Source organism: Streptomyces sp. NPDC059679 (assembly GCF_042734105.1).
Classification (GTDB): domain Bacteria; phylum Actinomycetota; class Actinomycetes; order Streptomycetales; family Streptomycetaceae; genus Streptomyces.
This window is the reverse complement of the sequence record NZ_JBHWES010000003.1, coordinates 113,427-171,097: the sequence shown is the minus strand read 5'-3', so window position 1 is coordinate 171,097 and position 57,671 is coordinate 113,427. Positions and strand designations below refer to the sequence as shown.

At 72.3% G+C, this 57,671-nt stretch carries 44 protein-coding genes and 1 pseudogene (1 of these 45 only partly in view); 26 read left to right on the top strand and 19 right to left on the bottom strand.

Annotated features, from left to right (window positions below; genetic code table 11):
- On the top strand, window positions 1-554 hold the 3' portion of the coding sequence (locus ACFV2X_RS05645; RefSeq protein WP_385611826.1) for a LacI family DNA-binding transcriptional regulator. It extends 484 nt beyond the left edge of the window; 554 of the gene's 1,038 nt are visible here — the last part of the coding sequence; the start codon falls outside the window, past its left edge; the stop codon is at window positions 552-554.
- A 73-nt stretch (window positions 555-627) separates the two neighbouring features.
- Here ACFV2X_RS05645 and ACFV2X_RS05640 read toward each other — a convergent pair whose 3' ends face one another.
- The 3 genes from ACFV2X_RS05640 to ACFV2X_RS05630 all read right to left on the bottom strand — a co-directional run bounded on the left by ACFV2X_RS05640 (window position 628) and on the right by ACFV2X_RS05630 (window position 3,992).
- Window positions 628-2,064, bottom strand: a complete 1,437-nt coding sequence (locus ACFV2X_RS05640) for an FG-GAP-like repeat-containing protein (protein ID WP_385611823.1) — start codon at window positions 2,062-2,064, stop codon at window positions 628-630.
- Between the two features lie 87 nt (window positions 2,065-2,151).
- Window positions 2,152-3,252: a CobW family GTP-binding protein gene (locus ACFV2X_RS05635; RefSeq protein ID WP_385611820.1), complete on the bottom strand. Its 1,101-nt coding sequence runs from the start codon at window positions 3,250-3,252 to the stop codon at window positions 2,152-2,154.
- 80 nt (window positions 3,253-3,332) lie between these two features.
- Entirely contained in the window at window positions 3,333-3,992 is a 660-nt protein-coding gene (locus ACFV2X_RS05630) for a TetR/AcrR family transcriptional regulator (protein ID WP_385611817.1), read from the bottom strand.
- Between the two features lie 505 nt (window positions 3,993-4,497).
- Between ACFV2X_RS05630 and ACFV2X_RS05625 the strand changes: the two genes are divergently transcribed.
- The 4 genes from ACFV2X_RS05625 (at window position 4,498) to ACFV2X_RS05610 (ending at window position 9,116) form a co-directional block, all read left to right on the top strand.
- A complete protein-coding gene (locus ACFV2X_RS05625) occupies window positions 4,498-6,111 on the top strand; it encodes an amino acid adenylation domain-containing protein (protein WP_385611813.1) in 1,614 nt (537 codons plus the stop codon).
- Window positions 6,108-7,427: a hypothetical protein gene (locus ACFV2X_RS05620; protein WP_385611811.1), complete on the top strand. Its 1,320-nt coding sequence runs from the start codon at window positions 6,108-6,110 to the stop codon at window positions 7,425-7,427. Before ACFV2X_RS05625 ends, ACFV2X_RS05620 begins: the two co-directional genes overlap by 4 nt.
- 9 nt (window positions 7,428-7,436) lie before the next feature.
- A complete protein-coding gene (locus ACFV2X_RS05615) occupies window positions 7,437-8,204 on the top strand; it encodes an enoyl-CoA hydratase-related protein (RefSeq protein WP_385611809.1) in 768 nt (255 codons plus the stop codon).
- Between the two features lie 96 nt (window positions 8,205-8,300).
- Window positions 8,301-9,116, top strand: a complete 816-nt coding sequence (locus ACFV2X_RS05610; RefSeq protein WP_385611806.1) for an alpha/beta fold hydrolase — start codon at window positions 8,301-8,303, stop codon at window positions 9,114-9,116.
- Between the two features lie 34 nt (window positions 9,117-9,150).
- On the opposite strand, the gene ACFV2X_RS05605 is transcribed toward ACFV2X_RS05610, so the two are convergent.
- From ACFV2X_RS05605 to ACFV2X_RS05590, 4 genes are all read right to left on the bottom strand, one after another.
- Window positions 9,151-10,158 carry an aldo/keto reductase gene (locus ACFV2X_RS05605; protein WP_385611803.1) on the bottom strand — a complete coding sequence of 336 codons (1,008 nt, stop codon included), beginning with the start codon at window positions 10,156-10,158 and terminating at the stop codon, window positions 9,151-9,153.
- Between the two features lie 495 nt (window positions 10,159-10,653).
- Window positions 10,654-10,857 (bottom strand): beta-L-arabinofuranosidase domain-containing protein, encoded by a 204-nt coding sequence (locus ACFV2X_RS05600; RefSeq protein WP_385611800.1) that lies wholly within the window; start codon window positions 10,855-10,857, stop codon window positions 10,654-10,656.
- 261 nt (window positions 10,858-11,118) lie between these two features.
- On the bottom strand, window positions 11,119-12,567 hold the full coding sequence (locus ACFV2X_RS05595) for an RICIN domain-containing protein (protein WP_385611797.1): 1,449 nt from the start codon (window positions 12,565-12,567) through the stop codon (window positions 11,119-11,121).
- Entirely contained in the window at window positions 12,567-14,450 is a 1,884-nt protein-coding gene (locus tag ACFV2X_RS05590) for a family 43 glycosylhydrolase (RefSeq protein ID WP_385611794.1), read from the bottom strand. The genes ACFV2X_RS05595 and ACFV2X_RS05590 overlap by 1 nt, the downstream gene beginning before the upstream one ends.
- 223 nt (window positions 14,451-14,673) lie before the next feature.
- Between ACFV2X_RS05590 and ACFV2X_RS05585 the strand changes: the two genes are divergently transcribed.
- From ACFV2X_RS05585 to ACFV2X_RS05560, 6 genes are all read left to right on the top strand, one after another.
- A complete protein-coding gene (locus ACFV2X_RS05585) occupies window positions 14,674-16,656 on the top strand; it encodes a glycoside hydrolase family 127 protein (RefSeq protein ID WP_385611792.1) in 1,983 nt (660 codons plus the stop codon).
- A 126-nt stretch (window positions 16,657-16,782) separates the two neighbouring features.
- Entirely contained in the window at window positions 16,783-17,037 is a 255-nt protein-coding gene (locus tag ACFV2X_RS05580; RefSeq protein ID WP_385611789.1) for a hypothetical protein, read from the top strand.
- A 259-nt stretch (window positions 17,038-17,296) separates the two neighbouring features.
- The gene (locus tag ACFV2X_RS05575; protein ID WP_385611786.1) at window positions 17,297-18,121 is read left to right on the top strand and encodes a hypothetical protein; all 825 of its coding nucleotides are present in this window, start codon (window positions 17,297-17,299) and stop codon (window positions 18,119-18,121) included.
- A gap of 228 nt (window positions 18,122-18,349) precedes the next feature.
- Window positions 18,350-19,393 (top strand): LacI family DNA-binding transcriptional regulator, encoded by a 1,044-nt coding sequence (locus tag ACFV2X_RS05570; protein ID WP_385611784.1) that lies wholly within the window; start codon window positions 18,350-18,352, stop codon window positions 19,391-19,393.
- A gap of 142 nt (window positions 19,394-19,535) precedes the next feature.
- A complete protein-coding gene (locus ACFV2X_RS05565) occupies window positions 19,536-20,504 on the top strand; it encodes an acetylxylan esterase (protein ID WP_385611781.1) in 969 nt (322 codons plus the stop codon).
- 120 nt (window positions 20,505-20,624) lie between these two features.
- Entirely contained in the window at window positions 20,625-21,767 is a 1,143-nt protein-coding gene (locus ACFV2X_RS05560; protein WP_385611779.1) for a CaiB/BaiF CoA transferase family protein, read from the top strand.
- A 15-nt stretch (window positions 21,768-21,782) separates the two neighbouring features.
- Here ACFV2X_RS05560 and ACFV2X_RS05555 read toward each other — a convergent pair whose 3' ends face one another.
- On the bottom strand, window positions 21,783-23,654 hold the full coding sequence (locus ACFV2X_RS05555) for an ABC transporter ATP-binding protein (RefSeq protein WP_385611776.1): 1,872 nt from the start codon (window positions 23,652-23,654) through the stop codon (window positions 21,783-21,785).
- A 136-nt stretch (window positions 23,655-23,790) separates the two neighbouring features.
- Here ACFV2X_RS05555 and ACFV2X_RS05550 point away from each other — a divergent pair, with 136 nt between their 5' ends.
- On the top strand, window positions 23,791-24,234 hold the full coding sequence (locus ACFV2X_RS05550; protein WP_385611774.1) for a MarR family winged helix-turn-helix transcriptional regulator: 444 nt from the start codon (window positions 23,791-23,793) through the stop codon (window positions 24,232-24,234).
- 36 nt (window positions 24,235-24,270) lie between these two features.
- Here the strand turns inward: ACFV2X_RS05550 and ACFV2X_RS05545 are convergent, their stop codons facing one another.
- Window positions 24,271-25,671 carry a cation:dicarboxylate symporter family transporter gene (locus tag ACFV2X_RS05545; RefSeq protein WP_385611771.1) on the bottom strand — a complete coding sequence of 467 codons (1,401 nt, stop codon included), beginning with the start codon at window positions 25,669-25,671 and terminating at the stop codon, window positions 24,271-24,273.
- A 250-nt stretch (window positions 25,672-25,921) separates the two neighbouring features.
- Here ACFV2X_RS05545 and ACFV2X_RS05540 point away from each other — a divergent pair, with 250 nt between their 5' ends.
- Window positions 25,922-26,575, top strand: coding sequence for a phosphoribosyltransferase (locus tag ACFV2X_RS05540; protein WP_089506070.1), 654 nt, complete (start codon window positions 25,922-25,924; stop codon window positions 26,573-26,575).
- A gap of 71 nt (window positions 26,576-26,646) precedes the next feature.
- On the opposite strand, the gene ACFV2X_RS05535 is transcribed toward ACFV2X_RS05540, so the two are convergent.
- On the bottom strand, window positions 26,647-27,381 hold the full coding sequence (locus tag ACFV2X_RS05535) for a L,D-transpeptidase family protein (RefSeq protein WP_385611768.1): 735 nt from the start codon (window positions 27,379-27,381) through the stop codon (window positions 26,647-26,649).
- Between the two features lie 156 nt (window positions 27,382-27,537).
- Between ACFV2X_RS05535 and ACFV2X_RS05530 the strand changes: the two genes are divergently transcribed.
- Both ACFV2X_RS05530 and ACFV2X_RS05525 read left to right on the top strand, forming a co-directional pair.
- A complete protein-coding gene (locus ACFV2X_RS05530) occupies window positions 27,538-29,520 on the top strand; it encodes an ABC transporter transmembrane domain-containing protein (RefSeq protein WP_385611766.1) in 1,983 nt (660 codons plus the stop codon).
- On the top strand, window positions 29,517-31,298 hold the full coding sequence (locus tag ACFV2X_RS05525; protein WP_385611763.1) for an ABC transporter ATP-binding protein: 1,782 nt from the start codon (window positions 29,517-29,519) through the stop codon (window positions 31,296-31,298). Before ACFV2X_RS05530 ends, ACFV2X_RS05525 begins: the two co-directional genes overlap by 4 nt.
- A 113-nt stretch (window positions 31,299-31,411) precedes the next feature.
- Here the strand turns inward: ACFV2X_RS05525 and ACFV2X_RS05520 are convergent, their stop codons facing one another.
- Window positions 31,412-32,203 carry a metal-dependent hydrolase gene (locus ACFV2X_RS05520; RefSeq protein WP_385611760.1) on the bottom strand — a complete coding sequence of 264 codons (792 nt, stop codon included), beginning with the start codon at window positions 32,201-32,203 and terminating at the stop codon, window positions 31,412-31,414.
- Between the two features lie 174 nt (window positions 32,204-32,377).
- Between ACFV2X_RS05520 and ACFV2X_RS05515 the strand changes: the two genes are divergently transcribed.
- Both ACFV2X_RS05515 and ACFV2X_RS05510 read left to right on the top strand, forming a co-directional pair.
- Complete coding sequence (locus tag ACFV2X_RS05515; RefSeq protein WP_385611757.1) at window positions 32,378-34,891, top strand: DEAD/DEAH box helicase; 2,514 nt, start codon at window positions 32,378-32,380, stop codon at window positions 34,889-34,891.
- A 91-nt stretch (window positions 34,892-34,982) separates the two neighbouring features.
- Window positions 34,983-35,843 carry an acyl-CoA thioesterase gene (locus ACFV2X_RS05510; RefSeq protein WP_385611755.1) on the top strand — a complete coding sequence of 287 codons (861 nt, stop codon included), beginning with the start codon at window positions 34,983-34,985 and terminating at the stop codon, window positions 35,841-35,843.
- Here the strand turns inward: ACFV2X_RS05510 and ACFV2X_RS05505 are convergent.
- Window positions 35,780-36,754: a DUF6397 family protein gene (locus ACFV2X_RS05505; protein ID WP_385611752.1), complete on the bottom strand. Its 975-nt coding sequence runs from the start codon at window positions 36,752-36,754 to the stop codon at window positions 35,780-35,782. The genes ACFV2X_RS05510 and ACFV2X_RS05505 overlap by 64 nt on opposite strands.
- Window positions 36,755-36,956: 202 nt before the next feature.
- A complete protein-coding gene (locus tag ACFV2X_RS05500) occupies window positions 36,957-37,367 on the bottom strand; it encodes a roadblock/LC7 domain-containing protein (protein WP_014174296.1) in 411 nt (136 codons plus the stop codon).
- A 124-nt stretch (window positions 37,368-37,491) separates the two neighbouring features.
- Here ACFV2X_RS05500 and ACFV2X_RS05495 point away from each other — a divergent pair, with 124 nt between their 5' ends.
- Window positions 37,492-37,920 (top strand): PPOX class F420-dependent oxidoreductase, encoded by a 429-nt coding sequence (locus ACFV2X_RS05495; RefSeq protein ID WP_043486269.1) that lies wholly within the window; start codon window positions 37,492-37,494, stop codon window positions 37,918-37,920.
- A 112-nt stretch (window positions 37,921-38,032) separates the two neighbouring features.
- On the opposite strand, the gene ACFV2X_RS05490 is transcribed toward ACFV2X_RS05495, so the two are convergent.
- Together ACFV2X_RS05490 and ACFV2X_RS05485 are read right to left on the bottom strand one after the other, a co-directional pair.
- On the bottom strand, window positions 38,033-38,485 hold the full coding sequence (locus tag ACFV2X_RS05490; RefSeq protein WP_385611748.1) for a YbhB/YbcL family Raf kinase inhibitor-like protein: 453 nt from the start codon (window positions 38,483-38,485) through the stop codon (window positions 38,033-38,035).
- Between the two features lie 61 nt (window positions 38,486-38,546).
- Window positions 38,547-38,981, bottom strand: coding sequence for a roadblock/LC7 domain-containing protein (locus tag ACFV2X_RS05485; protein WP_385611746.1), 435 nt, complete (start codon window positions 38,979-38,981; stop codon window positions 38,547-38,549).
- A gap of 210 nt (window positions 38,982-39,191) precedes the next feature.
- Between ACFV2X_RS05485 and ACFV2X_RS05480 the strand changes: the two genes are divergently transcribed.
- The 3 genes and pseudogenes from ACFV2X_RS05480 to ACFV2X_RS05470 all read left to right on the top strand — a co-directional run.
- Window positions 39,192-39,809, top strand: coding sequence for a class I SAM-dependent methyltransferase (locus tag ACFV2X_RS05480; protein ID WP_385611743.1), 618 nt, complete (start codon window positions 39,192-39,194; stop codon window positions 39,807-39,809).
- Between the two features lie 73 nt (window positions 39,810-39,882).
- Window positions 39,883-40,419: a PadR family transcriptional regulator gene (locus ACFV2X_RS05475; protein ID WP_385611741.1), complete on the top strand. Its 537-nt coding sequence runs from the start codon at window positions 39,883-39,885 to the stop codon at window positions 40,417-40,419.
- 169 nt (window positions 40,420-40,588) lie between these two features.
- Window positions 40,589-41,149, top strand: a pseudogene (locus ACFV2X_RS05470) (hypothetical protein); the annotation flags it as partial.
- A gap of 72 nt (window positions 41,150-41,221) precedes the next feature.
- On the opposite strand, the gene ACFV2X_RS05465 reads toward ACFV2X_RS05470, so the two are convergent.
- Both ACFV2X_RS05465 and ACFV2X_RS05460 read right to left on the bottom strand, forming a co-directional pair.
- On the bottom strand, window positions 41,222-45,295 hold the full coding sequence (locus tag ACFV2X_RS05465) for a hypothetical protein (RefSeq protein WP_385611739.1): 4,074 nt from the start codon (window positions 45,293-45,295) through the stop codon (window positions 41,222-41,224).
- 385 nt (window positions 45,296-45,680) lie between these two features.
- On the bottom strand, window positions 45,681-45,866 hold the full coding sequence (locus tag ACFV2X_RS05460) for a hypothetical protein (protein WP_089506083.1): 186 nt from the start codon (window positions 45,864-45,866) through the stop codon (window positions 45,681-45,683).
- A 183-nt stretch (window positions 45,867-46,049) separates the two neighbouring features.
- Here ACFV2X_RS05460 and ACFV2X_RS05455 point away from each other — a divergent pair, with 183 nt between their 5' ends.
- The 3 genes from ACFV2X_RS05455 to ACFV2X_RS05445 all read left to right on the top strand — a co-directional run bounded on the left by ACFV2X_RS05455 (window position 46,050) and on the right by ACFV2X_RS05445 (window position 52,323).
- A complete protein-coding gene (locus tag ACFV2X_RS05455; protein ID WP_385611737.1) occupies window positions 46,050-49,085 on the top strand; it encodes a DEAD/DEAH box helicase in 3,036 nt (1,011 codons plus the stop codon).
- Window positions 49,082-50,440, top strand: coding sequence for an SWF or SNF family helicase (locus ACFV2X_RS05450; protein ID WP_385611735.1), 1,359 nt, complete (start codon window positions 49,082-49,084; stop codon window positions 50,438-50,440). The genes ACFV2X_RS05455 and ACFV2X_RS05450 overlap by 4 nt, the downstream gene beginning before the upstream one ends.
- Window positions 50,441-51,255: 815 nt before the next feature.
- Window positions 51,256-52,323 carry a pectinesterase family protein gene (locus ACFV2X_RS05445; RefSeq protein WP_385611733.1) on the top strand — a complete coding sequence of 356 codons (1,068 nt, stop codon included), beginning with the start codon at window positions 51,256-51,258 and terminating at the stop codon, window positions 52,321-52,323.
- Window positions 52,324-52,441: 118 nt separating this feature from the next.
- On the opposite strand, the gene xylA is transcribed toward ACFV2X_RS05445, so the two are convergent.
- Window positions 52,442-53,614 carry a xylose isomerase gene (gene xylA / locus ACFV2X_RS05440; RefSeq protein ID WP_385611731.1) on the bottom strand — a complete coding sequence of 391 codons (1,173 nt, stop codon included), beginning with the start codon at window positions 53,612-53,614 and terminating at the stop codon, window positions 52,442-52,444.
- Window positions 53,615-53,782: 168 nt separating this feature from the next.
- Between xylA and xylB the strand changes: the two genes are divergently transcribed.
- Window positions 53,783-55,246 (top strand): xylulokinase, encoded by a 1,464-nt coding sequence (gene xylB, locus ACFV2X_RS05435; RefSeq protein ID WP_385611729.1) that lies wholly within the window; start codon window positions 53,783-53,785, stop codon window positions 55,244-55,246.
- Between the two features lie 78 nt (window positions 55,247-55,324).
- Window positions 55,325-56,554, top strand: a complete 1,230-nt coding sequence (locus tag ACFV2X_RS05430; RefSeq protein ID WP_385611727.1) for an ROK family protein — start codon at window positions 55,325-55,327, stop codon at window positions 56,552-56,554.
- Window positions 56,555-56,733: 179 nt separating this feature from the next.
- Here the strand turns inward: ACFV2X_RS05430 and ACFV2X_RS05425 are convergent, their stop codons facing one another.
- Window positions 56,734-57,594, bottom strand: a complete 861-nt coding sequence (locus ACFV2X_RS05425) for a phosphatidylinositol-specific phospholipase C/glycerophosphodiester phosphodiesterase family protein (protein WP_385611725.1) — start codon at window positions 57,592-57,594, stop codon at window positions 56,734-56,736.
- Between the last annotated feature and the right edge of the window lie 77 nt (window positions 57,595-57,671).

Below are 57,671 nucleotides of genomic sequence, written 5' to 3'. Positions count from 1 at the left end.
GCAAACCGCTGGTCCAGAGCCCGGGGATGGCCTACGTCGCCGCCGACGACCGCGCCGGGGCCCGCGACATGGTGCGCCATCTGCTGAACAGCGGCCGCCGTCGCATAGCGACCGTCACCGGCCCGCTGGACACCCCCGGCGGCGTCGACCGGCTCGCCGGATACCGCGAAGAACTCGCGGCGGCGGGCCTGGCGGCGGACGAGGAACTGGTGGTCTCGGGCGACTACAGCCGCGCCAGCGGCGACCGGGCGGCGGCCGAGCTGCTGGCGCGGGCGCCGGACCTGGACGCCGTCTTCGTCGCCTCGGACCTGATGGCCCAGGGCGTGCTGGCCGCGCTGCGGCGGAGCGGGCGGCGGGTGCCACAGGACGTCGCCGTGGCCGGGTTCGACGACTCCCCCGCCGCGCTGGCCACCAGCCCCGGCCTGACCACGATCCGCCAGCCGTGGGAGCGGATCACCGCCGAGATGGTACGGGTGCTGCTGGCGCAGATCGGCGGCGAGGAGCCGTCCGGGGTGATCCTCCCCACCGAACTCGTGATCAGGGAATCGGCCTGAGGCGCTGAGGTGCGGGCACCGTGTGTGTCGCGGCGCCCGCGCCCCTCCCGCTGTGCGGCCGTGTGGCGGCGCGCTACCGCGCGAAGCCGCGGCCCAGCTGCGCGTCCGCCTCGGGGCCGCCCAGCGCGTTCGGCCCGAACGAGACGACCCCGGTGGTGGTCAGCCCGCCCGTACCGCCACGCAGCACCCAGGCCGCGCCGCTCGAGGTATAGGTGCCGTCCTCGTCGGGCGCGCCCACGGCCAGGTCGTCCTTGCCGTCGCCGTCGGTGTCCCCGAGCCGCACGGCCGCGCCGAAGTGGTCCCCGGCCTCCGCGGCGCCCGGGACGCCCGCGGTGTCCTGGGTGAACGCCTGGGCGCCGGTGCCGCTGAGGCCGCCCGCGCCGCCGTAGAGCTGTACGACGCTGCCCGCGTCCACGCCGCCGTCCAGGTCCTCGTACGGGATGCCGACCGCGATGTCCCCGTACCCGTCGCCGTTGACGTCACCGGCGCTCAGCGAGTAGCCGAACTGGTCGCCGTCCTCGTTCACCCCGGGCACGCCCGCGGTGTTCTGGTCGATGACCTTGGTGCGGGTGGCGCCGGGGCCGCTCGCGGAGCCGTAGAGGACCTTGATGGTGCCGTGGTCGTACGGCAGGTTCTCCACGACATTGCCGGGGACGGTCCGGATGATCAGGTCGGCGTAGCCGTCCTTGTCGACGTCTCCGATCGTGCCCGAGGCGGCGTGGTCGGTCCGGGTAGGCGCCGAGCCCAGGCCGCTCGCGCCGCCCTTCCAGTACAGGCTCGGCTCGGACATCTCCTCGAAGGCGTGGGTGGTGACCAGGTCGTCGGAGCCGTCGCCGTTGATGTCGCCCGCGACCATTTCGGTCGGGCCGAAGGTACGGCCCGTGTTCAGGGTGTTCGCGGTGGCCGCGGCGCCCTGGCGGGTGAACGGGCCGTACAGGACGCGCAGTTCGCCCTCGCCGGTGCCCTCGGCGACCAGGTCGGCGTGGCCGTCGCCGTTGAAGTCGCCGCCGGTCAGGCCCGGGCCGTCGGTGCTGGTCTGGTCGGACAGCGCGGTGCCGCCCGTCAGCCCGCCGGCCGAGCCCCACAGGACGGTGACGGGCGAGTCACCCGAGGACTGCACGGCCAGGTCGGTGTAGCCGTCGCCGTCCAGGTCCCGGGCGACCGTGCGGTAGCCGAACCAGGCCCCGTCCGCCGGGTCGCCGGGCACGCCTGCGGTCGCCCGGCTGATGATCTGCCGGTGGGTGGTGTCCGCCCCGGTGGCCGAGCCGTAGACCACCGCGACATAGCCGGCGTGGGTCTTGCCGCCGACCGTGGCGGCGGGGGCCGAGACCACGACGTCCGGGTGGCCGTCCTTGTCGAAGTCGGCCCGCGGCGCGGCCCCGGCGAGGGAGGTGCCGGTGGCACGCTGCTCGGCGGCGCCGGCAGTTGAAGTGGACAGTAAGGCGGGGGTGGTCACGAGTGCGGCCACCATCGCGCAGCGCACGGCGGTGGCAATGGAGCGATGACGCACAAGTCCTCCTGCAGTTGGCACAGAGTTCATCTCAGGTACACCCTGGAGGACTGCTGATCGGCGGCGACGGTTGTGCGCCGGGCGCGATCAATCCATGTGTGACGCGTCGGCCGGGCCCGGCTCCGCGACGTCCGGCTCATCCGCGTCCGGCCCATCCGTCTGCTCCCGGACATACCGCAGGACACCCATCATGTGGTGGTCGCCGACGGTTTCCGGGGCGGCGGCCACGCAGTCCGCCAGCTCCTTGGTGAGGGCGTCGGCGTCGATTCCGGCCCCGATCATCACCAGTTGTGTCATCCGGGCCTCGCCGGGCGCCCAGTCCGACGGCTGGAAGCGGAGGTAGGAGCCGACCGCGTGCAGGGCGAACTTCTCGCCGTGCCCGGGGGCGCCGAAGTGGAGGAAACCCTTCATCCGATAGAGCCCGGCGGGCCGGCCGTCGAGGAATTCCATGAACCGGCGCGGATCCAGCGGCCGGTCTGCGGTGAACTCCACGCTCTGGTAGGCGGCGTGGAGGTGTTCGTGCCAGTCGTCCTCGTCCGAGCACACCTCGGCGAAGGAGAGCTGGTGGAACCGCTCCTCGTCCGGCGCGCCGGGGCCGCGGTCGAAGAGGAAGTCGGGGTCGACGCGCCCGTGTTCGGCGGTGACGACGGGGGTGCCCGGGGCGATGCGGGCAAGTGTCTCCAGCACCCGGGTGCGCTCCGGCTCCCGGACCCGGTCGGCCTTGTTGAGCACCACCGCGTCGGCTGCCCGCACATGCCGGTCGAGCTCCGGGTGGCGCTCACGGGTGTTCTCGAACTCCACGGCGTCGACGACCTCGACCAGTCCGCCGTACGCGATGTGCTCGTTCTCGCTGGAGAGCAGCGTACGGATCATGCTCTGCGGCTCGGCGAGGCCGCTCGCCTCGATCACGACGACATCGATGCCCAGCGCCGGTTCGGTGAGCCGGGCCAGCATCTCGTCCATCTCGGATGAGTCGGCGGCACAGCACAGACAGCCGTTCTCGATCGGGATCATGGAGTCGACCTGACCGGCGACGGCCATCGCGTCGATGTTGATGCTTCCGAAGTCGTTGACGATGACGCCGATGCGGGTGTCCACGCTGCCGCGCAGCAGGTGGTTGAGCATGGTGGTCTTTCCGGAGCCCAGGAAACCAGTGACGAGTACGACCGGGATCCGGCTGGTGGCCAAGGTTGCGACTCCGTTGCAGTGATTGCGTTGCGGTGATGCGTATGCGGCGACTCGTGGGCGCGCGGCTGCGACGGCTCATCCTATCCGGCGTACGGAGCGAGCCCCGTACGCAGCATGGCGAAGGCGCGGTCGGCGGCGGCCACCGCGCCCGGGTAGACCTCGTCGGCGCTCGCACCGCCCTCGATCCGGCGCCAGTTGTCCTGGCCGAGGATCCGCTGGACCGCGATGATCTGGCCCGCGGCGAGGCGTGGCGTCACGTCGTCCGGCGCCGCGAGGTCGTCCGGTTCCGGTCCGCCGATCGCGCTCAGCGCGGTGGTCAGCGCCTCCTCCGATCTGCTGATGTACTCGAACATGCGGGCCACCAAGCTGGGCGTCCCGTACAGCAGCCGTTGGAACGCCAGCACGCCCGGCACATCGTTCAGGCCGGTGATCGGATCGCGCCGCTCAAGACCCGCCAGGAAGTGCTGGTGCAGCGCGGCCAGAGGCGACTGCCCCGCCGCGCGGTCCCGGACCACCCGGGCCGCCTCGTCCTCGTGGTCGGCGAAGCGGTGCAGCACCAGGTCCTCCTTGGCCGGGAAGTACCGGAACAAGGTGGGCTTGGACACCTCGGCCGCGGCGGCCACATCGGCGACGGAGACCCGGTCGAAGCCCCGTTCCAGAAACAGGGAGATCGCCGTTTCGGAGATCGTCCGGTACATCCGCTGCTTCTTGCGCTCCCGCAAGCCCGTCTCGCCGCTCATGGGACGCAACCGTAACCCTTGCCCGGACCTGACCAGTCTCGGCCACGCGACACCGGCCCGGCCATCGAGGGGTTCCTCGTCCGCAATCGCGCTCGTACCGCCGCCAAGTCGGCATTAACACCGTAAGCCACACCATTTGGCGCTACCGGACTCTAGTGGGATCCTGGCCGACTTGCGCCTGTCAGCCGTCTTCCGTAGCCACCCGCCACATCCTTAAGCTCTCAACAAGAGAGACGGCTGATGCACCTGTGCCACACGATGCCCGTGTGACCCGGGCCGGGCCCCGCGCAAACCGCTCAGCGCAGGAGCGCCGACTCTTCGACACACGCGGCACATCGCGCTTCTCCCCCACACCCGCCAGTCCTGACACGCCCCGGTATGTCCAGTCGAACGCTGATCGAAATACCGAACATCGCGCCTTGGCCCGTCCCTCGGCGCGCCCCAGCCCGAACTCGACCGCGCACACCTTCGGTTGGGCCCCATCACCGCGGAAGGAATCGCCACGATGCACCCGGAAACAACGCACCAGGAACCGAGCGAACGGGCCACGGCACCGGCCTGGTCCGCACATCCACTGCACGAGTTGTCCGAGGACGACCGCCACCTCTTCCAGCGGTTCGGCCGAGGGCCGGTGGCGGCCGTGTCCTGGGCCGGTGTCCACCACGCCTTCGAGCGGCACGCCGCCACCGATCCGCTCGCCGTCGCGGCCGAGTACCTCGGCGCCACCATCACCTACGGAGAGCTGGACCGGCAGGCGAACCGGCTGGCCGCGCACCTGGCCCGGCTCGGTGTGCGCCCCGGCGACAACGTGGCGTTATGCGTACGGCGTTCCATACCCATGCTGGTCGGCCTGCTGGCCACCCTCAAAGCCGGGGCCGCGTATGTGCCGCAGGACGCCGGGCTGACCCCCCGCGCCCAGCTCGACCACGTCATCCGCACCGCCCGGACCCGCGTGATCCTCACGACCTCCGGCTACGCGGACCGGATTCCGGTGCCCGACAGCCACGTCCTCATCGCCATCGACACCATGATGGAGGGCAGCGGAGACACCGCGGCGTTCCGGCCCGCCCGGCCCGTCCGGGGCGACGACGGCTGCTATGTGCTCTTCACCTCCGGCACCACGGGGCGCCCCAACGGGGTCACCGTCACCCACCGGAACGTCTGCAACATCCTGCTGACCGAACCGGGCGACCTCGGCATGCGCCCCGGGACGCGGGTGAGCCAGATCCTCAATGTCGCGTTCGACATGGCAGCGTGGGAGATCCTGGGCTGCCTGAGCCACGGCGCCACGCTGGTCATCCGCGGCAAGGACATCGCCGAGACCGTACGGCGGGTGGACGTGGTCATCGCCACCCCGACCGTGCTCAGCCGGATCGACCCCGACCAGTGCCGAGGCGTGCGGGTGGCGGCCGTGGCCGGGGAGCCCTGCCCGCGTCGGCTCGCCGACCGGTGGGCCCGCTTCTGCACCTTCTACAACGCGTGCGGACCGACCGAGACCACCATCGTGAACACCATGCAGCGCCACGAGCCCGCCGCGCTGCGCCTGACCATCGGCCGTCCCACCCCCAACAACACGGTGTATGTCCTGGACGCGGACCGAAGGCCCTGCGCCATCGGCGAGACGGGGGAGATGTGGGCCGGCGGTGACGGGGTGTCGGCCGGGTATCTGCACAACCCCGCGCTGAACGCCGAGCGCTATGTGCCCGACCCCTTCCTGGGCGGGGGCCGGATGATGTTCCGCACCCGCGACCTGGGCCGCTGGACACCCGACGGGGAGCTGGAACACCTGGGCCGGACTGACGACCAGGTGAAGGTACGGGGGTTCCGCGTGGAGCTGGACTCGGTGTCGGCGGTCTTGGAGTCACTGCCCGGCTGCGCCCGCGCGGTGACGCTGAAACCGGACGACACCGGCCTGGTGTCCTTCGTCTCGCCCGCCCATCTCGACCCCGAGGCAGCGCGGCGGGCCGTGGCCGCCGCGCTCCCCTACTACTGCGTGCCACGGGCGGTGCACCCGATGACGGCGTTGCCGCTCACCAGCCGTGGAAAGGTCGACAAGGCGGCCCTGTTGCGCGTGGAAGCCGACCTTCGGACCCGTGGCAGTGGCGAGGTGGCGTCATGACCACCGCCCGTACCGTGGCCCCGGCGCCCCGGGCGAAGGTGGCGCTGCCGCCACCGACATCGCTGCCACAGCGGATCCTCAAGCATCCGCGCCTGATGCACTACAACCGGCTGATCGCCCTCGTATGGGCGGTCAACCTGGTCTTTCTCGCCGCACGCGCGGACGGGGGGCTCGGGCCGCGGCCCCTCTCCCACGCCGCACTCGCGAACTTCCTGCTGGCGATCGTGGTCCGCCAGCAGTACGTCATCAATCTGCTCTTCCGGCTCGCCACCGCGGCGCCCACCAACTGGCCGCTGCGGATCCGCTGGACACTGGGAAAGGTCTACCACTTCGGTGGACTGCACGTCGGCGGCGCCACCGCGGGCGCGCTGTGGTTTCTGGCCCTGGTCGGCTCGCTCACCCGGCACGGGGCTCCGGCCGCCACGCTCGCCGTCTCGTATGCGCTGCTGGGGCTGCTGGTGGCCATCGTGGCCACCGCGCTGCCGCCCTTCCGGGCGCGGTTCCACGACCACTTCGAGAAGGCACACCGCTTCGGCGGCTGGGCGGCGCTCGCGCTGCTGTGGGCGCAGACCGTGCTGACCACGCTCGACGAGCGGGGCGGCGCCTCCGCCGCGGCGGCCCTGCTGACGGCTCCCGAACTGTGGACCGTGGCCGTGCTGACCTTCAGCGTCGCCCTGCCGTGGCTGCGGCTGCGCCGGGTGCCGGTGGCCATCGAGCGCCCCTCTTCGCACGTGGCGCTCGTCCGCTTCGACCACGGCGCGACACCGTTCGCCGGGTCGTCCACGGCCATCAGCCGCAACCCGCTGCTGGAGTGGCACTCATTCGCCAATGTGCCCGCCCCCGGCGAGACGGGGTTCCGCCTCACCGTCTCCCGCGCCGGGGACTGGACCGGGAAATTCATCGACGACGCGCCCTCCCACGTCTGGGTCAAGGGCATCACCACGGCGGGCGTGGCCAATATCGAGACCCTGTTCACCAAGGTGGTCTATGTGGCCACCGGCAGCGGTATCGGCCCCTGTCTGCCCCATCTGCTGGCCCGTGCGGTTCCGGCCCGTCTGGTCTGGGCGACCCGCGATCCGCGCAGGACCTACGGCGACCGGCTGGTCGACGAGATCCTCGCGGTCCAGCCCGACGCGCTCATCTGGGACACCTCCGAACACGGCAAGCCCGACATGGTCGAGCTGGCCTATGCCGCGTACGCCGACTTCGGGGCTGAGGCCGTGATCTGCATCTCCAACAAGAAGCTGACCTGGCAGGTCGTCCAGGGCATGGAGCGCCGCGGGATCCCCGCGTACGGCGCCATCTGGGACTCATAGGGAGACACCATGGACGTCATCAAGATCGAACAACATGGGCGTGTGGTCACCGCGCGGCTGCACCGCCCCACCGTGCTCAACGCGCTGAACAGTGAGGTGATGACCGAGCTGGTCGCGGCCCTGTCACCGCTGGACCTCGACCCGGACGTCGGCTGCTTTGTGATCACCGGGTCCGAGCGAGCCTTCGCCGCGGGCGCCGACATCAAGGAGATGGCGGCCAAATCCTTCGCCGAGATATCCGAGGAGGACTTCTTCGCGGGCTGGGAGGGGTTCGCCGCCCTGCGCACCCCGAAGATCGCCGCCGTCCGCGGCTATGCGCTCGGCGGCGGCTGCGAACTGGCCATGATGTGCGATCTGATCCTCGCGGGCGAGTCCGCGGTGTTCGGCCAGCCGGAGATCAAGCTGGGCGTGATCCCGGGCATCGGCGGCACCCAGCGGCTGACCAGGCTGGTGGGCAAGGCCAAGGCGATGGATCTGATCCTCACCGGCCGGACCATGGACGCCGAGGAGGCCGAGCGCTGTGGTCTGGTCTCCCGCGTCGTGCCGGACGACCAGCTCATGGCGGAGGCGGCGGAGGCGGCCGCCGCCATCGCGTCGTACGGCAGGACCGCGGTCAGGGCCGCCCGGGAGGCGGTGGAGCGGGCCCTGGAGGTGGGGTTGCGCGAGGGGCTGCTGTTCGAGCGGCGGACCTTCCACGCCCTGTTCGCCACCGAGGACCAGTCCGAGGGGATGCGGGCGTTCCTCGACAAGCGCGCCCCGCGCTTCACCGGCCACTGAGCCGGCCACCGAGTCGGCCACCGAGTCGGCGGAGCACGGGGGAAGCGCTTTCTGGCAGGATCTGCCCCAGCCGTCCGCCACCGGGAGGAAACCAGCATGACCACGCGCCCGTCCGCCGTGCCGCTCCACTGCGACCAGGGCGGTGCGGGCGCTCCCCCGCTGCTGCTGGTGCACGGCTGGGGCGGCGACGCCGGGGAGTGGGCACCGCACCTGGCCGCATGGTCGCGCCGGCACCGGGTGCTCGCCCCGGACCTGCGCGGCCACGGCCGCTCCCTCACGCCCGCCGGCGTGGCTTATGGGCCGCGTGACTTCGCCGCCGATCTCGCGGCTCTGCTGCACCGCCTGGACACCGGTCCCGTCGTCGCCGTCGGCCACTCGATGGGCGGGCAGGCCGTCACCGCTCTGGCCGTCGAGCACCCCGCCCTGGTACGGGCCGTGGTGGTGCTGGACCCGGCGTACGGCGCCGACGAGGCGGAGCTGGCCCGGCTGCCCGCCGAACAGGAGGCGCTGCGCGCCGAGGGAGCCGAGTGGGCGGTGCGGTTCGTCCGCGGGGCCTTCGGGCCGCACACCCCGCCCGGGGTGCGGGCGCGCCATGAGAGGCTGATGGCGGCGATGGACCCGGAAGTGCTCGCCCGGTGCCGCGACGGAATGTATCTGGCGCCGGACGCCTTCGGGGCGCGAGCGGCGGCGCGGGCGTATCTGGCGCGCCGCCGCTGCCCGGTGCTGGGCGTGTACTCGAACGAGGCGCCGGCCGACTGGGAGCGCGCCTCGCTCACCCACCCGTACTCCCGCGTCGAGGCGTGGCCGGGGTGCGGCCACTATCTGCACGAGGACCGGCGGGAGGCGTTGGTCGAGCTGGTCGAGGAGTGGACCGCCGGGCTCGGCGAGCCCGGGGCCACCACCTCCCTGTGACAGCCGGCCGGCTAAAAAACGCCGGCCGGGGCGGTCAGGGGATCTCAACGCCGTTCTCGGCCGAGAGCCGGTCGATCTCGGCCAGTTCGGCATCGGTGAAGGCGGGCGAGTCGAGCACCGCCACATTCTGCTCCAGCTGGGCGACGCTGCTCGCGCCGATCAGCACGGACACCACGCGCGGGTCGCGCAACACCCAGGCCAGGGCCATCTGGGCAAGCGTCTGGCCACGGCCCTCGGCGAGCTTGCTGAGGGCGTGCAGCAGGGAGATCCGCTGCTCGGTGAGCACATCGCGCTTGAGGAAGTGCCCGAGCGCCATGCGGGAGTCGGCGGGCACCCCCTTGAGGTAGCGGTCGGTGAGCTGTCCCTGGGCGAGCGGCGAGAAGGCGATGACACCGACGCCCGCCTGCGCGGATGCCTCCAGCACCCCGCCCTCCACCCCGCGCTGCAGGATGGAGTACGGGTGCTGGTTGATCAGGTACGGGGTGCGCAGTTCCTTGAGGATGGCGGCGGCCCGCTCGATGGCCTCGGGCGGGTAGTTGGACAGGCCCGCGTAGAGCGCCTTGCCCTGTCGCACCGCGGTGTCCAGCGCGCCCATGGTCTCTTCGAGGGGCGTGTCCGGGTCGAAGCGGTGGGAGTAGAAGACATCGACGTAGTCCAGGCCCATCCGGGTCAGGGACTGGTCGAGACTGGCGAGGAGGTACTTGCGCGAGCCGAATTCGCCGTACGGGCCCGGCCACATCAGATATCCGGCCTTGCTCGCGATGAACAGCTCGTCGCGGTAGGGGCGGAAGTCCTGGGCGAAGATCGTGCCGAAGTTGGACTCGGCACTGCCGGGCGGCGGGCCGTAGTTGTTGGCCAGGTCGATATGGGTGACCCCGAGGTCGAAGGCGCGGCGCAGCACGTCGCGCTGGGTCTCGATCGGGTGGGTGTCACCGAAGTTGTGCCAAAGCCCCAGGGAGACCTTCGGCAACAGCACGCCACTGCGGCCACAGCGCTGATAGTGCATGGAGCCGTAGCGGCCCTCGGCGGCGAGATAGACCATGTGCGTCGTCCTCGTTCTCGTGTGGTTCTCGTATCTGCTTCGACCTCGGTGTCAATCGTGGTCATTGTGCCAGGGTCGTGACCTCCGACGCGGTCAGCGTCCTGCCGTAGACGCGGAAGTCGTCCGAACCCAGGCCGCCACGCTGTACGCGGTGGCCCCGGCCAGAAGGTCATCGGCGAGCGAGGGCGGCGTATCCGTCGGTGCCGTTCAGCGCGACCGCGCCGCCCGTTCTGCCGGTGGTCCAGGAGGCGCCGCCGGTGAGCGTGGCGGTCCTGCCGTTGCCGGTGGCGTCGGCGGCGCTGGTCCCGCCGGTTTCATCGAAACAGTGCCAGGCGGCGAAGGCGGGCGGCGGGGTGGGCGGCTCGCCGGTCAGCCAGTAGACGTTGTAGTTCTGGTGGTGGACGCGGGCGACAGGGAGCAGGGTGACGGTCTCAGCTGGGCGGCGATGGCGCCCGGCTCGTGGATCGCCTCGCCGTTGCTGTTGCCACCGATGACCTAGGTGTGGTGGTCGGTGACGATCTTCCAGACGTTCTCGCCGATGGTGCGATAACGGCTGGCCAGGCCCTGTTCCCACAGCCGCAGGGCGCCGACCATCTTGGCGATCTGGGTGTTGGCGTGCAACCCGGCGAGCTGGTCTCGTTGCGGGCGAGCGGGTCGAAGACCCGGGCGTGGGTGAAGCGCTCGGCGACCTTCAGCCACCGGGTGTCGCCGGTGATCGCGTGCCCTGTCCGTAGATAGGCGGTGTTACGGGACTGGTCGTCCTTGAAGGCGCTCGGCAGCAGGGTGACCGCGCCGAGCGGGAACGGTCGGACGCCGGTGAGCGCCCGTGCCCGGCCGCGGGGTGCGGCTGGGCCGGTGGAGGTGGCAGGGGCGGCGGCCATCCGTGCCTCCGGCCGCGGCCGTGAGCGCGACGGCCGCGGCACCGGAGGCCGTGGTGGCGAGGAAGTGGTGTGGGGCCGGTCAGCCGCGCCGCCACTGCTGGTTGGCGCCACCCGTACAGGTCCACTGCACGATCGCGGCCTTGTCCGCGGTGGACTCGTCCGCCACGTCCAGACACTTGCCACTGCTCCGGGAGGTCAGCCGCACATATCCGTCGCCGGTGTCCGTGGCCTGCCACTGCTGGTTCGCCCCCGCGCCGCAGGCCGACTGGACGACCTTCGCGCCGTCGTCGGCGGAGCCGCCGCTGACGGTCAGACACTGGGAGCTGTGCCGGGCGACCAGCTGGACGTAGCCGCCGCCGGCGTCCTTGGACCAGAACAGCTGGTTGCCACCGCCGTTGCAGGTGTACTGCACGGCCGCGGTGCCATCGGTCTGCGAGGCCGAGGTGATGTCGGCACACTTACCGCTGTGCCGGGCCACCAGCGTACGGTACGGCCCGCCGGAGCCGGTCACGGTGCCCGCCTCGGTGTCGATGGCCAGCTGCGGAAACCAGTCCATCGTCATCGTGCGCGAGGTCGGGAAGGACAGCGGCAGCCACACATAGCGGGAGTCGTTGACCTTGCCGCCGAAGGAGTTGCCCCAGCGGTCGCCCAGGTACAGATAAGACGTCGCGCCATCGCCCTGCACCGGCAGCACGTACGCGGTCTGGGAGCCGTACGCGTTCGCGTCGCCGACATTCGCCATCTCGGTCCACGGCCCGGCCAGGTCGGTCGCGGTGGCGTACTTCTGCTGGTTGGGGTTCCAGCCGGTGGCGCCGGAGGTCAGCATGAAGTAGACGTTGCCGCGCTTGAAGAGGGCAGGCGCCTCGCGGTGGCCGCCGGGCCAGGGGTTGGCCACCAGGCTCGCCACACCTGTGTAGTCGTCGGTCAGCCGGTAGATCTGCAGGTCGTAGTTCTCCCGGGCCGCCGAGACCATATAGCCGGTGCCGTCGTTGTCCTGAAACAGCGTGATGTCCCGCGACATGTGCTGGCCCAGCGGCCGGAAGCTGCCCCGCCAGGTGTAGTCGCCGTCGACGGTCGGGGAGGTGGCGACCGCGGCGCGCGCCTCGCCGTAGTCGGTGCCGTTCTCCTTGTGCATCCACATCACGAACTGCTTGGTCCGCTGGTTGTAGAGGACCTTGGGCCGCTCGATATTGGCCTTCGCCAGCTCGGGGTCCGTCGCCTGGGTCAGCACGTGTCTGCGGAACTCCCAGCTCTTGAGGTCCTTCGAGCGGTAGGCGGACACATAGCGGAAGGTGTTGTCCGCGTTGCGGTTCTCGCCGAACCAGTAGTAGTACGCACCGACCTTGATGGCTCCCCCGCCATGGGCGTGCACCGTATCGCCCGAGGTGGTGGCGAACTGTGTCGCGTTGAGGACGGTCACGGGGGCGGCCTGCGCGCCGGACGCGCACAGCAGCGGGGCCAGCAGGGCCGCGCACACGGCGACCACGAGCGTCCAGAGGCGGGGGCGCCTCGTCTTCGGGGCGGGCATCACACACTCTCCTTCAGGACGGTGAAGTGGCGGGCGAATCCGGAGAGGCCGGGCAGCTCCCTGATCGGGGTCCAGGTCCGGAATCCGTCGAGGCTGTCGCTGTAGTAGTACTTGTGGTCCGCGTAGCCGTCGAAGTAGATACGCCAGGCGCCGCTGTCCAGATGGACCAGCGCGGGCCCCTCGCGCCAACTGCCCCAGCCCGCCCAGTCGCCGGTGCCGCGGAAGGTGTACGGCCCGCCGAGGCTGGTGGCCGTCGCGTACTCGATGTACTTCGTCGTCTCCTGCTTGGTGAAGGCGTGGTATTGACCGGCGTAGCGGACGACGAAGGTGTCGATGTAGTTGGCGCTGTCCAGGCCGGTGATCGGCTTCGGGGTGGTCCACGAGGACAGCGCGGCGTTGGTGGCGGTGAGCAGATGCGGGCGGAAGGTCTGGCCGGAGGTGGACGTGGTGTCCAGCGAGACGATGACGTTGACGCTGCCATTGGTGTCCACGAAGAACTCGGGTGCCCAGGTGCGCTCCAGACCGGCCACCGGGAGGGTGTGGTCGCGTACGAAGGTCCAGTTCACCCGGTCTCGGCTGCGTGCGAAGCCGATGGTGTTCCCGGTCCAGTTGGTGGTGTAGACGATGTAGTAGTAGCCGTCGGTGTGCTTGATGACGCTGGGGTCGCGGATCAGCTGGGCCGGGGGCGTGTACGCCGGGCCCTTGAGCAGCGTGTAGGCCAGCGCGTCCGGCGAGTCGTAGACGTACATATTGGACTCGCTGCTGTTGGTGAACGCGGTCATCGTGTACCGCGACGTCGCCTTCGCCTCGCGTACGGGCGCGTCGGCCACCGGGATGCCGAAGTCCGGGGTGCCGTCGGCCTTCCAGCGCAGGGTCTGGACGCGGGTGTGGCGGTTGGGGTCGTGCAGCGGATCGCCGGTGATGTCCTTGTACTGGCGCGCATGGTAGACGAGGACGTCGGTGCGGCCGTCCTCGGCGACGGTGAAGGAGTTGTGCCCCGGACCGTACTGCTTGGTGGTGTCATTGCTGGTGAAGACCGGCGTCGGGCTCTTGGCCCAGGACGCGGGGTCCAGTAGGTCGCTGCTCGCGGAGGCGGTCAGCAGCCCCATGCAGTAGTTGCTGTCGGTGGCGCTCGCGGAGTACGTCAGGAAGACCTTGTCGTTCCGCTGGAGGACCGAGGGCCCCTCGTTGACCTTGTAGCCGCGGGTCTCCCAGTCGTACGTCGGGCGTGAGATCTCCACCTGCGGGCCGGTGACGGTCCATGGGTTGGCCATCCGGGCGAGGTAGATGCTGGAGTTGTTGCCGACGGCCGGATTGGACTGGGCCCAGACGAGATAGCGGGTGCCCCGGTGGACGAAGGTGGAGGCGTCGAGGGAGAAGGAGTCCAGCGGGGTGGTGATCCGGCCCTTCTCGGTCCAGGTCCCGGTGAACGGGTTGGCGCTCGCGTTCTCCAGCACCCACATCCGGATCTTCCAGACGTCGTTGGCCGGTGCCGCGGCGAAGTAGACGTACCACTTGCCGTCGATGAAGTGGATCTCCGGTGCCCAGATGTGGGCGCCCATGTCGCCGCTGGTGTGCTTCTTCCAGATCACCGACTCGGCGGCGGTGGACAGGCCCTGCAGGGTTCTGGAGCGGCGCAGGATGATGCGGTCGTACTCGGGTGCGGTGGCGGTGAAGTAGTAGTAGCCGTCGGTGTGTTTGACGATATGCGGATCGGCCCGCTGCAGGACCAGCGGATTGCGGTACGGCTCGGCTTTGGCCCCGACCGGCGCGGCGGACGGGCCCGCGGCGTGGGCCAGGCCGGGCGCGCCCACGACGGCGCCCGCGGCGAGGGCGCCCTTGAGGACCAGCCGACGGCCGGGTTGTTGTTCACTGCGGCTCATGTCTGTCTCCTGATGACGGACCACGGTGATCGATTTTGTTCGGAGATTAAGGCTTCTGATGACTTCTGACAGGCCCTGAGAAAGGTGCGAAACTTTCGAAAACGCCGCGGAGCCCGGGCCGTTCATCAGTCCAGACGGAAGCCTTGTCGCGGAGCACAGGCTTACCTAAGCTCGCCGCGACAACCGGTTTCCATGTCTGTGACCAGGAAGAAGTGGTAGGCGGATGACCGCAGGACCGATCCGACTCTCCATGGGTGCGCACACCGCACTGCGCCCGGCCACCACGGCCCGTATCACCGGCGGCTTCTGGGCCGCCAGGCGCCGCACCAACGCCGAGGTGAGCATCGCGCAGGGGCCGCACCGGCTCGAGGAGGCGGGCAACTTGGACAATCTGCGGGCGGCCGCCGGGGCGAAGGCGCCGGGGTTCAGCGGCGACTTCCAGTTCCAGGACTCGGATGTGCACAAGTGGCTGGAGGCCGCGTCCTGGCAGCTGGCTACAGGAGCTGAGGTGGCGGCTGGGGGTGCGGGGGCGGCCGACGGGGAACTGGCCCGGCATGTCGTCCGGTTGACCGAGCTGGTGGCGGCCGCACAGGACACCGACGGCTACCTCCAGACGTACTACCAGGTCAGGCCCGGTGCCCAGCGGTGGACCGAGCTGCACTGGGGTCATGAGCTCTACTGCGCGGGCCATCTCATCCAGGCCGCGATCGCGCACCACCGGGCCACCGGAGGCCATGAACTCCTCGGCGTGGCGGTGCGGTTCGCCGACCACATCGATGCCACCTTCGGCCCCGGCAAGCCGGTGGACGCCGTATGCGGACACCCGGAGATCGAGACGGCGCTGGTCGAGCTGTACCGGGAGACGGACGAGCGGCGCTATCTCGACCTGGCCGGCTACTTCGTGGACCGGCGCGGGGCGGGCACCCTCGGCGACGGCGCCGTGGACCGGGAGGCCGACCGCCGCCCCGGCGCACCCTATTGGCAGGACCACGCCCCGGTGCGGGACGCCGCCGGGGTCACCGGGCACGCCGTACGCCAGCTGTACCTGCTCGCCGGGGCCGCCGACCTGGCGGCCGAGACCGGCGACCCCGGGCTGCGGGAGGCGCTGGTGCGGCTGTGGGAGGACATGGCCGCCACCAAGACCTATCTGACCGGTGGCGTCGGCTCCCGGCACGACCTGGAGGCGTTCGGCGACGCGTACGAACTGCCGCCGGACCGGGCGTACGCCGAGACGTGCGCGGCCATCGCCTCGATCCAGTTCGGCTGGCGCATGGCGCTGCTGACGGGCGAGGCCCGCTACAGCGACCTGGTCGAACGGACCTTGTACAACGGCTTCCTGTCGGGCGTCTCGCTGGACGGGAACCGCTGGCTGTACATCAACCCGCTCCAGATCCGCGAGGACTACGCCGGCCCGCACGGCGACCAGGGGGCGCGCCGCACGGAGTGGTTCCGCTGCGCCTGCTGCCCGCCGAACGTGATGCGGCTGCTGGCCTCGCTGCCGCACTACGTGGCCAGCGGCGACGCGGACGGCCTGCAGTTGCACCAGTACGCGTCGGGGTCGTACACGGCGGGCGGCGGGGCGGTGCGGGTGGGCACCGGCTACCCCTGGGAGGGCCGGATCGCGGTCGTCGTGGACGAGGTCCCCGGCGACGGGGACTGGACCCTCTCACTGCGCATCCCGCACTGGGCGGACGAGTACGGGGTGACGGTCAACGGCGAGGCCGTGGCCGGGCGGGCCGAGGGCGGCTGGCTGCGGCTGCGGCGCCGCTGGCGGCCGGGCGAGACGGTGGTGCTCGACCTGCCACTGCGCCCCCGGCTCACCCGGCCCGACCCCCGGGTGGACGCGGTGCGCGGCTGCGTCGCGATCGAGCGCGGGCCATTGGTGTACTGCCTGGAGACACCGGACCAGCCGGCCGATCTCAGGCTCGACCGCGTCCGGCTCGACTTCGGCGCGGCGCTGCACGCCACGCACCGGCCGGAACTGCTCGGCGGGATCACCGCGATCACGGCCGAGGCGCTGCGCTCCCAGGTCCGGCCCGAGGGCTGGTGGCCGTACGCCGATGCCGACGGCGGCGCACCTGGAACCCCCGGCGCGCTCGGAGCATCGCATGCCCCCGCCGCCGAGCCGGTCCGGGTGACGGCGATCCCCTACTACGCGTGGGCGAACCGCGAGGCGGGGGCGATGCGGGTGTGGATTCCGGTGTAAGCGCTTGCGCGATCCTCCCGCGCGACGTGTCTGCGCACCCTGTGGAACTCGCCGGGCGGTCCCGACGTTGTGCGCTTGAGGAACACGGTCTTGTGCCCGAGGGCACCGGCGAACGGGAGGTGTCCCTTGACCACCGGCTCCACGGACCGGGGAGCGGACCCCGACGAGCCCAGCGATCCCGGCAAGTCCGGCGACTGGGATGACGTGGTCCTGGACCAGGACTTCATACGCGGCGCGGAGGTGTCCGAGCCCGCCGCGCGCACCCGGATGCTGACCGCGCGCTGGCGGCGCGGCGCGCCCGAGCCACAGCCGTGGCGCGCGGATGAGCCCCCGGCGGGCTGGTTCTGGAGCAAGCGCCGCAGGCGGCGACGGCGGCGTTAGGGCCGCGTCGGGGCTCAGGGCCGGGACCGCTCCGCACCACCGCGGCGGAGGCGGGGGCGCGGTCGTGATCGCGGCGTCTTCCGGCAGGCGACGGCGGCGCATTTCCCAGCAGGCAGCGGCGGCAACGTTTCGGTGAACGGCGGCGACCAACCGTCGCGGGCGGCCACGCACCCGTACCGCCCCTCCGCGGGGGCGTGCCGCCCGCTTCCACTTCCCGACCCGGAAGCGAGCCGCCATGCCACTGTTAAGAAGACTCCGAATGCTCCTGGTCGCCGTGGCGGCCGGAGCGCTGTCCGTGATCGGCTTCTCCGCACCCGCGGGGGCCGCCACCTCGGCGCCCGCCGACACCTGGAATCCGCCGAGCAACCTCGTCCGGCCGCTGGACGAGGTCTGGAAGCACGTCGAGTCCACCTACCCGGACCTGTACGGCTTCAAGAACTACGGCTGGGACCAGGTGATGGCCAACAAGGGCAGCCTCAACTACTGCGTGCGCTGGGAATCCGACCAACCCGTCAGCGCCGCGCTGCGCGACCAGATCCACACCGCCCTCAAGCGGCAGTCCAAGAAGTGGATCGACTCCGTCGCGGGCTTCGACGGCTTCCCGTACAACGACGTCCCGGTCAAGATCGTCGGCTGGGCCGTCAAGAACCGCTCGACCCTCCAGTGGACCGACAACTCGGTGGACATCTACACCGGGCTGGAGAGCGAAGGCGCGCCGCAGTGCTCCCCCGACTGCGGTCGCTTCTTCCACCAGGACGGCAACTACTCCAAGTGTCCCGGCGGCGCGGCGCGCCACTACGACCAGTCGCTCTGGCTCACCAAGGGCTTCGGCGGCGGCGCGGGCGGCGACTGGGGCCAGCGCATCGGCAGTGAGTACATGGTCGGCGCGGTGAACCAGGACAACATCCATATCCTGCTGCACGAGATCGGCCACACCTACGGTCTGGACGACTTCTACGACTGGACCCCGACCGGTGTCGGCGGCTTCCTGATGCAGGCGGGAACGGCGGATCACATCACCGAGTTCGACAAGTGGATGTACCGCGACTTCTGGCGCCATCTCAAGAGCCGCTACGGCTTCTAGACACCCGCACCGCGGCCCCGTACGCCCCAGCGTACGGGGCCTGCCTTAAGGTTTTCGAAAGTTTCGGTCCGATATCAACCAGTTGCCGCATCCTCAATCCCGGGGGGTTCCCCGCCGACTTGGGGCCCCTTAATGTAGGAACCGGTTGCTATCCGGTCAACGCATCGAGCGGGCGAGTTCCCGTATTCGAAATTTTCGCCAACCGGCGGGTACGGAAGGGGATTCTCGATGGCGCGATCCTCGGGGTCGACGGGGCCTACCCTGGCGGTCATCGCCCGTGAGGCGGGGGTGTCGGTGCCCACCGCCTCGAAGGTGGTCAACGGCCGGGAGGACGTCGCCCCGGACACCCGGCGCCGGGTCACCGAGGTGCTGGACCGCCTGGGGTACGTGCGCCGGCCCCGCTTCGAGGCGTCCAAGCCGCCGGCCCTGATCGATCTGGTGGTGCACTCGCTGGACACCGCGTGGTCGGGCGCGGTGCTGCACGGTGTGGAGCAGGCCGCGCACGACGCGGGTCTCGACGTGGTGGTCTCGGCCGGGCTCACCCGCACCCGCGGCGGCCGCCCCGAGCGGGGCTGGCTGGACAAGCTCTGCGCCCGCGGGAGTTCCGGGGTGCTGTTCAACCTCGCCGAGCTGACGCCCACCCAGTACGCCTGGCTGGACGAGCACCGCATCCCGTTTGTGATGATCGACCCCGTGCTGGAACCCCCGCCCGGTGTGCCGTCCGTCGGCGCCGCCAACTGGCAGGGCGGAGTGAGCGCGGCGGAGCACCTGATCGGCCTCGGGCACCGGCGGATCGCGGTGATCGGCGGCTATCGGCGCAAGCAGTGCAGCAGCGCCCGGGTCGCCGGGTACCGCTCGGCGATGGCGGCGGCCGGGCTGCGCGTCCCGCCGGACTATGTGCGGTACGGCAACTTCGATGAAACCGTTTCCTATCAGCGGATGTGTGAGCTCCTGGAACTGCCCGAGCCGCCCACCGCCGTCTTCACCTGCTCCGACCAGATGGCGCTTGGCGTGTATCAGGCACTGGCGGAGCGGGGGCTGCGAGTCCCGGACGACTTCAGCGTGGTGGGCTTCGACGACCTCCCGCAGGCCCGCTGGGTCACGCCCGCGCTCACCACGGTCCGTCAGCCGCTGTCCGAGATGGCGGCGACGGCGCTGCGCAGTCTGCTGCGGCTGATGTCGGGCGAGGTGCCCGAGGGCACCCGGACGGAGCTGTCCACCCGGCTCGTGCTCCGCTCCAGCACCGCTCCCCCGCCCGGCTCTCTCTCTTGACCGAGAACTCGAACACTGATCGGATATCCGGACGATCACGTACGGCGAGAAGCGCTGTCGCTGTGGTAAGCGCTTGCCGCCCCGAATCGCTCGTCCCGACCCACCCGCACCGTCGCACCACTCACCCGGGAGGTACCCCGCCGTGTTCGTCGACATGCCCCTGGACCAACTGCGCACCTACCGGCCGGCGCTGCCCGAGCCCGACGGCTTCGACGCCTTCTGGGAGCGCACCCTCGCCGAGGCGGGCGAGCACGCTCTGGACGCGGTGTTCACCGAGACTGACGCGGGGCTCGCCCGTCTGCGCACCTACGACGTGGAGTTCTCCGGATTCGGCGGGCACCGGATAGGCGGCTGGCTGCTGGCGCCGCGGGACGCGGCGGGCCCGCTGCCCTGCGTGGTCCAGTACATCGGCTACAACGGCGGCCGGGGCCTGCCGCACAACTGGCTGCTGTGGCCGTCGGTGGGCTACGCGGTCTTCGTCATGGACAGCCGCGGCCAGGGCGCCTCCCCCAACAACCCCGGCACCACGCCCGACCCGGTCGGCGGCACCGGGCCCGAGGCCGCCGGCAAGATGACCAAGGGGATTCTGTCCCCGGACGACTACTACTACCGTCGGCTGTACACCGACGCAGTACGCGCCGTCGCTGCCGCCCGCACGCATCCGCTGGTCGACGAGGGGCGGATCGTCGTCAGCGGCGGCAGCCAGGGCGGCGGCCTGGCCCTGGCCGCGGCCGGTCTGGTGCCGGATCTGACCGCGGCGCTGATCGATGTGCCGTTCATGACGCATATCCGCCGCGCCGTGGAGATAACCGACGCCGATCCGTACGGCGAAGTGGCCCGGTTCTGCGCCGGCCAGCGCGGCCTGGCGGACCAGGTCCTGACCACGATGGACCACTTCGACGGGCTCAACTTCGCCGTCCGCGCAACTGCACCAGCGCTCTTCTCGACCGCGCTGCGCGACGAGATCACCCCCACGTCCTGCGGTTTCGCCGCGTACAACCACTACGCGGGCGACAAGGACCTGAACGTGTGGGCCTTCAACGGCCATGAGGGCGGCGGCGTGCACCAGCAGGCCGAGCAGATCGCGTTTCTGCGCGGCCTGTTCGGCTGACGGGCCCGGCCCCGGGGGCGGCGGGGCCGGGGCCGGGCCCGGCCCTGGGGGCGGCGGTCGTTCGGCCGCCGCCCCGAGCGGGGAAGAAAAATGCCTGAGAACGCACCGAAGGAGTCGCCCGTGCCCGCGCAGCCCCTGGACGGCATCACCGTCGTCGCTCTGGAACAGGCCGTCGCCGCCCCGTTCGCCACCCGCCAGCTCGCCGATCTCGGCGCCCGCGTCATCAAGGTGGAACGGCCGGGGCGGGGGGACTTCGCTCGCGACTACGACCGTACCGTCAAGGGCCTGTCCGCCTATTTCGTCTGGATCAACCGCGGTAAGGAAAGCGTCGTCCTCGACCTCAAGGGCGACGCGGACCGCAGGCTGCTCGACGCGCTGATCGCCGCTGCCGATGTGTTCGTGCACAATCTCGCGCCCGGCGCCGTGGACCGGCTCGGCCTCGGCGCGCCGGTGCTGCGCGACCGCCATCCACGCCTGATCACCTGCGCCATCTCCGGATACGGCCCCGATGGCCCCTACCGGGACAAGAAGGCGTACGACCTGCTGGTCCAGTGCGAGGCGGGGCTGCTGTCGATCACCGGCGACCCGGAAGCCCCGGCGCGGCCCGGGATCTCGATCGCGGACATCGCGGGCGGGATGTACGCCTACAGCGGGCTTCTCACCGCGCTGTACGAGCGGGAGCGTACGGGCGAAGGAACGGATCTGAGCATCAGCCTCCTGGACGCGCTCGGCGAATGGATGGGCCATCCCTACTTCGCGCAGGCTTACGGCGGGGCTCCGCTTATGCGCAGCGGCGCCCGTCATCCGTCCATCTCGCCGTATGGGCCCTACCACTGCGGGGGCGGCGCGCGGGTCTTTCTCAGCGTGCAGAGCGACCGCGAGTGGATCGCCCTGTGCGAGCAGGTGCTGCGCCGCCCACAGCTGATCCGCGATCCGCGGTTCGCCGACAACCCGGCGCGCCGCGAGCATGACGAAGAGCTGACGGCGGAGCTCGAGGAGTGTTTTGCGACGCACACCGCGGACGGACTGATCGCGCTCCTGGACGGGGCGGGCATCGCGAACGCCCGGCTCCGCGATATCGCGGAGTTCGCCGCCCATCCGCAGCTGGAAGCACGCGCGCGGTGGCGGGAATTCGACTCCCCGGTGGGTCCGCTGCGCGGTCTGCTGCCACCGGTCGAGGTGGCCGGGCACCAGGCGGCGATGCGGCCGGTGCCCGCACTCGGCGAGCACACGGAGGCGGTGCGCGCCGAGTTCTCCCCGTAGCGGGCCGCTGCGGACCTACCCTGCCGAGGCCACGGGGGCGAGGTTTTCGTCGCGCCGCACCAGGGCGGCGTACCGCCCGCCCTTGGCCAGCAGCTCCTCATGGCTGCCCTGTTCGGCGATGTGCCCACCGTCGAGGACCACGATCTGGTCGGCATCCCGCACGGTGGACAGCCGGTGGGCGATGGTGATCGTGGTCCGTCCGGCGGAGAGGGTGTCGATGGCCTGCTGCACCGCGTACTCGGTGCGCGTGTCCAGGGCGCTGGTCGCCTCGTCGAGGATGAGCACGGGCGGGTCGCGCAGTATGGTGCGGGCGATGGCCAGCCGCTGCTTCTCACCGCCGGAGAAGCGGTAGCCGCGCTCGCCGACGAGGGTGTCATAGCCCTCGGGCAGCGAGGCGATGTGGTCATGGATCTGGGCGGCCCGCGCGGCCGCCACGATCTCCTCATCCGTGGCGTCGGGCTTGGCGAAGCGCAGGTTGTCGGCCACGGAGGCGTGGAAGAGATAGGTCTCCTGGGAGACGACGCCGACCGCGCGGGAGAGGGTGTCGAAGTCGAGGTCGCGGACGTCCACACCGTCGATCAGGATCCGGCCGCCGGTGACGTCGTACAGCCTCGGCACCAGATAGCTGAGGGTCGTCTTGCCGGAGCCGGTCGGCCCGACGACGGCCAGGCTGCCTCCCGCCGGGACGGTCAGGTCGATGCCGCTGAGCGTGGGCCTCGAGCTCTTCAAGCCCTTCAGGTCCCCCGTGCCCTTTGCTTCCCTCCCGTCCTTCGCGTCCTTCGCGTCCTTCGGGTACGAGAAGTCCACGCGGTCGAAGCGGACCTCGCCGCGCACCTTCGCCAACCGCACGGGCTCGGCGGGCTCGGTGATGTCGATCGGCAGGTCGAGGTATTCGAAGATGCGCTGGAAGAGGGCGAGGGAGGTCTGGATGTCCACTCCGGTGGACAGCAGGCTGACCGTGGGCCGGAACAGCCCCTGTTGGAGCGAGACAAAGGCGACCAGGGTGCCGATGGAGACGGAGGGGCCGCCCGAGTCCAGGACCATCCCGGCGGCCCAGTAGATGACGGCGGGCATGGCGGCCATGACGATGCCGATGGTGGACATCCGCCAGCGCCCGGCCATGCTGGAGCGCACCTCCAGACCGACCAGGCGCTCGGACTCCCGGGCGAACTCCCGGGTCAGCGACTCGGACCGGCCCATCGTACGGCCGAGGAGGATCCCGCTCACCGACAGGGACTCGGTCACCATCGCGGACATGGCCGCCATCTGCTTCTGGCGCTGCGAGGTGATCCGCTTGCGCTCGCGCCCCACCCGGCGGCTGATCCAGACGAACAGCGGCAGCAGGAGCAGCGAGACGACGGTCAGCCGCCAGTCGAGGGCGAGCATCGCGACGACCGTGGCGACGACGCTGGTGAGGTTGGAGACCAGCGAGGTCGCGGTGGAGGTGACGGTGGCCTGCATGCCACCGATGTCATTGGCGATCCGGGACTGCACCTCGCCGGTGCGGGTGCGGGTGAAGAAAGCGAGCGGCATGCGCTGCAGCCAGTCGTAGACCGCCGTGCGCAGATCGTGCATGACGCGCTGGCCAACGGTGGTGGAGATGAGGGTCTGGAGCACTCCGAAGACGCTGGTGACGACGGCCGCGGCGATCATGCCGAGGGCGAGCAGGGTCAGCAGTCCGGTGCGGCGCTCGGGGATCGCGGTGTCCAGGACCTCGCGCAGCAGGAACGGCGAGGCGACGGAGACCAGGGCGGATGCGCCGACCAGCAGGGCGACGAGGGCGAGGCGGCCACGATAGGGGCGGAAGAGCCCGAGGATGCGCCGCAGCTGGGCGGGCTGCTCGGGGTCGGCGGAAGGTGAGGTCCACTGAGATGCGTCGTGGTGCATGGGCTCCTTCTGAGCAGGGGTGGGTGGCACGCGACCGGGTACGGAGGGTACGGACGCGGCCTTGCGCAGCATTTTGCCGAGCATAGCTCATTGTTACCTATACTCACAATGAACCATGTCCTGATAGACTGCGATCATGTCCGCCTCCGACACCTCAGGCCTCCTCACGGAGCAGCTGCTGCGCCTGACCCGCAGACTGCACCGCGCCCAGAAGCGGCATATGGAGCCCCTGGGCATCACCCCCGCCCAGTCCCGTCTGCTGCGCATGGTGGCGCACAGCGACCGGCCGCCGCGCATGGCGGACCTCGCGCAGCGGCTCGAAGTGGTCCCGCGCGCCGTGACGACGCTGGTGGACGCCCTGGAGGCGCATGGCTCCGTGCGCCGCGCGCCCGATCCGGACAGCCGCCGCGTGGTGCGCGTCGAGCTCACCGACACCGGCCGCGCGACGCTGCGCGCGCTGCGCGACGCGCGCCGGGCCGCCGCGGAGGAGATCCTGGCCCCGTTGTCCGACCGGCAGCGCGAGATGCTGGGCGAGCTGCTGGACACGCTCGCCGGCACACCCGACCAGGGCCGCTGCTGAGGAGACCGCCCCCGAGGCGCTGCCCGTGCGCCCGGCTCAGTGCCCCGACGCGGGGGACCCCGCGGGCGGGGCGGCCGCCGTGTCCGCGTCCGTGTCCGTGTCCGTGTCCGGAGCAGCCTCGGCCGCGGCCTCCTCTTCGACGACCGTCCGCTCACCGTCGAGCACACGCTTGGCCTTCGCCATGTCCAGCGCGCCCTCCCAGCGCGAGACGGCGAAGACGGCGACACAGTTGCCGAGCAGATTGGTCGCCACCCGCATCGAGTCCATGATCCGGTCCACGCCGAGCAGCAGCGCGACGGCGGCCGCGGGGATCACTCCGAGGGCCGAGGCCGTCGCTGAGAGCGCCAGGAAGGCCGAACCGGGCACGCCCGCCATGCCCTTGCTGGTGAGCATCAGCACGAGGACGACGGTGATTTGCTGACCCAGGCTCAGGTCCACACCGACCGCCTGGGAGATGAAGAGCGTGCCGATGGACAGATAGATGGAGGCGCCGTCGAGGTTGAAAGAGTATCCGGTGGGGAGCACGAGCCCGACCGCGTCGTCCCGGCACCCGGCCGCGCGCAGCTTCTGCATCACCCGCGGCAGAACGGTCTCGCTGGAGGCGGTGCCGAGGGCCAGCAGCATCTCCTCGCGGGTGTACTTGACGAACTTCCACAAGCTCAGCCCGGTGATCGCTTTGAGGGCCACGCCGAGCACCGCCAGGAAGAGCAGAGCGACGCCGTAGCAGAGCGCGATCAGCTTCCCGTACGTCGTCAGGGCCCCCATCCCATACTGGCCGACGAGATGCGCCATGGCGCCGAAGACCGCCAGCGGGGCGAGCCTCATGATGAAGCCGACGATCGCGAAGACGACCTCCTGGGCCTGTTCGATGGCCGGCAGGATCGCGGGCACCTTCGTCTTGCCCAGGTGGAGCAGGGCCGCGCCCACCAGACAGGCCAGCACGAGGACCTGGAGCAGGGAGTTCTGGGCGAAGGCGCCGATGGCGCTATCCGGCAGCGCGTCCAGGATGAACTGGGAGGTCGAGGGCAGATGTCCGCCGCCGGTCTTGTCGTCGACGGCTGAGGAGTCGAGCGTGGCGGGGTCGACATGCATACCCGTGCCGGGGCTGACCAGATTGGCCGCCAGCAGACCGAGGAGCAGCGCCACGGTGGTGGCCACCTCGAACCAGATGAGCGCCTTGAGCCCGATCCGCCCGAACGCCTTGAGGTCCCCGGCCTTGGCGATCCCGGCGACGACGACGCAGAAGACCAGCGGGGCGATCACCGCCTTGATCAGACGCACGAATCCGTCGCCGAGCGGCTGAACGGCCGTCCCCACGTCCGGCCACAGCCGCCCGACGGCGATTCCGAGTACGAGGGCGCAGGCGACCTGCGTGAACAGCGAGGTGCGCAGCAGTCTCAGGGCGCGCAGGGGAAGGGATGGTGCGGCGAGCGGCACGTGGACACCTCCGAGCTAGTTTCTGAGATGCGGAAAGTAAATTCCGCGATGCGTCACTATGGCGGAGCGTGATCGCCTACGGAAGGGCCCGGTGTAACAACGGTGAAAATCCTGTCCGCGCTTACCGCCCCGGCCGACGGGAACTCAGGAGCGAGGAGCCGAGCGGACCTGCCCCAGGGGGCCGACGCAAGGGACGGCCGCACAGACGCGAAGGATGGCCGCGGAAGGGGCGGAAGGGAGAGGCGGGACGATGCGTTTTCGCGACCGGAGGCAAGCCGGGCGGAAGCTGGCCGAGCGGCTGCGCGAGCCGCCGCGGGGCGAGCGGTTGAGGAATCCCGTGGTGCTGGCGCTGCCCCGGGGCGGCGCGCCGGTGGCGGACGAGGTCGCCCAGGCGCTGCAGGTGCCGTTGGACGTGCTCGTGGCCCGGAAGATCGGCGCCCCGTTCAACCCAGAACTGGGCGTCGGCGCCCTCGCCGGGGACGATCCGCCGCTGTATGACGAGGGGGCGCTGGCCCTGCTCGACCTGACGCCGGCCCAGCTCGCCCCGCGGGCCCGGGAAGAGCGCACCGAGCTGCGCCGCCGCGAGCAGTTGTACCGCCGTGGGCGCCCCTCGGCGGACCTGCGGGACCGCACGGTGATCGTGGTGGACGACGGGCTGGCCACCGGAGTCACCGCGCGGGCCGCGCTGCGCTCCGTACGCCATCGCGAGCCCGCCCGGGTGATTCTCGCGGTGCCGGTGTGCTCACGGGAGGCCGCGGCGGCGGTCCGGCCGGAGGTCGACGACCTGGTGTGCCTGGACCAGCCCGACCCGTTCCAGGCGGTCGGCCTGTGGTACGAGGACTTCGCGCAGGTCCGCGACGACGAGGTGATCGATGTGCTGCGGGCCTCCCTCGTCCCGCGATGAGAGGTCCAAACCCATCCAAACCCGCTGCCAGGCCGGGTGTGACGGCCATTCCGTCACACCCGGCCCTTGGCTCACGCGGCCAGGTGGGCCTTGTCCCCCATCACCACGACGGGGTGCAGCGCGGGGTCGAGGTTCTTCAGCAGGTACTCCATACCGGACTTGGGCATGCTCACACACGCCGAGGTGCCGCTGCCGTGGTCCATGTGCAGCCAGATGGAACCGCCCTTGCTCTGGCCCTGAGGCCGGGTCGGATCGAGCGGTGAGGTGCCCTTGACGCGGTTGTAGTCGATGGCGATGACGTAGTCGAAGTCGTGCCAGTGGGTCTTGGGCCAGTAGTGCGGGGCGGCGAAGGCGGCGGCCTGGTTGTACGGCAGCCGGGCGCCGGGATCCGGCAGCACACCGCCCGCGTCGCTGAGCGAGTAGACGCCGACCGGGCTGCGCTTGTCGCCCTCGTGATGGCCGGTCGTCCAGCCGCGCTTGCCGTTGTGCGCGGCCCAACTGCGGGCCCGCTCCCACTTCTTGCCCTGCTTCGTATAGAGCACCACGGTCGCGTCCGCGGAGTTCACGCCATTCCCGTAGACCGCGACGACCTGGCGCGAGTCGGCCGGGATCTTCGACTGGAGGGCGTCGCCCACCTTCGGGATGCGCGTGGGATCCGACACGGGGGCGGAGCTGCGCAGCGCCTGCTTGCCCTGGCCACCGCTCTTGTCGCCGTCCCCGCCCGCGCCGCCGCAGGCCGTCAGGAGGATGAGGGCGGCGCCGGTGGCGGCCGCCGCACGCATGGACGTCGTGCCGGAAATTCGCATGTGCCCCATCGTCCCACTTCCGCGTCGTGGCGACGCACGCGGGATTGGCGTGTTCCGGGTCCCGGCGCGGAAAAACCAGTTGAATGCCGCGGGGGTGGGGCGCGAGTCTTTCACGGCTCCTGCCTGCCCGTCACCCCGCCCGAACCCTGGGACGTCATGCACATTCGCGATCTTCCGTACCCCGATCCCGGCCTACCCGACGTCCGATCAGGACCCCACTTCCTGTGGTGGCTGGGCAGAAATCAACTGGGCGGGCAGGTGAAGTCCGCCCTGTGGGGTCTGCTGCACATGGCCGCCCTGGTGTCCTTCCCCGTGGCCATCGGCTTTGGTGTCCAGGCGGTCGTGGACGGCTCGGGCGGGCGGCTGGCGCTGGCCGGCGGGCTGATCGCCGGACTGACCGCGCTCACCGCGCTCGGCGACACCATGCTGCACCGGGCGGCGATCACCAACTGGATCACGGCGGCGGCGCGGGTACAGCAGCTCCTGGCGCGCAAGGCGGTCGAGCTGGGCTCGACGCTGACGCGGCGGGTGGCGGCGGGCGAGGTGGTGGCCGTCTCCACCGGCGATGTGGAGAAGATCGGCTGGTTCGTGGAGGCGCTGTCCCGCTTTACGGCGGCCGCGATCACCACCGTCGGGGTGTGTGTGGCCCTGATCGTCTATCAGCCGGCGCTGGGGATGGTGGTGGCCCTCGGCGTGCCCGCACTGGCGCTGGCGGTCTTTCCGCTGCTGCCCCGGGCCACGCGACGGGCGGACGAGCAGCGGGAGAAGGCCGGCCGGGCGACCGAGCTGGCCTCGGACACCGTGGCGGGGCTGCGGGTGCTGCGCGGCATCGGGGGCGAGGAGCTGTTCCTCGACCGCTACCGGCGGGCCTCGCAGGAGGTGCGGACGGCGGCGGTGCGCAGCGCCCGTATGTGGGCGCTGATCGCCGCGGTGCAGGTCGCCCTGCCGGGGCTGCTGATGATCGGAGTCGTCTGGTACGGGGCGACGCTCGCCCGGGAGGGGCAGATCTCGGTGGGCGAGCTGGTGACGGTCTACAGCGCGGTGACCTTTCTGCTCTTCCCGTTGAGAAACTTCGAAGAGATCGCGATGGCGTATTCCTTCTCCCGGCCTTCGGCGCGGCGCGCCGCCCGGGTACTGGGGCTGCGGCGCTCCTCGTACGGCGCCGAGGGCCCCGGCGCGGGGGCGGCGGCCGACGGGGCGGACGGGGCCGGCGGGGAGAGGTTCGGTGGCGATCTGTACGACCCGGCGAGCGGAGTGCTCGCACCCGCCGGACAGCTGACCGCGGTGGTGTGCGGCGACCCGGACCTGGCGGGACGGCTGGCCGACCGGCTCGGCGGGCACGCTCCGGACGACGGGGACAACAAGGGCGAGGACGACAAGGCCGAGGGCGAGGCCGGCGGCGGCGCGGCGGAGTCGGAGTCCGGGCGGACGCCGTCGGCGCTGCTGGGCGGCGTTCGGCTGGACGAGGTGCCGCTGGCCTCGGCGCGCCGGGCCGTGCTGGTCCAGGACAAGGATCCGGTGCTCCTGTCGGGCACGCTCGCCGAACTGCTCGATGTGCCCCGCTCGGGGGCGGTCACGGTGACGGAGGCGCTGGAGGCGGCGCAGTGCGGCGATGTGCTGGATGCGCTCGCCCAGGCGTCGGTGGGCGGCTCGGGCGAGGCGGACCCGCTGCACGCGCGGATCACCGAGCGCGGCCGCTCCCTGTCGGGTGGCCAGCGACAGCGGCTGGCGCTGGCCCGCTCTCTGGTGACCGACCCCGAGGTGCTGGTGCTCGACGAGCCGACGTCCGCGGTGGACTCGCACACCGAGGCGCGTGTCGCGCAGGGCCTGCGGCGGCTACGGACGGGGCGGACCACCGTGGTCTTCACCTCCAGCCCGCTGCTGCTGGACCGGGCCGACCGGGTGGTGTTCGTACGGGACGGCAAGGCGGCCGCCGCGGGGCAGCACCGCGAACTGCTGGGCACCGAGTACGCATACCGCGCGGTGGTGACGCGCGAACCGGACGAGCCGGATGAACCGGCTGAGGCAGACCTGGAAACGGACCGGGACGGGAACGGGGCCGGCTACGGGGCCACGGGGCACGACGCCTCGGGGCGCGGGGCCGCTGGGCAGATCGGAAAGATCGGGGAGTCGGCATGATCGGAGTGGCCCCACCGGCCTATGACCCCGCCGCACCGCAGTCGGCGACGACACTGCCGGTCGGCACCCCCGCAACCGTGCGGGACTACGTCCGAGAGCTGCTGCGGCGGCACCGAACGGCCTTCGCCGTGCTGATGGCCGTGAACGCGACCGCCGTGATCGCCTCCATGGTCGGCCCGCAGCTGCTGGGCGGGCTGGTCGAGGACCTTGCGGCGGGAGAGCGTGAACTGCACATCGGACGCGCCGTCGCGCTGTTCGCGGTGGCGCTCGCGGTGCAGACCGCGTTCGTCCGCATGGTGCGGCTGCGCGGCGCGGTGCTGGGCGAGAGGATGCTGGCGGATCTGCGCGAGGACTTCCTCGTACGGTCGGTGGGCCTACCGCCGAGCGTGCTGGAGCGGGCCGGGACCGGCGATCTGCTGTCCCGGATCACCACCGACGTCGACCGGCTGGCCAACGCGATGCGCGAGGCGGTGCCCCAGCTGGCCATCGGGGTCGTGTGGACGGTGCTGCTGCTCGGCGCGCTGACCGTGACGGCGCCGCCGCTCGGGCTGGCGGTGCTGATCGCGCTCCCGGTGCTGGTGATCGGCTGCCGCTGGTACTTCCGCCGGGCCCCGAGCGCCTACCGCTCGGAGGCCGCCGGATACGCGGCGGTGGCCTCGTCCCTCACCGAGACGGTGGACGCCGGGCGGACCATCGAGGCGCAGCGGCTGGGTGACCGGCGGACCGCACTGTCCGACCGCCGGATCCGCGAATGGACCGCGTGGGAGCGGTACACACTCTGGCTGCGCAGCGTGCTCTTCCCTGTGATCAATGTGACGTACTCGCTGATCACCGGGTCGGTCCTGATGATCGGCGGCGCCTTTGTGCTGCATGGCTGGATGACGGTCGGCGAGCTGACGACGGGCGCACTGCTGGCCCAGATGCTGGTGGAGCCGGTCGGGCTGATTCTCCGCTGGTACGACGAGCTGCAGGTGGCGCAGGTGTCGCTGGCCCGGCTGGTGGGGGTGCGGGAGATCGAGCCGGATTCGGCCGACGACACGGTGGCGCCCGGCGGCCGGGAGGTGCGGGCGGACGAGGTGCGGTTCGGATATCGGGCGGACAGCGATGTGCTGCACGGGGTGACCATGCGGGTACGGCCCGGGACGCGGTTGGCCCTGGTCGGACCGTCCGGCGCGGGCAAGTCCACCCTGGGCCGGCTGCTCGCCGGGATCTACGCGCCCCGGACCGGCACGGTGACCCTGGGCGACGCGGAGCTGGCGCAGATGCCGGCCGAGCGGGTGCGCGAGCATGTGGCGCTGGTCAACCAGGAGCACCATGTCTTCGTGGGGTCGCTGCGCGACAATCTGCTGCTGGCCCGCACCTCCGCGCGGGATACCGAGCTGTGGGCGGCCCTGAGCGCGGTGGACGCCGACGGCTGGGCGCGGGCGCTGGAGGACGGTCTGGACACCGAGGTCGGGTCGGGCGGGCTGGCATTGACCCCGGCGCAGGCTCAGCAGATCGCTCTGGCCCGGCTGGTCCTGGCCGATCCGCATACGCTCGTCCTGGACGAGGCCACCTCGCTGCTCGATCCGCGGGCGGCGCGACACCTGGAGCGGTCCCTGGGCCGGGTGCTGGAGGGCCGGACCGTGGTCGCCATCGCTCACCGGCTGCACACCGCGCATGACGCGGACCTGATCGCGGTGGTCGAGCAGGGGCGGATCAGCGAGCTGGGCAGCCACGACGAACTCGTCGCTGCGGGCGGCGCCTATGCGGCGCTGTGGCGCTCCTGGCACCAGTAGAGACCACCCCGGCGGCGCGGCTCGCTCCGCGCCGCCGGGTCACAGGGGCAGCCGCCGGGTCGCAGGGGCAGCCGCCAGGTCACGCAGTCAGCCCACGCCGCCGGGCCACGGGGTCAGATGATGCCGAGGGCGCCGAGGCCGCTCAGGCCGCCCACCACCATGAAGGCCGGCATCAGCACCTTCAACTCGACCCAGCTGCCCGCCCGGAAACGCATCCCCTTCGGGGGCCCGACCGGGTACCACCGCTTGCGGCCTATCGGTATGGGCCACAGGATCGGGCAGCCGGAGACGGTGAGCGCGTCCCCGATGTCGTGTACCAGGGCCCCCAGGACGATCGGCAGGCCGAGCCACAAATACTCCTGACCCGGCTCGGTGAACAGCCAGTCGGCGCCGTTGCCCGGCTTGTGCAGCACATCGGCGAGGATCCAGGCGCTGGTGGCGCCGAGCAGCCACACCAACACATCGCTGGAGACCCGCGCCATGCGCCACAGCAGCCCCTCGACGGCCAGCACCATATGGACGAAGAGGATCGCGAGCACCGCCCAGCGGCCGCCGATCATCGCGAGCGCCGAGGCGCCCGCGCCGATCAGCACCGCCCACAGCCAGGTGTGGGTGAGGGTGCGGTGGCCACCGGAGCGACGCGGGTCGCCCTGCTTCTTGGTCGCCTTGTAGACCGCGTGCGAGAGCTTGTCGACCACCTCGCACAGGCCCCGGGAGACCGGCCCGAACGAGCGGGATATCGTCGCGGCCTTGTGGTCCAGATCGGGGGCGAGCGCCGCCCCGGCGCAGATCAGAGCGCCGACGACCAGCACCGGCCAGGGCATCTCATGGCCCGCAGCCGCAGCCGCCGCGCCCACCCCCAGCCAGGCTGCCGCCCCGGACAGCGAATGCGCCGGTCCCATCATGGTCTTATCCCCGCCCCTGTTCGTGCCCGCGCATGCGCGGGTCTGTCTGTTGGGAAGTTCTCCAGGGCTCGATGCGCCCCTTCGGCCCACTCGCCAGGCACAGCCTAGCGGCGGACGATCTTCGTCCCAGCAGCCGGTTCCCGGCCGACGCGGGAAAGCAGGCAGTATAGGGGCGTGACTCTTATCGATCAGCTGCCGAGCGAAGCCGACCCCGACGCCCTTTTCGAGGCGTTTTCCACGTGGGTCGAGGAGCGGGGCATCTCGCTCTACCCCGCCCAGGAGGAAGCGCTGATCGAGGTGGTGTCCGGGTCGAACGTCATCCTGTCCACCCCCACCGGCTCCGGCAAGAGCCTGGTGGCAGCGGGCGCCCACTTCGCCTCCCTCGCCCGGGACGAGGTCACCTTCTACACCGCACCGATCAAGGCGCTCGTCTCGGAGAAGTTCTTCGAGTTGTGCAAGATCTTCGGCACCGAGAACGTCGGGATGCTCACGGGCGACGCGTCGGTCAACGCGGACGCGCCGGTGATCTGCTGCACGGCTGAGGTGCTGGCGTCCATCGCCCTGCGGGACGGCAAGGACGCCGACATCGGTCAAGTGGTCATGGATGAGTTCCACTTCTATGCGGAGCCGGACCGCGGCTGGGCGTGGCAGATCCCGCTGCTCGAGCTGCCCCAAGCCCAGTTCGTGCTGATGTCGGCGACGCTCGGCGATGTGACCCGGTTCGAGGAGGACCTGACCCGGCGCACCGGGCGGCCCACCTCGGTGGTGCGGTCCGCGACCCGGCCCGTGCCGCTGAGCTACGAGTACCGCGTCACGCCGCTGACCGAGACGCTGACCGAGCTGCTGGAGACCCGGCAGGCGCCCGTCTACATCGTGCACTTCACCCAGGCGGCCGCGGTGGAGCGGGCCCAGGCCCTGATGAGCATCAATATGTGCACGCGGGCGGAGAAGGACGAGATCGCGGCGCTCATCGGAAACTTCCGGTTCACCACCAAGTTCGGCCGGAACCTGTCCCGCTATGTGCGGCACGGTATCGGAGTGCACCACGCCGGGATGCTGCCGAAGTACCGGCGGCTGGTGGAGAAGCTGGCGCAGGCCGGGCTGCTGAAGGTCATCTGCGGTACGGACACCTTGGGCGTGGGCGTCAACGTGCCGATCCGCACGGTCTTGTTCACCGCGCTGACGAAGTACGACGGCCAGCGGGTGCGGACGCTGCGGGCCAGGGAGTTCCACCAGATCGCCGGCCGCGCCGGGCGGGCCGGGTTCGACACCGCCGGCTTTGTCGTGGCGCAGGCACCTGAGCACGTCATCGAGAACGAGAAGGCGCTGGCGAAGGCCGGGGACGATCCGAAGAAGCGGCGCAAGGTGGTACGCAAGAAGGCGCCCGAAGGGTTCGTCAGCTGGGGACAGAACACCTTCGAAAAGCTGATCGCCTCCGAGCCCGAACCGCTCACCTCTCGCTTCAGGGTCACCCACGCGATGCTGCTGTCGGTCATCGCCCGGCCGGGCAACCCCTTCGAGGGGATGCGACGTCTCCTCGAGGACAACCACGAGCCACGCAAGAACCAGCTGCGCCATATCCGCCGCGCCATCGCGATCTACCGCTCGCTGCTGGACGGGGGCGTGGTGGAGCAGCTCAAGGAACCCGATGCCGAGGGGCGGACCGTACGGCTGACGGTGGATCTGCAGCAGGACTTCGCGCTGAACCAGCCGCTGTCCACCTTCGCGCTCGCCGCCTTCGAGCTCCTGGAACCCGAATCCCCCTCCTACGCCCTGGACATGGTCTCGGTCGTCGAGTCGACCCTGGACGATCCACGGCAGATCCTGGCGGCCCAGCAGAACAAGGCCCGGGGCGAGGCGGTGGCCGCGATGAAGGCGGACGGCGTCGAGTACGAGGAGCGCATGGAGCGGCTTCAGGACGTCTCGTACCCCAAGCCGCTGGAGGAACTGCTCTTCCACGCCTACGGCCTCTACCGCAAGAGTCACCCGTGGGTCGGCGACCACCCGCTGTCGCCCAAGTCGGTGATCCGCGACATGTACGAACGCGCGATGACGTTCACCGAGTTCACCTCGTACTACGACCTGGCGCGGACCGAGGGCATCGTGCTGCGCTACCTCGCCAGCGCCTTCAAGGCCCTGGACCACACCGTGCCGGACGATCTGAAGTCCGATGAGTTCCAGGACATCATCGCCTGGCTCGGCGAGATGGTGCGGCAGGTCGACTCCAGCCTGCTGGACGAGTGGGAACAGCTGGCGAACCCCGAGGAGGAGTCCGCGGAGGAGGCTCAGGAGCGCGCCGACCAGGTCCGGCCGGTCACCGCGAACGCGCGCGCCTTCCGCGTCCTGGTGCGCAACGCGATGTTCCGCCGGGTCGAGCTCGCCGCGCTGGACAAGGTGGCCGAGCTCGGCGAGATGGACGCCGACTCCGGCTGGGACGAGGACGCGTGGGCGACGGCGATGGACGCGTACTGGGAGGAGTACGAGGACCTGGGCACCGGCCCGCAGGCGCGCGGCCCGAAGCTGCTGCAGATCGAGGAGCAGCCGGAGCACGGGCTGTGGCGGGTGCGGCAGACCTTCGACGACCCGAACGGTGACCACGACTGGGGCATCTCGGCGGAGGTCGACCTGGCGGCCTCCGACGAGGAGGGCCGGGCGGTGGTGCGGATCACCGCGGTGGGGCAGCTGTAGCCTCCCAGGCGTCACGGCCCCGGAACAGGCGGGGCCCGAACGAGCGGGGCCCGGCCCCGCTGTGAGCACCACCAGTGAAGGAGCACCACCGATGACCAATCCCGCCGAGCGCCTGGTCGATCTGCTGGACCTGGAGCAGATCGAGTTGGACATCTTCCGGGGCCTCAGCCCCGACGAGTCGCTGCAGCGGGTGTTCGGCGGGCAGGTGGCCGGGCAGGCGCTGGTGGCCGCGGGACGGACCACCGACGGGCAGCGCCCGGTGCACTCGCTCCACGCGTACTTCCTGCGCCCGGGGCGGCCGGGGGTGCCGATCGTGTACCAGGTGGAGCGCGTCCGCGACGGTCGCTCCTTCACCACGCGCCGGGTCGTCGCCGTCCAGCAGGGTCGGACGATCTTCAATCTGACTGCCTCCTTCCATCTTCCCGAGCCGGGCATCGAACAACAGCTGCCGATGCCCGAGGTGCCTGAGCCGGAGAGCCTGCCGAAGCTCGCCGACGAGATCCGCGAGCACCTCGGGGCGCTCCCCGAGTCGCTCGAGAGAATGGCGCGCCGTCAGCCCTTCGACATCCGGTATGTGGAGCGGCTGCGCTGGACGGCCCAGGAGCTCGAGGGCGCCGAGCCGCGCAGCGCTGTATGGATGCGGGCGGTCGGCCCGCTCGGCGACGACCCGCTCGTGCACACCTGCGCGCTCGCCTACGCGAGCGACATGATGCTGCTGGACGCGGTGCGGGTACCGGTGGAGCCGCTGTGGGGCCGCCGCGGCTTCGACATGGCCTCGCTGGACCACGCCATGTGGTTCCACCGGCCGTTCCGCACCGACGAGTGGTTCCTCTACGACCAGGAGTCGCCGATCGCCACCGGCGGTCGCGGGCTGGCCCGCGGCCGGATCTACGACCGGGCCGGCCGGCTGCTCGTCTCCGTGGTGCAGGAAGGGCTCTTCCGCCCCCTGTAGGCAGCCGTGGGGCCGTCCGCCGCACTTCGGCGCCCACGGACGAGGCGGCGCCAGAGCGGGCGCCTGCGCGACCGCGCGGGAGGCGGGGCGGGCTCGCTCCCCGGCGACTCCGCCACCTTGGTCGGCAGCGGGACGGGCGGCTGGACGGGTGGCCGGATGGGGCGCGCCTCGCGGGCGTCCCGTACACAGGTCTCCAGCGCGGCCCGGCAGCGCCGGATCTCCGCGGGGTCGTCCGCCGCCACCAGGGCGGCGGTCACCTCCGCCGCCGGGCCGGTCCCCGCGGCCACCGGGGCGAGCCGGGGCATCAGCTCACGCAGACACGCCCGCTCGGCCGGGTCGGTGACGACCGCGTCCAGCTCGGCCGGGGTCAGCAGCGCGGCCCATACCGCGGCCCGCGCCCAGGGGTCGTCGGTCAGGGCGAGCAACTGCTCGACGCGGCGGCGGCGCCATCTGGCGACCCGCTGATCCTCCCCCTCGTCGAGGGTGGCGCGCAGCCCGGCCGGGATACGTCCGGTCAACAAGGCGGGCTCCCGCTCGGCGAAGGCGCCGAGCTCCGCGGCCGGATACAGCCACACCACGGCCCGGTACCGGTTGACATAGAAGCGGACCGGAGTGAAGAAGCCACCGCGCGCCAGGCGGGTGAACCGGCCCTGGCTGATGCCGAGCAGCTCGGCTCCCCCGGCCGTGCCCACCACGCGCAGCCGGGCGCGCAACGCGCTCGGGAAGCCCTTGGCAGCCGCGAGCCGAAGCAGCTCCGCACGCGCCACCCGGCGCCCCATGGCGCCCACGGCGACGGTACGCACCTCGCCCAGCTGCACAGCCAGCTCGAACTCTCCGCGCTTGAGGCCCAGCTCCCTGGCGGCTCTGTCGAACGCGACGGTCTCCTCACCCCCGCCCGGCACCGGCGGCACCGGACTCTTCCTCGGCTTCTGACGCGATGTCCGAGGCGGCGATGTCCGAGGCGACTCTTGAAGCGTTTGATACGACTCTTGAAGCGCCTTCTGACGGTCCCCCACTACCACGACGGTCCTCCCCCGCGACTGGTCGATCACTGACAGTGACGACTGTAGCCGCTGAGCGAGACCGCCCGTCAGGCCTGTGGATAACTTCCGCTCACAGTCCGCTTGGCGCCCCGCTCTCCTGTCTCGCCTCGACCCCCAGGTGCTCCCCCACCCTGTTGACCAACAGCGCCATCTCGTACGCGACCTGACCGACATCGGCGTCCGGACCGCTGAGCACGCACAGACAGCTGCCGTCCCCGGCGGCCGTCACAAACAGCACCCCCTCCTCGAATTCGACCATCGTCTGCCGCACCCGCCCCGTGCGGAAGTGAAGCCCGGACCCCTTGGCCAGGCTGTGTAACCCCGAGGCGACGGCGGCAAGATGTTCGGCATCCTGCCGCACGAGCGTGGAGCTGGCGCCCGTGACCAGCCCGTCGTTCGAGAGCACCAAGGCATGCCGTATCTGTGCGATCCGCTCCGTCAGATCGTCCAGCAGCCAATCGAGCCCTTTGCTGAGTGCCATACCGTTCCTCCCCGTCCGGCCAACCACCACAGCTGCCGGGCAAGCCTTTCTCACTGCCGCTCTCCGGGCAACCCGGCCCGCCTGTCGGCGCGCCGATGTGCGCCGCTTGACACAAGATGGAGACATGGCACGGAAAATGACCAAGGATCAGTGGCAGAAGTTCATCTCGGAGGGCACCCACACGGCGAAGCTGTCGACCGTGCGGGCCGACGGCAGCCCGCATATCGCGCCCGTGTGGTTCCTGCTCGACGGCGACGACATCGTCTTCAACACGGGCGCGGACACCGTCAAAGGGCGCAACATGGCCCGCGACGGGCGGGTCAGCCTCTGTGTGGACGACGACCGGCCCCCGTTCTCGTTCGTCACCTTGCAGGGGCGCGCCGAGCTGAGCGACCGGCTGGAGGAGGTCCGCGACTGGGCCACCCGGATCGCGGCTCGGTACATGGGTGAGGACCTTGCGGAGCAGTACGGCGCCCGCAATGGCGTCCCGGGCGAGCTGCTGGTGCGGGTCCGCATCGAGAAAGTCATCGCTCTCGCCGACGTCGCCGACTAGCCGGATTCGGCCGAAACCCATCGCTCCCCGACGGGCCTTCGACGAGGGCTGGGAGTAGGGGCAGCCGGTTCAGGGCCTGGGACATCAGGTACCAAGGCTTGGGACAGGTGACTCAGCGCTGGTAGAGGCCGACCAGCGTGCCGCTCGCGAGCTGGCTGCGGTCGACGGCGCGGTGCACCTCGTCGGCCGACGGCTCGTCGGGGAGGACCAGCGGTTCGGGTAGGGCGTACAGCCGGAAAAAATACCGGTGCGGCTGATCACCCGCGGGCGGGTGCGGCCCGCCCCAGCCCTCCTGGTGGTATCCGTTGGTGCGCGGCACGCCGCCCGTGGGCGTCCGTCCGCTGCCCACTCCGCCGCTGGCGGGGGCGATGCCGGTGACCAGCCAGTGGACGAACGACCCGGACGGAGCGTCCGGGTCCTCGCACAGCAGGGCCAGCTCAGCCGTGCCGGCGGGGACGCCGGACCAGGTCAGCGGCGGCGAGAGGTCTTCCCCGTCCTTGGTGTACCGGCGGGGGATCCGGTCGTGGTCGTCGAACGCGGCGCTGTTGAGCTCGATTCCAGCCATGAGCAGGCGAGTACCCGCGTGGAGGGCGGCCAAGCGGCCGGCCGCCCTCAGCCGCGCCCGGTCAGGCGGGGGCGGCCGGGGTCTCCGGGAGGCGCGGGTGGGCGCGCAGATGCTCCTCGACCCGCTCGACGAGTCGGGCCGTCTCGGAAGCGATCAGCGCCGGGTCGGCCGTGGCCGCGCTCAGGACGGCCAGGTACGAGCCCTCGCCCGCCGCCACGACGAACAGGTTCCCGGCTTCCAACGCCACCATGGTCTGGCGCGCCGCACCGCGCGCCCGGCGGCGCGCCGCACCGACGGCGAGGCCGTGGAAGCCGGAGGCGACGGCGGCCAGTTGCTCGGCGTCACGGCGGTTGAGCCCGCGGGAAGCGCTCACCGTCGCTCCGTCACCGGACAGTACGACGGCGTGTCGTACGTCCCCGACGCGGACCACCAGATCGTCCAGAAGGCAGTCGAGGCCGTCCGGGAAGCGGGCGGCGATTCTGCGGTGCTCGGTCATGGCCCTCTCCTTCTGTCGGGAGCTGTCCCATGGCCCAGGGACGCTAGCCGGGAGGGGGCGCGCGCAGGGGGCGCATTCGGAAGATGCTGGAATTTGACAGGGACAGATGACAGAACGATCGGCCGATGCCCGAACATGCACACTATCCGGGTTGTCGCTCAGGGGTTTTTCCCTCAGCTACCTTCAGATCCGGCCCGCCCGAGGAGTCGTATGAGCCACCAGCACACCCCCGCCGACCGCCTGGCCGAGGTCCGGGATTTTTTCACTCCGCGGGCCGCCGACTGGGACACCCGTTTCCCCGACGACGGCCCCGCCTACGCCGCGGCCGTCGCCGACCTCGGCCTGCGCCCCGGGGACACGGTGCTCGACGCCGGCTGCGGTACCGGCCGCGCCCTGCCCGCACTGCGCGCCGCCGTCGGCCCCACCGGAACGGTCCTCGGCGCCGACGCCACGCCCGCGATGCTGTCGGCCGCCATCCGCGCCGACCGGCACCGGGACGCGGCGCTCGCCCTCACCGACGTCACCAGGCTGCCGCTGCGCGACGGCTGTCTGGACGCGGTGTTCGGCGCCGGGCTCATCTCCCACCTTCCCGAGCCCGAGGCGGGACTGCGGGAGCTCGCCCGGGTGGTGCGCCCCCGGGGCCGGCTCGCGCTGTTCCACCCCGTGGGACGGGCCGCGCTCGCCGCCCGGAAGGGCCGCCCGATCACCCCCGACGATCTGCGGGCCGAGCCCAACCTGCGCCCGCTGCTGGCCCGTTCGGGCTGGCAGCTGACCTCGTACACGGACCGGGACACGCGCTTCCTGGCCCTCGCGGTCCGTCAGGGCTGAGCAGACAGAATCATGCATCGCCGCCGCTGTATCCCGAGGTCGAGATACAGCGTCCTTGCGGAACAATGCGCACATGCTGGAACTCGCCATCCTGGGCTTCCTCTGCGACACGCCGCTGCACGGCTATGAGCTGCGCAAGCGAATCGCCGCGCTGACCGGGCACGTCAAACCCGTGGCCGAAAGCACGCTGTACCCGGCGATCAAGCGTCTGGAGATGGCCGGGCTGCTGGCCCGCGAGACCCAGCCGGGCACGGGTGCCGCGCCACGGCACGTGCTGACCCTGACCGCCGGGGGCCGAGCCGAGCTCCGTCGCCGCCTTACGGAGCCGGCACAGACCGATATCACCGACGAGAACCGGTGGTTCACCGTGCTCGCGTTTCTGCGGCACCTGGAGGGCCCGGCAGCCCAGGCGAGAGTGCTGGAGCGCCGGCTGGCGTTTCTGCGGCAACCCACGAGCTTTTTCTACGACGACGACCGGCCGCTGCGCGCCGAGGAGATCGAGGACCCGTTCCGGCGCGGCATCCTCACCATCGCCCGCGCCACCAACCAGGCCGAACAGTCCTGGCTGCGCCGCACCCTGGACTCGCTGCGGGCGACCGGCGGCGTCTGACGTCGGTGCGGCCGACAGGCCCGATCCGCATCCGCGCACAAAGTCTCGACGCCGTGGCTACTGGCTGGTCAAGGTGCGCCGCACAGCGCGTTGCCTCCGGGTTCCGGTACCGCAAAAGAGGAGGCTGCCGTACCCGCCAGTGACGGCTCGGACGACGACGCGCTGTAGGTGGGACTGCGGGATGGAACACGACCTGGCCATCGACGAGCGCACGGTAGTCGTCTCCCTCCCCGGCTGGCCGCTCGCGGTGGCCGTCGCCGCGCCGGGCGTCCCCGCGCCGCACGACCCCGGACCCGGCCCGCAGGGCGGGGAGGCGGCCACGCCGCCGCTCGCCCCGCCGAACACCGAACGGTGGGGCCCGGCGCAGCGGCGGCTGGGCGCGGACGAGATCGCGCCGCAGTGGGCGCTGTGGCGCGAACAGGTCGTCAGCGACGTCACGTTCGTGTCTCCCGGCGAGAAGCCGCACGGGGGTGTGCGACGCGTACTGGAGGAGGTGCGCGGATACCTGAACGCGCCCCCGCCGCTCGGCCGCGTCCGCTCCGCCTTCGCCTCAGGCGACGCGCGGACCCTGCGGGCCGACGGGCCCGGCTGGAGCATCGTGGCCCGCACGGATGACATCGCGTTCGTGCTGATGGACGACGCGCCGGGAGAGGTACTGCCGGTCGGCCGCGGCCCGGAGCTGCCGGGCCTGCTGACGGCACTGGACCAACTGGCCGTACGGCCTGGCTGAGGCGGCGTCGGGTCCGGGGCCCGCCGGCCGTGGCGCTGCCCCCGGTCGCGGACCGCCGCCCCTTGTCTCGTGTCACCAGCGGCGGTGTGGATCGACGAGGAGGGCCGCCTCGGCCGTATCCGGGTCGGGGTGCCTACATAGCTCGTCGATCTCCGCCCGCCACAGGTCCGGCCAGCCGCTCCTGACGCCCATCCCTTTCACCAAGGCGAGCGCCGTCAGCCCACCCGCTGCGTCGCCGCGCTCGCGCACCACGCCGATGACGGTGAGCACCGCCGCCCGCACATGCTCGTCGTCGTGATCGAACGCAACGTAGTCGTCGAAGCGCAGGCGGTCCGGCCCCTCCCGGACCAGCGAGAGATAGCGCTCCCAGCGGCCGAGGCCGGGGTCACCCGCGCGCAGGGCGGCACAGGCAACGCTCACCAAGGCGCCGGTGGCCTCGCGGCGCAGCCCGGCGGCCAGGAGCGCGTCCACCACGGCGTCGCCCGGCGAGAGTTCACCGGCCGTCCCTTCGGCGAGCCGGTTGATGACGGCGGACCCGCACCCGGCGAGCCGCCGCAGCACGTCGGCGCGTTCGCCTCGTCCGCTCGCCCTGTCGTCGATGCCGGTGTCGGTGTCTCTGCGTGTCCGTGCGACCAAGGTCTCGAGCACGCCGCGCAGGGCGGAGGCTCCCTCTTCTCCAGGGACACGCCCGAGCGCGTCCACCGCGGCGCGCCACACATTTGACGGCCGGTTCGTAGCCACGGCGGCCGCCGCCAGCGCGCCAGTCCCTTCCTCGAACGTCCCGGTCGCCCCGGCAACCAGGCAGTGCGGCAGCGCGGCGCAGGCGGCCCGGGCCGCCTCGTCGTCCCCGGTGCGGACCACGTCGGCGAGGAAGGACGCGTACGCCGAGCGAGCACGGATCCCCGCCGCTTCCGGATCGCTCACGATCACCGCGTCGCGGACGGCGGGCTCGTACAGATACTCCGTCAGCCGGTCTGCCACGCCCGGCGCGCCGACCCGGGCGAGGAGCGGTGGTACGAGCACCACCCGCACGTCCCGGTGCTGCCCCGGCTCGTCCCAGGCCGCGAGCAGCGCGGCGAACGCCGCGTCGCCGGGCAGCTCGGCCAGAGCGCGGACGGCCTCCTTACGGCTGCCGACCGGCGTCGACACCGAGCGCACGGCGGGTGCGAGGAGTGCGACGGCCCTCCGATCGGACACGCCCCCCAGAAGGCGCCGCACCCCTGCCATCGCCGCCCGCCCCCGTGCTCCGCCGGTTCCGGCGTGTTGGAGGAGAAGAGAAAGAACGACGTCGGGGGCCGCCCGGCCGGACTTGTGAGGGGCGACGGGCGTGTCCCGGTCAGCGATCTGCGGCCCGGACGCGCCTGGGCCAGCAGGGCGAGGGATGACGGTGTCCCCACCGGGCGGCTCGACGCCGGACCCGTCGCCACCGGCCACTCGAGTTTCCGCCGGACCGAACTCGGCGCGGCGAGCTTGCTCCCGGCCAGACGCCTCGCGCGTGACGGAGTCATGCGAACCCGGACCGGCGGCGCCGCGGCCAGGCGCGCCAGGAGCAGACGTGTCCCGGTCAGCCATGCCCGGCTCCGAGGCATCGGGCCGGACCGGCTCAGGCCCGCCTGCTCCGACGGCACGGGCATCACCCACGACCTCACCGGGCACCTCGACACCCACCCCATCGCCACCAGGCACATGCGCTTCCGCGACGACCGGGTCGGCCGCAGCGCGGTCGGGCGTGTCGCCGCTCAGCGTGTCGGCCGGGCCGCGCCGGTCGTTCTGGTGGGCGTTTGGCGGGCGGTCGAAGTAGGCACCGAGCGCCGCGGTTTCGCCCAGTGCGGTCAGCGCCGCCGCGGCCACGGGCTGCGGCGCACTGGACGCCAGGTCTGCCAGGAGCGCCGGGTCGCGCAGCAGGGCCGCGGCTTCGGCGCGGGCGCGCGGCGGAGCCTCGTCGTCGGCGGCCACCGCCGCGAGGTGGGTGTCCAGCAGGCGCCGTGTCCGCGCGGTCCACCGGCCGGTGACGGAGTGCGGCAGACGCGGCACCCAGCGGTCGGCGGGGCGGCGCGACAGCTGACCGGGCAACCCGTGCCGGGCGGCGCGCAGCACGTCCTCCAAAAGATCGGTACGGCGGGCGGCCAGGGTCCGCAGCACCGGTTCCACGGTGGCGAACGACGAGTCAGAAGCGATCAGCTGGGCGCAGCGCCGCTCCCGCGTGGCGGGGGCCGCGATCCATGCCGCGGCGGCGCGGGCGGCGGTCCCGGGATCCTCCCCGTCGAGCGCGGTGTGTCCCACCAGCGCATCCAGCGTGGGGAGTTCGGCGAGATGGGGCGCGAGGAGTTCGGCGAGGGGTACGAGCCGGGAGGCGGGGAGGCGGCTCTCCGCCTGCCCGATCGGTCGGGCCGCCTGTCCGCTCGATCGGCCAACCGGTCCGCTCGATCGGCCAACCGGTCCGCTCGGTCGGCCGCCCTGGGCCGAGGGGCGGTCGATCGCTTCGCCGAGGTGGTCGGGGGCCGTTCCGGCCCAGATGGCCGCCGCCGCCCGGGCATCGAGCCTCAGCGGCGCGACCGGGCCGCGACGGCGCGGGGCGCGTAGGACCTGACACAGCAGACGGGCCGTCTGTGCCGCCCGTTCGGCGTCTCCCCGGGCCGCCGCGCTCTCCGTGGTTCGGCGCAGCCACCGTTCGGCGGCGGCGACCGTGGCTGGCGTGGAATCGCGGGAGTGGACGGTGGTCAGCGCCGCGTCGCGCAACACGCGCAGCGGTACCGCGGCCAGCATCCGGCGCGGCGCGCCGGCGACCTGCTCCAGCGCGACGCGCCGTACTTCCTCCCTGTCGTGCCAGGCCCGCTCGCAGGCTGCCACGATCCGCGCGAATTCCGCGGGGTCGGCGTTCAGCTCGGCGCATGCGAGGAGGGCACGCCAGGCGTAGGCGCGTTCGTAGGGGCGGTGGCCCGCCGCCGCCTCGAGCAGGATCGGCTCGGCGTCGGCGAGCGGAGCCACCGCGGCGAGTTGGTTGCGCAGTGTCGGCGACCGGTGCGGCCGGGCGAGAACGGGGCGCAGAAGGTCCGCCCGGTCCGCCGGGTCGAGTGCGGCGAGGGCCTTGTAGCGGGCCCTCCTGCCGAGGCCACGCGCGGGGATGCGGGCTTCGACGATGCGACGCCGTGTCGCGGCGGGGAGGAGCGTGAGGAGGTGGTCGGGGGTGATGTCGAGCCGGTCGGGGCCGTACAAGCGGATGCCACAGGCGCCCGCCTGGGCCGCTTCGGCCAGTTCGGCCAGTTCCTCGGGGGTGAGGGAGCGCAGTGCCCGCAGCACGGGCCGGGGCAGCGGCCCGGTGGGCAGCCGGAGGGTCGGCGTCCGTTCCGCCCCGCCAGCCCCGTCGCCGTCGGCGCGGGACGCGGCTCGCCGGAGGGTCGCCAGCACCTCCTGCGGCTTGCTCAGCAGCGCCACCGCGCCGCGGCCGTCGATCAGCGTGGGCGCCCGTTCGAAGAGCCGCAGCCCGGCGTCGGTGTCGCGTTCGGCCACGACGGCGGCCAACAGGCGGTGGCGGCGGGCCAGTCGCCGTCGACCGTAATCGTCGCGCGCCTCGTACTCGGCCGCCAGCCGGGCGGCGACGGCCGCCGGGGCGGTGCGGGCAAGGGTGTGCAGGACGCCGATCGGCGGGTCGAGGCGAGGCAGCCACTCGGCCGCCACGCCGGGTGAGCAGGCGGGGAGCAGACGGGCGGCGTCGGCGGGGCCGTACGCGGCGTGCGCCCGCGGCAGCAGCCGGTCGGCGAGCGCGGTACGCCGGCCGGCCCGCAGCACGCGGTACGTCTCATGCCGTACGGAACGGCTCTCGCTCAAGGCGAGTTGGCCCAGGGCCTCTTCGGGCACCGGCAGCCGGATGGCCGCCGACAGGGCGCGGCGCCGCAGCAGGGGGTCGGCGAGAGCGGCTGCCACGGCATCGAGGTCGCGGCGGACGGCGGCGAGAAACAACGCGAGGTGCCGGTCGTCCGGCTCCGGGGAGGAGTCGAGGGCGGTACGCAGGGCGCTGTAGGCGTCCGGGGAGAGCGTGCGGGCGTAGCGAGCCAGGGCGCTCATCCGGGCGGGGAAGGGCAGCGGGTCGAAGTGCGCCCGGAGCCAGGAAGGGGTCAGCGGCTGAGGAGTTCCGTATGCGGCCATGGGCGATCACCGAGAGATCGCGAGGCCGTCCTTTCCATGCGTCATGGTGCGGATCATGGCCCGGCGCCGGTCAACGGCACAAGTCATTTACGGAACATCGGACCGCGGGCCGACCGGAGGCGACGAGGACCGCCGGGCCGGCCGGGCCTTCACGGCGCGGATGGACGGGGTCCGGGTGACACCCGCGATCGGTGTTGCGCGGTCACTCCCAGGCGCATGTCACCCCGGGCCCCGAGCCCGGCCGGCGGTCCGGCTCCGCCACGCCGCGGTCCGCCGTCTCCCGCCGCGCCCCTTCTCCCGGTTTCCATCCGGGAATTCGCCATCGGGGCAAACCCGATGGCGCGGCGCCGGTCACCGGCGGGCGGGGCGGCTGCCGCGGCCGCGGTCAGCGCCCAAGCTCCTTGCGCGACACCCGGCGCAGTCTGCGCCGCTGAGAGGGGTCGAGCATCAGGTACGCCAGTGTGGGAACACCGACGATCACCAGGACCGCCGCCCAGAACGGCAGCAGCTGGCACAGCAAGATCACTCCTATCGCCGCACCCCCGGCGACGGCCACAGCGCGCTTGGACATCTCCCTCTGCCTCCTTCGCGGCTCATGCCGCTTCACTTCTGTCAACGGACACCGACGGCGTGCGGTTCCTGAGTGCGAAGGATGCAGGTGAGGTGCTTCACACCGGACCCCCGCCCGGCCGGGCCACTCGTCAGGTACCCTCGGCGGCTCCCACTAGTCAAGTTTGAGGAATGCGTCAGCTCCGTGACACCACCCACCGTGGCAACGCCCTCCGAGATCGCCGAACTCAGCCGCTGTACCACCGTCTTCCTCCCCGCCGATCCCGCGCGGACCGGACGCGTCGCCTTCTGGCGGCCGGACGGCCCGGAACCCACCGGCCCGGGTACCACCGAAGAGATCACTGTCGTGGTCCCTGCCCTTGCCGCCGAGAACGACAGGGATGGCGGGGGTGACGGTGATGACGGAAACGCCGGGGACGACGGCGGCCCGGGCGTCCGTATCCGCGCCGTACGGGCCCTCGTCCTACCCCTGGCCGAGGCGCTTCCGGTGCTCACCCGCGCCCGGGCACGCGCCGCGCACTCCCCCTCCTCCCAAGCCGACCCCACGGCGGCCTTCTGGGGCGCCGCCGCGGTGCTAGCCCTCCAGCTCGCCGCCCGCGGACGGCTGCTGCCCGGGCTCACGGCCACCGACCACGATGCCTGGCGCGTCGGCCCGCTCGCCGAGGAGGATCTGCGGCGGGTGCGTGACCTGGCCGCCGCCATGCCCCCGGCCGCCCACGCCGTACCCCTGCCCGGTACCGACCCGCTGCGCCTGCCGGAGCCGGAGCGGCACATCCGCGCGTTCCTCGACGCGGTCGCGGACGGGCTGCCGCGCTCGCCCGCGGCGGCCCTGGCCGCCGGCGGCCCCGCCTTCGCCGCGGCCAAGCCGCAGCGCCTGCCCGCGCAACGGGCCTGGGCGGCGGATCTCGCCGCCGGGCACGACGCCGGCGTCCGGCTGTCGCTGCGAATCGAGCTGCTGCACGGTGATCTCACCGGCAGCGGTGGCCTCACCGACGACAGCGGCGGCGGCGACGGCGAGCGCAACAACGACCACCGCGACGGAAACGGCAAAGCCCCCTCCGGTCCCCGCTTCCGCGCCGTCCTGCAACTCCACAGCCTGGCCGACCCGGCCCTGCTGGCGGACGCCGCCGAGGTATGGGCGGGCACCTCGGCAGCCGCCGCGGCCCTGGGACCGCGCGCCCGCATGGACGCGCTGTTGACGCTGCGACGGGCCGCCCGCGCCTGGGCGCCGCTCGCACCGCTGCTGTCGGCCGCCGTGCCCGACGCGCTCGACCTCGCCGACGAGGAGGTCGTCGAACTGCTCGGCCCGGCAGCCGAGGCGCTGGACGCCGCGGGGGTCCGGGTCCACTGGCCGAAGGAGCTGGTGCGGGGGCTGACCGCGCGTGCCGTCGTCGGCCCGCAGGGCGGTGCCGACGGCGAAGGGCCGGACCCGGCCGGATCCGCGATGCCCTCGTATCTGTCGGCCGACGCGCTGCTCCGCTTCAGCTGGCGGTTCGCCGTCGGCGACCAGGAGCTCACCCGGGCGGAGCTGGACCGGCTCGCCGAGGCCGCCCGCCCGGTGGTGCGGCTGCGTGACCAGTGGGTCGTCATCGACCCGGAGGCGGTCCGCCGGGCCCGCGGCCGCAAGGACCGCGACATCACCACCGCCGACGCGCTCGGCGCCGTCCTGACCGGCCGGACCGAGGCCGAGGGCACCGGCGTCGACGTGCGGGCCGCCGGCTGGCTGGCCACGCTACGGGACCGTCTCGCCGACCCCGAGGGCCCGCGGCACGGACCCGTCACCCAGCCAGTGGGCTTGGCCGCCACCCTGCGCGACTACCAGCTGCGGGGCCTGGGCTGGCTGAGCCGGATGACATCGCTCGGTCTCGGAGGCACGCTCGCCGACGACATGGGTCTTGGCAAGACCATCACCCTGATCGCCCTGCACCTTCACCGCCAGGCCGTCCCCGAGGCCGCTGGGCCCACCCTCGTGGTCGCGCCCGCCTCCCTGCTGGGGAACTGGCAGCGCGAGATCGAACGGTTCGCGCCCGGCACCCCGGTGCGCCGCTTCCACGGCGCCGCGCGCACCCTGGAGGACCTGGCGGACGGGGAGTTCGTCCTCACCACGTACGGGACGATGCGGCTCGACGCGCTACGGCTGGCCGAGGCGGTGCCCAAGGGCTGGGGTCTGGTGGTCGCCGACGAGGCGCAGCACGTCAAGAACCCCTACTCGGCGACCGCCAAGCAGCTGCGCACCATCGGAGCCAGGGCGCGCGTCGCGCTCACCGGCACGCCGATCGAGAACAATCTCTCCGAACTGTGGGCGATCTTCGACTGGACGACGCCCGGGCTGCTCGGCGGCCTCGGGTGGTTCCGCACCCACTACGCCCAGGCCGTCGAGAGCGGAAGCGACCCGGCCGCCGCCGACCGCCTGGCGAAGCTCGTCCGCCCGTTCCTCCTCAGGCGCCGCAAGTCCGACCCGGGCATCGCGCCCGAGCTCCCGCCGAAGACCGAGACGGACCGCGCCGTGTCGCTCACCAAGGAGCAGGCGGGGCTGTACGAGGCAGTGGTGCGCGAAATGCTGGCCGAGATCTCCGGCGCCGACGGGCTGGCCCGGCGCGGGCTCATCGTCAAGCTCCTGACCGGCCTGAAGCAGATCTGCAACCACCCCGCGCAGTATCTGAAGGAGGACCGGCCCGTCATCCCCGGCCGGTCGGGAAAGCTGGAGCTGCTGGACGAACTGCTGGACACCATCCTCGCCGAGGACGCGAGCGTGCTCGTCTTCACCCAGTACGTACAGATGGCGCGCCTCCTCCAGGACCATCTGGCGGCACGCGGCATCGGCACGCAGCTGCTGCACGGCGGCACGCCGGTGGCGCGCCGTCAGGAGCTCGTGGACCGCTTCCAGGAGGGCGGAGTGCCCGTGTTCCTGCTGTCCTTGAAGGCGGCGGGCACCGGCCTGAACCTCACCCGGGCCGGGCACGTCGTGCACTACGACCGCTGGTGGAACCCGGCCGTGGAGGCGCAGGCCACCGACCGCGCGTACCGGATCGGGCAGACCCAGCCGGTGCAGGTGCACCGGCTGATCGCCGAGGGCACGGTGGAGGACCGGATCGCCGCGATGCTCGAGCGCAAGCGGGAACTGGCGGACGCGGTGCTCGGCGCCGGGGAGGCGGCGCTCACCGAACTGACCGATGCCGAGCTGGCACAGCTCGTGGAGTTGAGGGGGACCGAGCGATGAGCGACACCGGGGACGGCCAGGCGGCGTACGACGGGCGCGAGCGCACCTTCGAGGCCCTGCCGCCCGCCCACGGCCGCGGCTTCGCCCGCACCTGGTGGGGCCGGGCGTGGCTGAAGGCGCTGGAGGACACGGCGCTCGACGGGCAGCAGCTGGGGCGCGGGCGCAAACACGCCCGCGAGGGCGCGGTCGGGGCGGTGTGCGTACGGCCGGGCCGGATCACGGCGGTGGTACGGGATCGCGACCGTACGCCCCACCGCTCCGATGTGCTGCTGCAGGAGTTGACCGGCGCCGAGTGGGAACGGCTGCTGGACGTGGTCGCCGACCGGGCCGGGCATATCGCCGCCCTACTCGACCGGGACATGCCCCCGCAGCTCGCGGAGGACGCGGCGGCCGCGGGCGTCGAACTGCTCCCGGGGATCGGCGATCTGGAGCCGCAGTGCGGATGCGAGGCCTGGGACCACTGCCCGCATACCGCGGCGCTGTGCTACCAGGTCGCCCGGCTGCTGGACGAGGACCCGTTCGTGCTGCTGCTGATGCGCGGCCGGGGGGAGCGCGAGCTCCTGGACGAGCTCCAGGTGCGCAGCGTGGCGCGCGCCGCCGGGCGGCGCGCCCGGGACGGCGCGGCGGAGGAGGGCGCGGGCCACGCGCCGGAGGGCGTGTCGGCGCAGGAGGCGTTCGCCGCGGCCGCCTCCCGGCCGCCGCTGCCCGCGCCCCCATCGGCCGTGTCCGAGCCCGGTCGGCCGCCGGCGCTGAGCGGCGGCAGCGACCCGGCGCCGGGGCTGGACGTCGCCGCGCTGGAGTTCTTGGCGGCGGACGCCGCGATACGAGCCCAGCGGCTGCTGGCCGAGGCGCTGGCGCCCGGCCACACCACGGCCCCGCTGCCGAACCCGCTCACACTCTGGCAGGACGCGGTGCGGCTGGCCGCCGCCGGCCCTCCGGCCGGTATCGCCGACCGTCTCGCCGCGGGCTGCGGCCGCGACCGAGGCGAACTGGCGCGTGCCGTACGCGCCTGGGGGCACGGCGGGCCTCCCGGGCTCGCCGTCCTGGAGGAGGAGTGGACCCCGGCCGACGAGGCACTTGCGCGGGCCCGCGCCTCACTCGCCGTCGCCTGGGAGGGCGAGGAGCGGGCGCCGCGGCTGCGGGCGGCGGGCCACCGCTGGACGGTGGTCGGCACGGACGTGCAGCTGCGCTACGGCCGGGACGGGCGCTGGTGGCCGTACCGCAAGGAACGCGGCCGCTGGTGGCCGGCCGGGCCGTCGAACCACGACCCGGCGGCGGCGCTGGCGACCCTTGACGCGGTGCCTGCGCCAGCGGCGTCGGGGGCACCGGCGGAGAGTTCGAGGGCCACGGGCTGACGGTGCCGCGCGAGCGGCGGCCGCTGCTCCCGCGAGGGGACAGCGGCCGCCGCTGAACGGGACGTTCCCACCAGGGCGCCGTCGCGCTGCCCTCTGGCCGACCCGGGACAGCGCCGCGTCCCACGCGACGCGGTGCGCGCGCTGAGCCGTCGACCGCCCGCGGCGGCCAGAGGGCAGCCCGACGGCGCGGCGGGGCCCGCCGCCCGGCCACGCCGCGGGTACTGGCGGCCGCCGTCTCCGGGCGGCGCCCACTGCTCGGCGGTGCGCCTGAGCGCCGGCGCCGCGCCGTGCCGTGCCCGCCCGCCGTGCCCGCCCGCCGTACGCGCCCGCCGTACGCGCCCGCCGTACGCGCCCGCCGCCAGGCGCTGGTCGGCGCCGTGGCGGCGGTGGTGCTCGGCGGGGCCGCGCTCCCCGCGCTGGTCCAGCGTGGGGCGGCCAGCTGCGGCGCCCCTCGCCAGGTGAGCCAAGCACGCCGGGGCGGAGTCATCGGCGACCGACGCCGTGGGGGCCGACGCCGGCAGAGGAGCACCCCTGACCACCGCCGAAGACGGCCACGGAGCCGCGGCGGGGCGGGCGGGCCGCGACCTCGCCGCGCGGCGGCGTGCCGACCACCGCCGACCGGAGACGCCTCCAGGCCGAAGGCCGCGGGCACCCCGCCCGGCGGTGGCCGGGGCGTGCCCCGACGCCGCGGGCCCGGCGAAGACCAGCCCCGTACCCCCGCCCCGCCAACCCCACCCGGCAACCTTTCCGTCCCGCGCGGCAACCGCAGGGCATCAGCATGTCCGGCACGTCTCCACGGGATGGAGTCACCCCCCATGTCCACAACGGACCGGCGCCCCCGGCGGCGCCTCACTGGACCGCTCGTCAGCGCCCCTCTCGCCCTGGCCACAGGTGCCGTGCTGGTCGCCGCGGGCGCACCGGCGGCGCAGGCCAAGGCCGCGGCGACGATCGTCGTCGCGAAGGACGGCAGCGGCAACTACACCACCGTGCAGGCCGCGGTCAACGCGGTGCCGGCGAACAACACCTCCGCCGTTACCATCTCCGTCAAGCCCGGCACGTACCGCGAGACCGTGAAGATCCCCAGCAACAAGCCGCATATCCGGCTGGTGGGCACCACCAGCAGCAAGAACGACGTGACCATCGTCTACAACAACGCCTCGGGCACCCCCAAGCCCGGCGGCGGGACCTACGGCACCAGCGGCAGCGCGACCTTCGCCGTCGAGGCGGACGACTTCCAGGCCCGCAATCTGCAGTTCGTCAACGACTTCAACGAGGCGAACACCAGCATCACCGACAAGCAGGCGGTCGCGCTGCGCACCGCGGGCGACAAGATCGTCCTGGACAACATCGGGGCCCTGGGCGACCAGGACACCCTGCTGCTGGACTCGGCGAGCAAGGACAAGGTCGGCCGGGTGTACGTCAACAACGCCTGGATCCAGGGCAATGTCGACTTCATCTTCGGCCGCGCCTCCGCCGTGATCACCAAGTCGACGATACGGCTGGTCAAGCGGTACGACGGCAGCTCGGCCGGATATGTGGCCGCGCCGTCGACCGCGGCCGGCAAACACGGCTTCCTGATCATCAACAGCAACGTCACCGGCGATGTCAGCGACCGCAGCCACTACCTCGGCCGCCCCTGGCACGCGGGCGGCGACGCGAGCCTGGACCCGCAGGCCATCGTCCGCAACACCGCCCTGAGCGCCGCGGTCCGGACCACCCCGTGGACGGATATGAGCGGCTTCTCCTGGAAGGACGACCGGTTCGCCGAGTACAAGAACACCGGGGCGGGTTCGGGGTCGGCGAGCACCGACCGACCTCAGCTCAGCGACTCCCAGGCCGCGGACTACGAGATCGCGGACTGGCTGGGCGACTGGACGCCCTGACGGCTCCGGTCCCCGGAACCCGGCCGCCGGTCCCGTCGGGGGGCTGGACCGGCGGCCGGCTCACATCGTTACCACCGACGGCCGGCCCACCATCGCGTGGGCCGGCCGCCACCCGCGGTCAGCCGCGGGCGCCCAGCAGGTGGTCCATCGCCAGCTGGTCCAGGCGCTCGAAGGCCATGCCGCGCTCCGCCGCGGCCGTGACGTCGAACTCCTCGAAGGCGGCGCGGTCCGCGAGCAGACCGGCCAGGGTCTCCCCCTCGCCGAGCGTCGGGAGCGCCAGCTCGTCCAGGCGCGACGCGCGCAGCGCCTCCTGGACCTCCGGGTCGGCGCGGAAGGCCGCGGCCCGCTCCTTGAGGATGAGGTAGTTGCGCATGCACCCGGCGGCGGACGCCCAGACGCCCGCGATGTCCTCGGTGCGCGGCGGCTTGAAGTCGAAATGGCGCGGGCCCTGGTAGCCGGCCGTCTCCAGGAGGTCGACGAGCCAGAAGGCGGCCCGCAGATCGCCCGCCCCGAAGCGCAGGTCCTGGTCGTACTTGATGCCGGACTGCCCGTTGAGGTCGATGTGGAAGAGCTTGTCCGCCCACAGCGCCTGGGCGATGCCGTGCGGGAAGTTCAGCCCGGCCATCTGCTCATGGCCGACCTCGGGGTTGACGCCGAACAGCTCGGGCCGCTCCAGCCGCTCGATGAAGGCGAGGGCGTGGCCGACGGTCGGCAGGAGGATGTCGCCGCGCGGCTCGTTGGGCTTGGGCTCGATGGCGAACCGCAGGTCGTATCCCTGCTCGGTGACATAGGCGGCGAGCAGGTCGAAGGCCTCCTTCATCCGGTCGAGCGCGGCGCGTACGTCCTTGGCGGCGCCGGACTCGGCGCCCTCGCGCCCGCCCCAGGCCACATAGGTCTTGGCGCCCAGTTCGACGGCGAGGTCGATGTTGCGGATGGTCTTGCGCAGCGCGTAGCGGCGGACGTCCCGGTCGTTGGCGGTGAACGCGCCGTCCTTGAAGACCGGGTGGGTGAAGAGGTTGGTGGTGGCCATGGGCACGGTCATGCCCGTGGCGTCCAGGGCCTCCCGGAAGCGCTTGATGTGTGACTCGCGCTCGGTCTCGGAGGCGCCGAAGGGGATCAGGTCGTCGTCGTGGAACGTTACGCCGTACGCGCCGAGCTCGGCGAGCCGCGTCACGGACTCGACGGGGTCGAGCGCCGGGCGGGTGGCGTCCCCGAAGGGGTCCCTGCCCTGCCATCCGACCGTCCACAGACCGAAGGTGAACTTGTCCTCGGGGGTGGGGTTGTAGCTCATCGCGGCTCCCTCGCCTATTTCGTCATGGCGCTTTACAAATTAGTATGCACGAGCATTCCGGGGAAGCCCCGCTCAGCCGGACACTGGTCAGCCGGAGATTGGTCGGCCCCACACCGACCAGCCTCACACCTGGCCAGCCGTACACAGGAACGTGAAAGGGAGAGCGCGATGGCAGCAGCAGCCGTGCCCGTGCCCGAGGGACCGTTGGTGATCGGCGTGGACAGCTCCACGCAGTCCACGAAGGCACTGGTCGTCGACGCCGCGACCGGCCAGGTCGTCGCGCGCGGCCAGGCGCCGCACACCGTCGGCGGCGGAGCGGGGGGTGACGGCAAGGAGAGCGACCCCGAGCAGTGGTGGCGGGCGCTGGCCGAAGCGCTCGGCCAGTGCGGGGCGCACGCCCGGCAGGCGGCCGCGATCTCGGTCGGCGGCCAGCAGCACGGCCTGGTCACGCTGGACGCCGCGGGGCGCCCGGTGCGCCCGGCGCTGCTGTGGAACGACGTGCGCTCGGCCCCGCAGCGCGACCGCCTGGTCGAGGAGCTGGGCGGGCCGGCGGCGTGGGCGGAGCGGATCGGCAGCGTGCCCGCGCCCGCCTTCACCGTCACCAAGTGGGCCTGGCTGAAGGAGACCGAACCCGAGGCCGCGCGGGCCACCGCCGCCGTCCGGCTCCCCCACGACTACCTCACCGAACGGCTCACCGGCCAGGGCACGACCGACCGCGGCGACGCCTCCGGCACCGGCTGGTGGGCGTCGGCGAGCGAGTCGTACGACGGGGACATCCTGGAGCGCGTCGGTCTCTCCCCCGACCTGCTGCCGCGCGTACTGCGGCACGGCGAGGCGGCCGGAACCGTACGGCACCGCCCGGACCTGCCGCTGCCCGACGGCGCCCTGGTGGCCACCGGTACGGGCGACAACATGGCGGCGGCGCTCGGCCTCGGGCTGCGGCCCGGGCAACCCGTACTGAGCCTGGGCACCTCCGGCACCGTCTACGCCGTCTCGGCGCGCCGCCCCGCCGACCCCACCGGGGTGGTCGCGGGGTTCGCGGACGCGCGCGACGCCTGGCTGCCGCTGGCCTGCACGCTCAACTGCACGCTGGCCGTGGACCGGATCGCCGCCCTGCTCGGCCGCGAGCGCGAGGCGGTGGAGCAGGGCGGCTCGGCCGTCCTGCTGCCGTTCCTCGACGGCGAGCGCACCCCCGACCTGCCGCTGGCCTCCGGGCTGCTGTACGGGCTGCGCCATGACACGACGCCGGGTCAGCTGCTCCAGGCGGCTTACGACGGGGCCGTGTTCGCGCTGCTCACCGCGCTCGACCGGGTCCTGGACGCGGACGCCGCGCCCGACGCTCCGCTGCTGCTCATCGGCGGCGGCGCCAAGGGCGCGGCGTGGCGGGAGACGGTGCGCCGCCTCAGTGGCCGGCCCGTCCAGGTGCCCCGGGCCGAGGAGCTGGTCGCACTCGGCGCGGCCGCCCAGGCCGCGGGCCTGCTGCTGGGCGAGGACCCGGCAGCGGTGGCCCGGCGCTGGAAGACGGCGGAGGGGCCCTCGTACGAGGCGGTGAAGCGCGACGAGGTGGCGCTGGAGCGGCTGGGCGGGGTCCTGTCCGATGCCGACGCGTTGCTGCGCAGCTCCACGCCGTAGGGTCGGGGCCGGGCCACGGAGGTACAGCGCGGGGTCCATCACCGCCAGGACCCACGGCAAAGACAGGAGACCCGTCAGGTGGCAGCGCCACTGCCCAACACTCAGCAGGCGATGCGCAGACGCAACCTCTCCCTCGTGCTGCACACCGTGGCCGCGCACGGCCCGCTGTCCCGCGCCGCCGTCGCGGCCCGGATCGGGCTGACCCGGGCCGCCGTCTCGACGCTTGTCGACGAGCTGGCCCGGGACGGGCTGCTGGTGGAGCTCGGGCCGTCCCGGCCGGGCACGGTCGGCCGCCCCGGCAGCGCGCTGCAGCTCAACGAGCGCGGACCGGCCGGTCTTGGCGCGGAGATAGGCGTGGACCACCTGGCAGTGTGCGCGATGGACCTCGGTAGGCGGGTGCGGGTACGGGCCCAGGTCGAGTCGGCGAACCGGGACGGCGCGCCGGGCCCCGTGCTCGGGCGACTCGCCGAGCTCGTACGGCGTGTCGCGGCGGAGGCGGAGGGCGAGGGGCTACGGCCGGTGGGGCTCGCGGTGGCGGTGCCCGGGCTGGTGGCGCGCGAGTCCTGCGTAGTCGTGCGGGCGCCGAACCTCGGCTGGCAGGGCGTGGATGTGGGCCCCACGCTGCGCGAGGCGCTGCCGGGCCTGCCCCTGACCGTCGACAACGAGGCCAACTTGGGCGCGCTCGCGGAGCTGTGGCTCGGCGGGCACGACCCCGCGCCGCGTGACTTCGTACATGTCTCGGCCGAGATCGGTATCGGTGCCGCCGTGGTGATCGACGGACGGCTGCTGCGCGGAACGCATGGATTCGCGGGCGAGCTGGGCCATGTGCCGGTGCGGCCCGAGGGCCCCGCGTGCGTATGCGGCGGGCGCGGCTGTCTGGAGCAGTACGCGGGCGAGGAGGCCGTGCTGCGGGCCGGGGGCATCCCCGCGGAACAGGCCGCCGACGCGCACCGGGCTCCCGGGAGCCGGATCGCCCTGCTGGCCCGGCGCGCGGCGGACGGCGACCAGAAGGTGCGGCGCGCGCTGCGCGGCGCGGGTGCGGCGCTGGGCATCGCCCTGGCGGGCACGGTGAACCTTCTCGACCCGCAGAAGGTGGTGCTGGGCGGGGCGCTCACCCCGCTGGCGCCCTGGCTGCTGCCCGCCCTGGAGCGGGAACTGGCGCAGCGGCTCACGGATCCCGCCAGGCCGGGCCAGGACGTGGTGACCGTCTCCCGGCTGGGCTCCGACGGCCCGGTGCTGGGCGCGGCGGGCTCGGTGGTTCAGGGGGTCCTGGACGACCCGGCGGCGCTGAGGGAGGACGGCGCGTAAAGCATCCAGGGGGAGCCCTGCGGACCGGCTGAGCCCTGTGGCTTGGCTGAGCCCTGCGACCCGGCTGCTTCCGGCGTGTCGTGAGTGCTGTCGCCCGACTGGCCGACACGCGCCTCCCAAGGAGGCGCGTGTGGTGATCATATGATCTGCCAGTGACTGCCGTGAGTCCGCGGGGCGGTTCAGTGAGCGCCGCGCAGGAAGTTCTCCAGACCCGCCAGGTCGTCGGTGTTGATGTAGTCGACGTCGGCGGCCAGGAGCTCGCGCCACAGTGCCTCGCGCTCCGCACCCGCCACGTCGGGGGTGGCCCAGAAGCGGACGCGCTGGCCGTTGGCGTGCGCCGAGCCCACGATCTGACGCAGCTTGTCCCGCTCGGCCGACGGCATCTGACCGGCGCCCAGCCAGCTGAAGCTCTGCGTCCAGTTGCTGCTGATGAGCGGGATGAAGGAGGCAGGCACACCGCTGCCCAGGTCCTCGAGACGCCCGTCGTAGAAGGCGTGGCGCACCCGCTCGGCCTCCATGGGGGCCCGCGCGCCACGGTCGCCCGAGATGACGGGGGCCACCGCGGAGCGGCGCACCCGGCCGCCGACGCCGCCGTGGGCGCTGGACAGCATCGAGTGGTAGGGGCGCAGGCGCTTGGCGAGTTCGAGGTAGGTGGGCTCGCCCGCCGTCTTGATGTCGATGAGCAGCTGGAGCGTCAGGTCGTGGCCGCGGTAGACGCGGCCGCCGTTCTGCTTGACGCGCCGCGCCAGCGGGTCGAGGTAGAGCGACTCCAGGGTGCGGGTGGGGTCGAGGTCTTCCGCGTCATGGGCGACCAGCAACTGGCCGTCCACCAGCCAGATGTCGGCCTCGACGCTCCCGAAGCCGTGGGAGAGCGCGTCGGTGAGCGGGTGCGGGTGTTCGTAGTCGTTGTGGGCGTGGGCTCTGGCCAGCGGCGGCTTGCCCCTGCCGGAGCCCGAACTCGCGTATGCGGGGGCGGCTATCCCGCCCGCCACAGCTGCTCCGAGGGTGACGACAAAGGCACGGCGCGTACGGCGGACCATGGGGGCCTCCCGGCTCTTGCCCCGGCTCCGGGCCGAGGTTGCACGACGGACGCCAGTGAGTATCGGGGCGGCGTGGG

Coding starts and splice junctions, on each gene's coding strand:
- ACFV2X_RS05510 (WP_385611755.1), top strand. CDS start 34,983: ATGACCAATCCCGCCGAGCGCCTGGTCGATCTGCTGGACCTGGAGCAG.
- ACFV2X_RS05610 (WP_385611806.1), top strand. CDS start 8,301: ATGACCACGCGCCCGTCCGCCGTGCCGCTCCACTGCGACCAGGGCGGT.
- ACFV2X_RS05625 (WP_385611813.1), top strand. CDS start 4,498: ATGCACCCGGAAACAACGCACCAGGAACCGAGCGAACGGGCCACGGCA.
- ACFV2X_RS05465 (WP_385611739.1), bottom strand. CDS start 45,295: ATGGCCGCATACGGAACTCCTCAGCCGCTGACCCCTTCCTGGCTCCGG.
- ACFV2X_RS05620 (WP_385611811.1), top strand. CDS start 6,108: ATGACCACCGCCCGTACCGTGGCCCCGGCGCCCCGGGCGAAGGTGGCG.
- ACFV2X_RS05585 (WP_385611792.1), top strand. CDS start 14,674: ATGACCGCAGGACCGATCCGACTCTCCATGGGTGCGCACACCGCACTG.
- ACFV2X_RS05630 (WP_385611817.1), bottom strand. CDS start 3,992: ATGAGCGGCGAGACGGGCTTGCGGGAGCGCAAGAAGCAGCGGATGTAC.
- ACFV2X_RS05450 (WP_385611735.1), top strand. CDS start 49,082: ATGAGCGACACCGGGGACGGCCAGGCGGCGTACGACGGGCGCGAGCGC.
- ACFV2X_RS05495 (WP_043486269.1), top strand. CDS start 37,492: ATGGCACGGAAAATGACCAAGGATCAGTGGCAGAAGTTCATCTCGGAG.
- ACFV2X_RS05490 (WP_385611748.1), bottom strand. CDS start 38,485: ATGGCTGGAATCGAGCTCAACAGCGCCGCGTTCGACGACCACGACCGG.
- xylA (WP_385611731.1), bottom strand. CDS start 53,614: ATGAGCTACAACCCCACCCCCGAGGACAAGTTCACCTTCGGTCTGTGG.
- ACFV2X_RS05445 (WP_385611733.1), top strand. CDS start 51,256: ATGTCCACAACGGACCGGCGCCCCCGGCGGCGCCTCACTGGACCGCTC.
- ACFV2X_RS05575 (WP_385611786.1), top strand. CDS start 17,297: ATGCTCCTGGTCGCCGTGGCGGCCGGAGCGCTGTCCGTGATCGGCTTC.
- ACFV2X_RS05475 (WP_385611741.1), top strand. CDS start 39,883: ATGCTGGAACTCGCCATCCTGGGCTTCCTCTGCGACACGCCGCTGCAC.
- ACFV2X_RS05460 (WP_089506083.1), bottom strand. CDS start 45,866: ATGTCCAAGCGCGCTGTGGCCGTCGCCGGGGGTGCGGCGATAGGAGTG.
- ACFV2X_RS05540 (WP_089506070.1), top strand. CDS start 25,922: ATGCGTTTTCGCGACCGGAGGCAAGCCGGGCGGAAGCTGGCCGAGCGG.
- ACFV2X_RS05480 (WP_385611743.1), top strand. CDS start 39,192: ATGAGCCACCAGCACACCCCCGCCGACCGCCTGGCCGAGGTCCGGGAT.
- ACFV2X_RS05615 (WP_385611809.1), top strand. CDS start 7,437: ATGGACGTCATCAAGATCGAACAACATGGGCGTGTGGTCACCGCGCGG.
- xylB (WP_385611729.1), top strand. CDS start 53,783: ATGGCAGCAGCAGCCGTGCCCGTGCCCGAGGGACCGTTGGTGATCGGC.
- ACFV2X_RS05525 (WP_385611763.1), top strand. CDS start 29,517: ATGATCGGAGTGGCCCCACCGGCCTATGACCCCGCCGCACCGCAGTCG.
- ACFV2X_RS05485 (WP_385611746.1), bottom strand. CDS start 38,981: ATGACCGAGCACCGCAGAATCGCCGCCCGCTTCCCGGACGGCCTCGAC.
- ACFV2X_RS05500 (WP_014174296.1), bottom strand. CDS start 37,367: ATGGCACTCAGCAAAGGGCTCGATTGGCTGCTGGACGATCTGACGGAG.
- ACFV2X_RS05530 (WP_385611766.1), top strand. CDS start 27,538: ATGCACATTCGCGATCTTCCGTACCCCGATCCCGGCCTACCCGACGTC.
- ACFV2X_RS05570 (WP_385611784.1), top strand. CDS start 18,350: ATGGCGCGATCCTCGGGGTCGACGGGGCCTACCCTGGCGGTCATCGCC.
- ACFV2X_RS05605 (WP_385611803.1), bottom strand. CDS start 10,158: ATGGTCTATCTCGCCGCCGAGGGCCGCTACGGCTCCATGCACTATCAG.
- ACFV2X_RS05520 (WP_385611760.1), bottom strand. CDS start 32,203: ATGATGGGACCGGCGCATTCGCTGTCCGGGGCGGCAGCCTGGCTGGGG.
- ACFV2X_RS05425 (WP_385611725.1), bottom strand. CDS start 57,594: ATGGTCCGCCGTACGCGCCGTGCCTTTGTCGTCACCCTCGGAGCAGCT.
- ACFV2X_RS05535 (WP_385611768.1), bottom strand. CDS start 27,381: ATGCGAATTTCCGGCACGACGTCCATGCGTGCGGCGGCCGCCACCGGC.
- ACFV2X_RS05550 (WP_385611774.1), top strand. CDS start 23,791: ATGTCCGCCTCCGACACCTCAGGCCTCCTCACGGAGCAGCTGCTGCGC.
- ACFV2X_RS05555 (WP_385611776.1), bottom strand. CDS start 23,654: ATGCACCACGACGCATCTCAGTGGACCTCACCTTCCGCCGACCCCGAG.
- ACFV2X_RS05590 (WP_385611794.1), bottom strand. CDS start 14,450: ATGAGCCGCAGTGAACAACAACCCGGCCGTCGGCTGGTCCTCAAGGGC.
- ACFV2X_RS05595 (WP_385611797.1), bottom strand. CDS start 12,567: ATGCCCGCCCCGAAGACGAGGCGCCCCCGCCTCTGGACGCTCGTGGTC.